Raw genomic sequence first — 55,445 nt, 5'->3', positions numbered from 1 at the left:
AGCGTGTTGTCACTGCCCGCGGTTCCCGCGCTGGGCGTGGGTTTCGTCGGCGGCGGTGAGCTGCTGGACACCTCCGGCGCGAAGGTCGGCGACGGCTTCTCGCACTGCGGCATCGTGCAGATCACCGTCGACCTCCCGCCTGCCGTCGTCGCGCACTGCACCAGCACCTACCGGTTCTCCGACGGCGAGCTGCACCTGTCGAGCCTGCGCACCTACCGGCCGCTGGCGCTGGCGTTCGACGACTGCCCCGTCGCGGTGATCGGCGGCACCGGCGCGTACGCGAACGCCCGAGGGGACGGGAAGTTCACCAAGCTCACCGACCCCGACAGGGCCTACAAGGTCACGCTGAACGTCACCTGACGACCAGCTCGCCGGAGCGGGCGACGGAGGCGGTGCGGCGGGTGGAGACCACGGCGAGCTCCGCTCCCGCCCGCCACTGCCCGCCGGCCAGCTCGACCGTCGCCACACCCGGCGCCGGGCCGGTCGTCCAGTCGAGCACACCGGCGATCGTGGCGATCCGCATGGTCCGCAATGCCGAGGCGATGCCCTCTTTGTCCTCGCCCACGGCCAAAGCGCGCGTGGCGACCTCGAACAGCGCGTGCGCGAGCCCGAGCGGCTGCAACCACGGCCGCCCGGTCGCCGACTCGTACGCCCCGGCCAGCTCGGCGCACGACTGTCCGTCCACAGAGGACACGTGCCGGTGCGTGGGCGTCCACGACACGATGGTCGCGACGCCGTCGAGCCCGAACCGCGAGACGCCGAACGGGTAGGTGAGCCAACGGGAGCAGGTGATCAGCCGGGGCGCACCCGGTAACGCCGCCAGGTCCGCCGCGGTGGGCGCGCCGGTCACCACGTCCACGTCGCCGAACGAGGGCAACCGTCCGGACAGCTCGCGGTACGGCCGGTCGACGAGCTGGTGCCCGCGCGCCACCGCGACCGGCGCGAACCAGCGCCGCGACGCCGCGCCCTGCGGGCCGTCGTTCCACAGGCAGCCGACCCGGCAGGACGGCGCGACGAGCTCCCACATGTCCGCGAACACCGTCGCGATGTCGTCGACACCCCAGCAGAAGTGGAACGTCCACTCCGGACTGCGCGAGCCGAGCCACACCTGCCACGGCAGCACGGTCGACACGCACGGAGTGCGCAGCCGCTCGCAGACCTCGACCACGGCGGGGAGCGTGTCGGTTCCGCCGAGCGTCACGACGAGAGGGACACCGTCACGCAGGATCAGTTCCTCGGCGGCGCGGCGAGCACCGGCGGCGGTCGACCCGCTGTCGCGCAAGAGGACGTCGTGCTCGCGGGCCGCGAACTCGAGCGGTCCGCCGAGCACGGCGAGCCGCCCGGTGCGGGCGGCGACAACTCCGATCCGGCCGTCAGACATGGACTGTCCGCAGCTCGCGCACCTCGTCGCGCAGCGCCCGCAGCTCCTCCAGCACGATCTCGTCGACCTCGCGCGCCGTGGCGGGCACCGCCGACTGCATCGCGCTGCACACGACCGCGATGAACAGGTTGAGCATGGTGAACGTGCCGATGAGCAGGTAGCAGAGGAAGAAGATCCAGGCCAGCGGCTGGTGTTCCATCAGGTCGCGCATGACGTCCGACCAGCCGTCGCCGGTGGTGATCTGGAACAGCGTCAGCACGGTCGAGCCGAGGTCGCCGAACCGGGCGTCCCCGGTGTCGCGGAACAGGTTGTTCGCGATCACCGCGCCGACGTACAGCAGCAGCACCAGCAACCCGCTCAGCGACAGCAGTCCGGGGATCGACCTGACCAGCGCCGTGACCACCCCGCGCATGCTCGGCACCATCGCCACCAGCCGCAGCGCGCGCAGGATGCGCAACGACCGCAGCACCGACAGCGGTCCGGCGGCGGGCAGCAGCGCGACCGCGACGACGAGGAAGTCGAAGCAGTTCCACGGGTCGCGGAAGAACCTCAGCCGGAACGCGTAGAGCCGGGCGAGCAGCTCGCAGGCGAAGACCGCGAGCGCGCTGTGATCCAGCGCTGTCAGGACGTCGCCGTACTCCCTGACCAGTGCCGGCGAGGTCTCGCATCCCAGCGACACGGCGTTGATCACGATGACGCCGATGATCAGCCATTGGAAGCGGTCGCTCTCCACGATCTCGCCGACGCGGTCGCGCAGAACCATCTGGTAACTCCTTGCGGGTGAACGAACATGAACTCGCCCTCAACATCGGTTGACGAGCAGGTCCACCTTGTTCACCCGTAAGTGCGTCAGCTCCGCTTCTGCTGCGCCGCGAGGTACCCGACGCTGGCCCAGCTGATGCCGAGCAGCGCACCCCCGATGATCGCCACCAGGATCATCGCGCTGGAGCCGACCGCGGCGAGCGTGCCCACCACCGCCCCGTACACCATCGAGAGGATGACCAGGACCGCGTTGATCTTCTTTCTGTCCATGGCGGGAATCGTGCCGATCAGGCCGCCCGGCCCGCATCGACGCACCGGCCGGTTCTCCGGCCAGCCGGTCGACTGATCGCCGAATCCACCTGGTGGTCACTGGCGTTCCCGGTGCGCTGAAGGCACAGTGTGCCGGTGACGTCCGTTCACGTCTGGGACCGCACCCGCATCGGCTGGCACCTCGCGTTCGGCGTGTTCGTGCTGGTCGGTGTCGTGCTGGTGGTCGCGGACAGCCAGGTGTCCGGTGGCAGGCGGGCGATCGTGCTCGCACTGCTCGCCGTGCTGTGCGCGTCGTACGCGCGATTCGGCGCACGGGCGTTGAACCGCGAGCCGCAAGGCCAGGTCTACGTCGCCGCCGCCATCGCACTGACGATCACGATGTACGCGCTGGTGCCCGTCATGGCGGTGCTGTTGTTCGCGCTGTACCCCCAGATCTGGTCGCTGCTCCCGACCCGCCGCGCGGTCGCCGCGACGGCGGTGACGTCGCTGTCGGTCGGCGCGGTCGTGCTGGTGCAGGGCGATTTCACCGAGGACGCGGTCGGCTGGGCGTCGTTCATCGTCATCAGCCTGTTCCCGTCGATCCTGCTCGGCCTGTGGATCACCAGGATCATCGAGCAGAGCCACGAACGCGCCCGGCTGGTCGCCGAGCTGGACACCACCCGCGCGGAACTCGCGCGGGTCAGCCACGAGGCCGGCGTGCTCGCCGAACGGGAACGGCTGGCCAAGGACCTGCACGACACGCTGGCGCAGGGCTCGACGAGCGTGCTGCTCCTGCTCCAGGCGGCGCGGAAGGCGTTGCACGGCGACATGTCCCGGTGCGAGCAGCACCTCGTGCTCGCCGAGGAGACGACCCGCGAGAACCTCCGCGAGATCCGCTCGCTGGTCGCCGCTCTCACGCCCGCCGAACTGGACGGCGCCTCGCTCCCGGCCGCACTGGAACGCCTCACCAGCAGGATCGGCCGCGAACTGGACGTCGCGGCGACCATGACGACGACCGGCGAGCACCGCAGGCTCGCACCGGACTGCGAGGTGGCGCTGCTCCGCGTCACCCAGGAGGCACTGGCCAACGTGCGCAAACACGCCGAGGCGACCACCGTGTCCGTGTCGCTGGACTACTCCCCCGACGACGTCCGGCTCAGCGTCACCGACGACGGCCGCGGCTTCGCCCCCTCCGCGCGCCTCGCGGGCGGGTTCGGGCTGGACGGCCTGCGCTCCCGCGTCCGCCACGCCGGCGGGTCGCTGGACATCCACACCTCACCCGGCAACGGGGTCACCGTCCTCGTGCGACTTCCGGCAGGTGGGTGATGGCGGTGCGCGTGATCGTCGCCGACGACCACCCGGTGGTGCGGGCCGGGTTGCGGGCGCTGCTGGAGGCCGAGCCGGACCTGGAGGTGGTCGGCGAGTGCGGCTCCGGCGCCGAGGCGGTGCGGATGGCGTCCGAGCTGCACCCGGACGTCGTGCTGATGGACCTCAAGATGCCCGAGCTCGACGGCGCCGCGGCGACCGCGCGGGTCGTCGCGGAGACCAGCAGCCGGGTCGTCGTGCTGACGACCTTCGACACCGACGGCGACATCATCCGCGCCATCGAGGCGGGTGCGACCGCCTACCTGCTGAAGGACGCGCCGAGCACCGACCTCATCGAGGCCGTCCGGGCGGCGGCACGGGGGCAGACGGTGCTCGCGCCGCCGGTGGCCACCCGCCTGGTCAGCGCGGTGCAACGGCCGACGCTCAGCGCGCGCGAGGTCGAGGTGCTCGGGCTCGTCGCGCGTGGACTGTCCAACGCGGCGATCAGCGTGGAGCTGCGGGTCAGCGAGGCGACCGTGAAGAGCCACCTGCTGCACGTGTTCAGCAAGCTCGACGTCAGCGACCGCACGGCGGCGGTCACCGTGGCGCTCAGCCGCGGCTGGCTGCGCTGACCCGCCGCACGACCACACCCATCACCCTGTCCGACCGGTAAAACCCCAACGACCTCGAATCGCAACCGCGCGGGTTGTCGCCCAACACCACGAGCGCTCCGGCCGGCACGACCTCCACATCGACCACCGGGCGCACACTCGCGGGCACCGGATCACCGGGCAACGCCGCGAGCCGCTTGATGTTCAACCGCACCAGGTGCGCGGGAACGTCACCACCGGCCGCCGGCTGCTCCACGACGACGATCGCGCCGAGCGCGAGCCCGGCCGGCCCGCACCGGCGGACGAGCACGCGGTCACCGTGCCGGTACGTCGGCTCCATGCTGTCCCCGTCCACGCTCACCGCGACCCACGTGCGCCGCAACCACCACAGCGCCGCGCCGCACGCGACCGCGACGACCACCGCCACGACCATCCCTCACCTCCGTGCGCCCCACAGTAGACGCGACCGCTGTCGCGCGGCGGTAGCGAGATGACAGCGCCGCGTCGGCGGTCGTTCCTAACTTCTCGTCGTCATCGGAGAGAGGGGCGAGACGTGGGGATCATGGTTGCCGGGGTCGTGCTGGCCGTCGTGCTGAGCCTGGTGAACATCCTGTTGCTGTTCGCGGTGCTGCGCAGGCTGCGGGAGTACGGCGCGAAGCTCGCCGCCGTGCCGAGCGCGGCGCAGTCGATGTTCGAACGGGACAACGAGCTGAACGGGCAGCAGATTCCCGAGTTCACCGCGTCCACGGTGGACGGCCGGACGATCACCAGGGACGACCTGGCCGGGCGGCGCGTGCTCGTCGGGTTCTTCGCGCCGGGCTGCAAGCCGTGCCACGAGCACGCGCCCGAGTTCGCGAACATGGACGTGCCTGCCTACGCGTTCGTCAGCGGTGACGGGCCGCAGGCCGACGAGCTGACCAGGCTGCTGTCCGGGTCGACGGCCGTGGTCGTCGGCGAGGCCATGAGCGGGCTCGAGAACCTGCTGGGCGTCAAGTCCTTCCCCACGTTCCTGGCGATCGACGAGACGGGCACGGTCGAGCGCGCGACGATCTCGCTGCACGACCTGCAGCTCAGCCGCGCGTGAGCGGAACCCAGCTGCCCGAGCTGCGGTGGCGGCACGCGCTCGTCGTGTGGCTGCTGTGCTGGCGGTCGGCGAGAACGCTGGCGAGCGTCTACGCGGTGCTCACCGTCCTCAGCGGACTGATCCCGGCGACCGCGGCGTGGCTGACCAAGCTGCTGGTCGACGCGCTGGCGACCGGCCAGCCGGGCGCGACGGTGCTGGTGCTGGGCGCCGGGCTCGCCGGGGCGGGACTGTTCGCCGGTGTCGTGCCGCAGCTCAGCGCGTTCCTGCAGGCCGAGCTGGGCAGGCGGGTGGACTTGCTGCTGCAGGACCAGCTGTACACCGCGGTGAACGGCTTCGACGGGCTGGCCAGGTTCGAGAACCCGGCGTTCCTCGACCGGCTCCGCATGGCCGCGCAGGCCAACGGACGTTCACTCGCACCGGTCACCACCGGCGTGTTCGGCCTGGCGCGGGACGTGGTCGTGCTGGTCAGCCTCACCGCGACGCTGTACCTGATCAGCCCGGTGATGGTCCTCGTCGTGCTGGTGGCCGCGGTGCCGACGCTGCTGGCCCAGCTCTCCCTGACCCGGCAACGGGTGCGCATCCGGGCGGGGCTGAGCCCGGCGGGCCGCAAGCAGTTCTTCTACGGTTCGCTGATCTCCGACGCGCAGGCGGCCAAGGAGATCCGGCTCTTCGGGCTCGGCTCGTTCCTGAAGGAGCGGCTGCTCGGCGAGCTGGCCGTCGTGCAACGCGGCGAGCGGCAGATCGACCGCAAGGTGCTGAACACGCAGTCGACGCTGTCGCTGATCGGGGCCGTGGTCTCCGGCCTCGGACTCGTGTGGGCGGCGTGGCAGGCGAGCTCGGGCGCGATCACCATCGGCGACGTCACCGCGTTCGTCGCGGCGCTGGCGGGCGCGCAGGGCGCGGTCGTCGGGCTCGTCAGCAGCGTCACGCAGGCGCACGAGGCGCTCCTGATGTTCGGGTACCTGGAGGAGATCCGCGGACTCGAGCCCGATCTGCCGCCCGTCGAACGGCCGGTCGCGATCACGCCGTTGCGCAGGGGGATCGAGCTGCGCGACGTGTGGTTCCGCTACAGCGACGACCACCCGTGGGTGCTGCGCGGCGTGACCATGCGCGTCGAGCACGGAAGGTCCACCGCGCTGGTCGGGCTGAACGGCGCGGGCAAGAGCACGCTGGTGAAGCTGCTGTGCCGGTTCTACGACCCGGTCCGCGGCTCGATCACGTGGGACGGCGTCGACATCAGGGACATCCCGGTCGCCGACCTGCGCGCCAGGATGGGCGTGCTGTTCCAGGACTTCGTGCGCTACGACTTCACCGCGGCGGAGAACATCGGGCTCGGCGACCTGTCCGCGATGGACGATCGCGACCGGGTCGAGCACGCGGCACGGCTCGCCGGGATCGCACCCGTGCTGGAGAAGCTGCCGCGCGGCTACGACACGCTGCTGAGCCGCATCTTCTTCTCCGAGTCGGACAAGGACAACCCGGACACCGGCATCGTGCTCTCCGGCGGCCAGTGGCAACGGCTGGCGCTGGCACGAGCACTGTTGCGCGGCGAGCGCGACCTGCTGGTGCTGGACGAGCCGAGCTCGGGCCTCGACGCGCGGGCCGAGCACGAGATCCACGCCAGCCTGCGCACCCACCGCGCCGGTCGCACGAGCCTGCTGATCTCCCACCGGCTCGGCACGATCCGCGATGCCGACCACGTCGTCGTGCTGGACGACGGATCCGTTGCCGAACAAGGCACCCATGACCAGTTGCTCATCGGGAACGGGCTGTACGCGCAGCTGTTCTCGATGCAGGCGGAGGGCTACCAGCCGCCACCCACAGGCTTCCGGAGGACGGAAGAGTTGATCACGAGAGGACGCACCACATGACGAAGTTCATGGCCGCCATCGGCGACAAGCTGCTCGCCAAGCTCGTCCCCAGCGAGACGGCGCACGCCGACCGCTACCGCTGCTACTACACCGGAGTCTGGTACCGGTCGGGCTGTTACCTCTGCCGCCAGTACTGCTGCGTCGACGACTACACCGGCGAGATCTCCCACTGCACGGACCCGTGCGAACGCGTCTACTGCTGACCGAGGACGGACAACGATCCACATGCGACTGATCAGCGAAGCGGCCGACCGGCTCCTCGCGGTGCTCGCGCCGAAGGAAACGGCGCACGCGGACCGCTACTACTGCATCTGGGTGGACGGCGGCTGCGGATACCACTGCGGCAGCGGTTTCCCGCGGCTGGGGATGGTGGAGCGGTACTGCTGCTACGACGACTACACCGGCCGGCAGACGGGCTGCTACGACGAGCGGATCAACTGCAACAAGTGCCAGTAGTCGGCTGAGACGGGTGCGGCGGGCGGCGAACTTTCGTCCGAACACTGGGGGCCAACGCTTTCCGCCCGCCGCACACCCCGTCGACCGCGAGGGAGTGACGATGGTGTACCTGGCGCTTGCCTGCCGGCTGCTGCTGCTCGGCGTGTTCCTGGTCGCGCTCGTCAGCAAGATGCGCGCCTACCGGGAGTTCGAGCGCTCGCTGACCGGACTGGTGCCGGGCAAGGCGATCCGGCCCGCGGCGGCACTGACCACGGCCGCCGAAGCGGCCGCGGTCGTGCTGCTCGCGTTGCCTCACACGGGATCGCTGGGTTTCGCGCTCGCCGGGTTGCTGCTGGCCGCGTTCGTCGCGGGCATCGTGCTCGGGCTGCGCCGGGGCACGACGGCGCCGTGCCGGTGCTTCGGCGCGTCCGAGACGCCGCTCGGCTGGCCCCACGTGATCCGCAACGCCGTGTTGCTCTGCGCCGCCGCGCTCGGGCTCATCACCGGGCCCGCGGTGCCGACCGAGATCGGCGGCATCGCGGTGACCGCGGCGTGCGCGGCGATCGCGGGCCTCGCGGTGGTGCGGCTGGACGACCTGGTCGCGCTGTTCCGGCCGTTGAACACGGCTTCCTGAGCCAGGGCCCGGTAGTGCGCGGCGAGTCGCGCGGCCGCCGCCTTCGTGTCGGCCGGACTGTCCTCGATCCCGACCTGCTCGATCGCGTACGCCTGCAACAGGTCGTGCATCGTGAACCGGGCACCGGACCGCCGCTCCACGAGGTGCGCCGCGGCGAGCGCGTCGAGCAGCTCCTGGGCGCGCACGGGCGTGCTGTCCAGCAGTGCCGCGGCGACGAACGCGTCGAACATGGTCGCCTCGAAGCCGGCGCCGGGCACCGCACCGAGCCTGCGGAACAGCAGCGCCGCGTCCGCGGGCAGCGCGCGGTAGGACCAGGAGAACACGACCCGCAGTGCGGTGCGCGGGTCGTCGCCCGCGGCGAAGGCGTCCATCGGCGCGTCGGCCGCGAGGTCGCCCACCATCTCGGACAGCGAGTAGCCCGGCGACGAGGCGATGCGGTCGCCCGCGATCCGCAGTGCCAGCGGCAGCCGGTCGCACAGGCGAGCCAGCTCGTGCAGCGCGATCATGTCGGCGGGCCCGGCACCGAGCAGGGTGCTCAGCAGCTCGGTGGCCTCGGCGTGGTCGAGCACGTCGAGCCGCAGGCGCACGGCGCCGTCCCGCTCGACCAGGCAGCTGAACTCGTCGCGGCTCGTCACGAGCACCGTGCAGCCGGGCGAACCGGGCAGCAGCGGGCGGACCTGCGACGGCGAGCTCGCGTTGTCGAGCACGATCAGCATCCGCTTCCCGGCGAGCCGCGCGCGGTAGAGCGCCTCCTGCTCCACCACCCCCGCGGGCACGTCCTCGCCCGGCACGCCCAGCGCGTGCAGGAACCTGACCAGCACGCGGCTCGGGTCGAGCGGCTGCTCCAGGTCGTAGCCGCGCAGGTTCACCCACAGCTGCCCGTCGGGGAACCGGTCGGCGACCCGGCGGCCCCACCTGATCGCGAGCGCTGTCTTGCCGACGCCCGCCGTGCCCGCGATCGCGACGGTGGTGGCCCCCTCGTCGAGCAGCGCGTCGAGCCGGGCGATCTCGGCGGTGCGACCGGTGAAGCCCCGGACGTCCGACGGCAGCTGGGCCGGTGCGGCCGAGATCTCGGCGCGACGCGGGCGCGGCACGCGGACCGGAGGCTGCGCTCCGGTGATCATCACGCCGTGCAGCGCGCGCAGTTCGGCGGACGGCTCGATGCCCAGCTCGTCGGCGAGCAGCCGGACCACCGAGCGGTGCGCGTCGAGCGCGTCGGCCCGCCTGCCCGACCGGTAGAGGGCTTCGATCAGCTGCGCGCGGAACCGTTCCCGCAACGGGTGCGCCTCGGTCATCGCGCGCAGCTCCGGGATCAGCGCCTCGTGCGTGCCGAGCCGCAGCCGCGCGTCGAAGTAGCGCTCCCGCACGAGCAACATCCGTTCGACGAGCTCGGACACCTCGATGCCCGTCAGGCCGTCCGCGCAGATGTTGCTCAGCGGTACGCCGCGCCACAGGCCGAGCGCCTGCTCCAGCAGCGCCGCCTCGGCGGCCGGATCGCCCTCGGCGTCGGCGGCGCCGACGAGCGCGTCGAACGAGGTGAGGTCGAGCTGGTCCGGCCGCAGCCGGATCAGGTAACCGCAGGCCTCGGTGCGGATCAGCTCGCCGCGGTCGCCGAGCGAACGGCGCAGCCGGGCCACGTAGTTCTGGATCGTGCCGCGCGCGTTCGCGGGCGGCTCATCACCCCACAGCCAGCCGGCCAGCTGCGTCACGGTCACCAACCTGTTGGCGCGCAACAGCAGCCCGGCCAGCAGCGCGCGGTGCTTGTCCGCCGTCACCGGCACCGGCACGCCGTGCCGGAACACCTCCACCGGACCCAGTACCCGGAACCGGATCGCATCCGGACGAGCGCATGCGTCATCCATACCCACAACAGCCGCCTTCCCCCCAGTCAGGCCGACGCGCACACCTTGCCCACGGGGAATGGCATTACCTTGCAGGATTCTTGAATCCGCAGGTCAGGGGGAAGTATCAGCGAGGTGGGACCGCACTCGCTCAGCGGCCGTCGTGCGGTGCTGGGCCTCGTACAGCTCCAGTGCCCGCTGCCAGGTCCTCCGCGCCGCCTCGAGCCTGCCGAGCTCGACCTGGGTCAGCGCCAGGTGGTCGAGGGTGTCGGCTTCGAGGTAGGTGTGGCCGAGGTCCCGGAAGAGCGCGAGCGCCTGCTGGTAGTAGTCGAGCGCCCGGCCGAGCTCACCGGTGCGGTGCGCGATGTAGCCGAGGCTGTCCAGCGTGTTCGCCTCGCCCTGGTGGTCGGTGTGCACGCGGTACAGGTCCAGCGCGGCCTCGCAGTGGGCGCGGGCGTTCTCGTACTCCCCCAGCTTCGCCTCGTACCAGCCCATCTGGTTGAGCGTCCACGCCACCCACGCGGGCTGTCCCACCTTCTCGTACAGCTCCAGCGCGGGTTTGGCGTGCTCGAGAGCCAGCCTGTCTTCGCCCTGCTGCTCCAATGCCCACGCCAGCCCTCGGCGGGCGTCGGCCTGGCCGCGGATGTCATCCGTCCGTTCCGCCAGTGCGAGTGCCTGCTTGAGGTGCGTCATGGCGTCCTCGCGCAGTCCCACCCGGACGCACGCGTAACCGAGCAGGCGGTGGGCCCAGGTCTGGCTCTCCACGTCGCCCATCTGCTCGCAGGCGGCCAGCGCGATCCGCCACACCGCGAGGTTGTCGTGCAGCTGACCGCGCCGCCAGTGGTAGGTGTGCGTGACCCACGCCAACTGCCAGGCACAGGTGTGCCAGGCCCGGTCGGCGACGAGCTGCTGAGCGGCGAGCAGGTTGGGGTGTTCGGCGGTGAACCAGTTCTGCGCCGCGACCTGGTCCGCCATCACCTGCACCTGAGAGCCGTCGACCGGTTCGCCGACCTCGACGGGCGGGCGGTGCGGGTTGAGCAGCTTGTCGGCGGCGTGCCCGGTGTGCACGTAGTGGTCGACGAGCCTGCGCAGCGCCGCGGTCAGCCCCTCCTCGGTGTGGCTGAGCCGGGCCTGTTCGGTGGCGTAGAGCCGCATCAGGTCGTGCGTGCGGAACCGGCCCGGTGTCGGCTGCTGCACGAGGTGCGCGGACTCCAGCTCCCGCATGAGCGCCGCCGTCCGCGAGACCGGCAACGAGGTCAGCGACGCGGCGGCGGCGACGCTGAAGTCCGGGCCCGGCGCCAGGCCCAGCAGCCCGAAGAGCGCGGCGGCGTCCGGGGTGAGCGCGTCGTAGGACCAGGAGAAGACCGCGCGCAGGTTGAGCATCGCCTCACCGGTGTCCAGCGCGTCCAGCCTGCCCGCGTGGTCGCACAGCTCCTCGGCCAGTGCGGCGAGGGTGAGGTCCGGGTGCGTCGCGGCCCGTCCGGCGACGATGCCGAGCGCCAGCGGCAGGCCGGCGCAGCGGCGGATCAGCTCGTCGGTGGCGGCCGGATCGGCCGCGACCCGTGCGGTACCGAGGTGCTTGACCAGCAACGCCACCGCGTCGTCGTGGGCGAGCACGTCCAGCGCGACGGGACGCGCGCCCTGCGTGGTGACGAGTCCGGCCAGCGCGTTGCGGCTGGTGATCAGGACGGTGCAGGTGGGGCTGCCGGGCAGCAGCGGCGTCACCTGGTTGGTGTCACGCGCGTTGTCCAGCACGATCAGCATCCGCCGGTCGGCGACGAGGCTGCGGTAGAGCGCCCCCTGCGCGTCCGGGTCGAGCGGGATCGCGGCCGACTCGACGCCCAGCGCGTCGAGGAACCCGCGCAGGGCGGTCTCCGGCTTCGCGGGCTGCCCGGTCGGGTCGAAGCCGCGCAGGTTCACGTGCAGCTGACCGTCCGGGAAGCGGGCGAGGTTCTGGTAGGCCCACTGCAGCACGAGCCACGTCTTGCCGATGCCGCCCGCGCCGCGCACCGCGGAGATCACCACGGTCGAGCCCGCCCGCACGTCGAGCGCCGCGGTCAGCTGGTCCAGTTCGTCCTCGCGGCCGATGAACGAACCGGGCGGGGGCGGCAGCTGGCGCGGTACGGCCGACCGGCCGACCGGCGCCGCCTTGCCGGTGGGCGGGGACAGCGCGGGGTCGGCGGTGAGGATCTGGTGGTGCAGCTGGCGCAGCGCCGCGCTCGGGTCCGTGCCGAGCTCCTCGGCGAGCCGGGTGCGGGTGACCTGGTAGTGCGCCTGCGCCTCGGCCTGCCGCCCGCTGCGGTACAGCGCGAGCATCAGCTGCCCGGCGAGCCGTTCGTCGAGCGGGTTCTCACCGGCCACAGTGGACAGCTTCGGCAGCACCGTCGCGTGCAGCCCCAGTCGCAGCGCGACCTCGATGTGGTCGAGCACCGCCGCGGTGCGCTCGCGTTCCAGCTCGGCCCGCACCCGCGCGAGCCACGGCACGTCGAGACCGGCGAACGCCTCACCGCGCCAGAGTTCCAGCGCCTGCTCGAACAGCACCAGCGCGCGTTCGTCGGCCGCGGTGCGCGCGTCGCCGACGAGCCTGCGGAACCGGTGCAGGTCCACCGTGGACTCGTCGGCGGCGAGCAGGTAACCACCCGACTGCTGGGTGATCCGCGGGTCGTCGCCGAGCACCTTGCGCAGCCGGGACAGGTAGCTGTGCAACGTGCCGCGCACCCGGTACGGCCGGTTCTCGCCCCACACCCGGTCGATCAGCTGGTCGACCAGCACGACGCGGTTGACGTCGACGAGCAGCGCCGCCAGCACGCACCGCTGGCGGGCCGGCCCCAGCGCGACGGTCCGCCCGTCGATGCTGGCATCGACCGGACCGAGCACCCGGAACTCCACGATCATCCCGATGTCTCCCCCAAGACAAGTCAACTGCTCCGGACCTGGTGATTCAAGCGTTCTGCAAGGCCCGTGGCACAGCTTATTCCCCGGCGAGGGCGCAGCGTGAACTCCACCACTCGGGCCAGTGAATTTCCACCGGGTGCCGGTCCGCAAGTTTCGCTGGCCGCCCGGCACCGCGACGCGCTTCTTGCGGGTCGGCCCGACCGTCCGCGAAAAGGCTGCGCTCCACAGCTGTCCGTGCCGAAAGGACGCACCTGTTCAGTCCACAGTAGACAGAGTGGAACCGGGTCTACCGTTGACGTTGTGATCGACACGCCCTTCACCGGACCCCAGCTCGCCGAGGCCGCCGCGGCACACGGCACCCCGTTGTGGGTGTACGACGCCGCCACGATTCGCGGGCAGATCGCGAAACTGCGCAGCTTCGACGTGATCCGGTTCGCGCAGAAGGCGTGCTCGAACGTCCACGTGCTGCGGCTGATGCGCGAGCAGGGCGTGCACGTCGACGCCGTGTCGTCCGGCAAGATCGACCGCGCGCTCGCGGCGGGCTACGACGTGCACGGCCCCGACGAGCCGGTCGTGTTCACCGCGGACCTGCTGGACCGCCCCACGCTGCGCAAGGTCGTCGAACTGGGCATCGGAGTGAACGCGGGCTCGCCGCAGATGCTGTCGCAGCTCGGTGAGGTCTCACCCGGCCACCCGGTGTGGATCCGGATCAACCCCGGCTTCGGTCACGGCCACAGCCGCAAGACCAACACCGGCGGCGAGCACAGCAAGCACGGCATCTGGCACGAGCACCTGGAGGAGAGCCTCGCGCTCGTGCGCAGGTACCGGCTCGACCTCGTCGGCCTGCACATGCACATCGGCTCCGGTGTCGACTACGACCACCTCGAGGCGGTGTGCGAGACGATGCTGAAGCAGGTCCGCATGACCGGCCACGACGTGCGCGCGATCTCCGCGGGCGGCGGGCTCTCCGTGCCGTACGCGCCCGGCCAGCCCGCCGTCGACACCGACCGCTACTTCCGGATCTGGGACTCCGCCCGCCGGGAGCTGGTGTCCGAGCTGGGCCACCCGGTGCGTCTGGAGATCGAGCCCGGCCGGTTCCTCGTCGCCTCGTCCGGCGCGCTCGTCACCGAGGTCCGCGCGCAGAAGCCCATGGGCAGCAACCACTTCGTGCTCGTCGACGCCGGGTTCAACGACCTGATGCGGCCCGCGATGTACGGCAGCGCGCACCGCATGTCCGTGCTGAGCCCGTCCGGCGCATCGCGCACGGACGACGGCGTGGACACCGTGCTGGCGGGTCCGCTGTGCGAGTCCGGTGACGTGTTCACCCAGGACGCGCACGGCGAGGTGCACCCGGTTCCGTTGCCGCGCACCGAGATCGGCGACCTCGTCGTGTTCCACGACACGGGGGCGTACGGCGCGAGCATGTCGTCCAACTACAACTCGCGGCCGCTGATCCCCGAGGTGCTGTTCGACGGCGGCGCCGCACGCCTGATCCGGCGCCGCCAGACGGTGGACGAGTTGCTCGCACTGGAGGTCTAGCAGTTCGACGTGGCCTGCTTGCCCGCGAAGCGGTCGCCGAGCCAGTTCAGCGCGTTGGTCCCCCACGCGCTGATCGCGCCGATGTGCCCGGCGAGCGGCAGTGCGGTCCACTGCACGGTCGCGCCCCGCGCGCAGTACCGGTCGCGCAGCCCGCGCCCGACGGAGAACGGGATCAGCTCGTCGACCGTGCCGTGGTAGAGGTACACCGGCGCGGCGGGCTTCACCGTGCCGAGCCGGTTCTCCGCGAGCCTGGCCTGCCAGCGCGGGTCCTTGATCACGTCCGGTGTCGTCGTCAGGTCGTTGAGCCGGGTGAACGGCGCGGTCAGCGCCAGCTCGACCACGCAGGACTCCTTGACCCGCTCGATCACCGCGCGGCCGCGGGCGTTCAGCACGTCGGTGAGCGGGAGCTCGGGGTACGCGGTCGCGTAGCCGGCCGCGGCACCGAACACGAGACCCGAGCCCGCGTTGCCGTCGTTGAACGCGGCCACCTCGGCGAGGTCGGCGGGCACGCCGCCCTCCGCGACGCCCACGACGTTCAGCTCCGGCGCGTAGCGGGCCCACAGCTCGCCGGCGAACGAGGCGGCCTGCCCGCCCTGCGAGTAGCCGAACACGCCGATCGGCGCTTTGGCCACGTTCAGCAGGCTGGTCGCGGCGCGGGCGACGTCGAGCAGCGCGCGGCCCTCGGACTGGCCGACGGCGTAGGTGTGCGTCCCCGGCGTGCCGAGGCCCTCGTAGTCGGTGACCGCGACGGCCCAGCCCTTCTGCACGGCCTGCACGAGGAACGCGATCTCGACCTCGCTGCCCTTGCGCAGCTGGTTCGACGGCGCGCACTCGTCCGCGAGGCCCTGGGTGCCCATCGCGTAGGCGACGACCGGGCGCGGACCGGCCCCCGTCCACGGCTTCGGTGGCTCGAGCACGATGCCGGACACGGTGTTCGCCGCACCCGTGGCCGAGGTCGAGCGGTAGAGGATCTGCCGCGCGTTCACCGGAACCGGGAACAGCGGGAGCGTGACGTGACTGCTGCTGATCACGTCACCCGGTGCCGCCGCCTGTGCAGCGGGGACGACCGCGCTGGTGATCAGGACCGCGGCGAGCAGGGACGTGACGGCTCGGCTCGGCATCGTTGCCTCCCGGAAACAGTGTGGTAACCGCCGTTTTCGCAATGTAGGCCCAGATGACGTAATCTGACAATCCCCATTACCAGATGGAGGTAACCCGTGGGCCGGTCGTACGGCGGTGTCGCGGCCGAGCAACGCCGTGCCGAGCGCCGCGAGAAGCTGCTGCGGGCCGCGCTCCAGCTCTTCACCACGACGGGGTTCGCGCAGACCAAGATCTCCCAGCTGTGCGCCGAGGCCGGGGTCTCCACGCGGAACTTCTACGAGGAGTTCGACAGCAAGGAGCAGGTGCTCCTGGTGCTGCACGACCTGATCAACTCGCTGGCGCTGCAACGGGTCACCGACGCGCTGGCCGGACTCGGCGACGCGGACGCCGCGACCCGCATCGCGACCCTGCTCGACGCGTTCGTCGCGAGCGTGACGTCCGATCCCCGGCTGCCGCGGCTGAACTACGTCGAGGCGGTCGGGGTGAACGCCGACCTGGAGCGCCAGCACCTGCGCTGGGTCGTGCGCTGGGCGGAGTTCATCGAGGCCGAGGCCAGGCACGCGGCGGCGCAGGGCGTCGCGCCGGACCGCAGCTACCGGCTCACCGCGATCGCGCTCGTCGGCGCCGTCACCGGACTGCTGCGCGAGTGGCAGGCGCACGACCCGCCACTCGACGTCGACGAGATCGCCGCCGAGATCCGCGGCCTCATGTTCGCCGCGATCACCCGCCCGGCCTGACCGGACATCCGGCCGCGATCAGAACCAGTGCAGGCAGTGCGGGGCGCGCTCAGCGCGAAAGAGCGCGTCCGCGACGGTGGCCGCGCCTGAGCGGTGGGCCCGGATGTGCCCGGCGCGCACGAGCGTGCTCGGGGCGGTGCCGCCGAGGTAGACCGAGCCCAGGTCGCGCACGTCCAGTGACAGGTCGGGATCCCGGTCCGTCGGCACGCACTCGGCCTTGCTGTCCCGAACGGTCAGCAGGTAGCGGCCGTGCTCGCCGAGGAACGGGTCGTCGACGTCGAGCACGAGCTCGCCGTCGGTGAACCAGCCGCGCGCGGTCAGCGCACGCGGGACGTCCAGCAGTCGCACCCAGAGCCAGTCGTCGTCGGTCATCTGGCCGGCGCGGAAGTCCGCGAGCTGCCAGCGCAGCGGGTGGTCGGGCGAGACGTGCTTGAACACGACCTGGGTGACCAGATCGTGGTCGAGCACGAACCGGGCCAGTGCCGTGGAGACGGCGTCGTCGGTGGCGATGGTCTCGTCGACCGTCAGGGTGCCGGACTCGCCGAGCGAGTAGCTGGCGTACCCGTCCGGGACGCCGCCGGCGTCGCGGTGGACGGCGACGTAGCGCGGTGCCGGAGTGACCGGAGGCTGCCCCGCGCCCGATGCCCACCAGCGGTGCGGCCGGGACAGCGCGCCGGGCTGCGCGCGGCGGTACCGGTCGTAGACCTCTTCCAGGATCACGCCGCATTCGGCACGCCGCAGCAGCTCGACCGAGCCGGTGTCCGGTGCGTCGGCCGTTCCGCGCGGACGGGCGAAGGAGGCCTGGTGGCGCTGCACCGTGAGCCGTTGCGTGCAGGTTGCCGGTCCGTAGCCGAACCTGCCGTAGATCCGGGCCTCGGAGGCCAGCAGCACGGAGAGGAACTCACCGCGGGCCCGCAGCTCGGTGAGCTGATACCGCATCAGCGCGCTGAGCACGCCCTGGCGCCGGTGCGACGGCAGGACGCCGACGGCGCTCACCCCGGCGGCCGGGACGATGGCCTCACCGGGCAGGGTCAGCTCGAAGGAGTACGCGGCGGCCGTGCCGACGGGCCGTCCGTCCGCCGTCACGGCGAGCAGGCCGCGGTCCATCTCGAGCGCCGACCACCAGAGCCCGCCGCCGTCGGCCGGGGTTTCCGGGAAGCGCCCGAAAGCCGCGTGGACCGTGTCGACGAAGACGTCGAGGTCCTGGTCGGTCGTGGAACGGATCTCCATCGCCACAGTGCAGCGCGGACCTGTGGCCGGGACAAGCGAATTACGGTGGCTCAGGCGGTGACCGCGACGCCGCCGCGCCGGTGGTCGCCGCCACCGATCAGCTCACCGGTGGACCAGACCCGCTCCACCGCCTGGCACCCGCCGAAGAACATGTTCGCCGCGCGGAACCGCTGCACCGCACCGAGTCCCGTGACGTCCACGCCGGGTTCGACGAAGACGAGGTCGCCCTGCGCGTGCAGCCTGGGCGCGTCGACCGCGTCCTGCACGCGCATGCCGTGGTCGATGACGTTCACGATCACCTGCAGGATCGCGCCGAAGATGCGGCTCGACCCTGCCGAGCCGAGCACCAGCTCCGGCTGGCCGTCGCGGGTGACGATCGTCGGCGCCATCATCGACGGCAGCCGGTCGCCGGGGAGGTGCGTGAAGAACCCGGCGGGCGACAGGTCCTCCTCTCCCATCATGTTGTTCACGTGCACGCCGGTTCCGCGCACGGCCACACCGGATCCCTCACCGTTCGTGCAGGTCACCGTGCACGCCATGCCCTGAGCGTCGAGCACCGAGATGTGCGTGGTGGAGCCGAGCCGGTTCACCGTCGCGGCGACCATGGCCTTCGCCAGCGCCGTCGGGCCCGGCCGTTCGGGCAGCAGCTCCAGCGCGTGCGCCAGCAGCTCGCCGCCTGCGCTCGGCGGCGGGTTCGTGTAGACGTCGCGGCCCCGGTAGGTCACCTTCATCGGCGTGCGCGGCACGACCCGGTAGGCCTCCAGGTCCGCGCGGCTGATCATGCCGCCGTGCTCGAGCACCTCGTCGGCGATCGCGTGGCCGATGTCGCCGGTGTAGAACGGCTCCGCGCCGTCGTTCCCGAGCCGCGCCAGCGTCTCCGCGAGCTCGTGCTCGTGCAGCAGGTCGCCCTCGACCGGGTGACGGCCCACGATCGACCCGATCAGCGAGAACACGTACGCCTGCTGCTTGTTCACCCGCACGCCCTCGCGGGCCAGCCGCACGGCGGGACGCACCAGCTCGTGCAACGGGGTGCTGCCGAACGTCTTCGCGGCCGCCTCGACCCCGGCGGGCACGCCGTAGACGGCGCACGACGACGCGCCGACGTGGAACGTCTGGTCCGCGTCACCGAAGTTCACGACGAACGGGATGAGCGGCGCCCTGGACGCCACGTCGATGCCCCGGCCGGGCGCCTCGGCGGAGAAGTCGAGCAGCACCGGCTCCTGGCCGGGCGGGGAGATGAGCATGTAGCCGCTGGCGCCGAGGCCGGTGAGCAGCGGTTCCGTGACGCAGGACGCGAGCACCGCCGCGACCGCCGCGTCCACGGCGTTGCCACCGGCGCGCAACACGTCGGCTCCGGCCTTCGCCGTCAGCGGATGACCCGCCGCGACCACACCGCGCACCGTCACTTCGAGACCTCCACACCGGACGGTTGAGGCACCCCAGTATGCCGGTCGGTCAGCGACGGCTGGTGAGCGACGCCAGGAAGTGCCGGAGCACCTCGTGGGTGGCCGGGGAACTCCACATCTCCCGCACCCCCGGATCGTCGAGCGGCCGGCGCGCCTCGATCCGTTCCCTCGTGGGGCGGTGCAGCTGTTGTTTGCTCAGTGCATACACCTCCGGCCGCGTCGCAGCCAGTTCCCTCGCCCGTTCGACGGCCCTGCCGATCAGCTCGGCGGGCTCCACCACCTCGTCGGCCAGGCCGAGCGCGACCGCGTCGGCGGGGCCGATGGTGCGAGCGGTGAGCATGAGGTTGTCCGGTCGCACCACGTGCCTCACGACCTCCAGCGGCACGGTGGGAAACGGAACTCCGGCGGCCAGTTCGGTGAGCCCGATGGTGCCGGCCGACATCAGCCGCACGTCGCAGGCCGCGGCCAGGACGCAGCCGCCCGCCAGCGCGTGGCCGTTGACCGCGGCGACCGTCGGGCGCGCGTGGTCGAAGACAGCGAGCACCGCGGTGCTCAGCGCGGGCAGGAACTCCGCGACGTACGGCGGTCCCCCGTCGACGATCCGCTTCAGGTCGACGCCCGCCGAGAAGCAGCGGCCGGCTCCGGTGAGCACGACGGCCCGCGCGTCGGCGACCGACGCCAGCGCGACGGGGAGCGCCGTGAGCAGTTCGAGGTCGAGCGCGTTGACCGGACCGTGGTTCAGCCGGACGACGGCGACGCCGTCCTCGTCCCGAACCTCGATTCCGTCCACTTCGGACTCAGGATCCGCAGCCCTCTGGCGACCAGTCGGCGGACGTGGTGCCGTCCGCGCGCACCACCTTCACCTCGATGCACAGCGCGCCGGTCGCGGCGAGGTCGAGTGTCGGTGCGGTGGCGGTGCCGGTCTTCAGCTCGTCCGTGGTGCGCCAGGTGAACGTGTCCGTCGGCTCCTGGTTCGCGTACGTCCAGGTGAAGCGCAACGTGCCCGCGCCGAGCCTGGTCGAGGTGATGGCGGGCTTGCCGGGCGCGGTGCTGTCCACGGCCGCGTTCGGCTGCGCGCCCGAGTCGATGGCGGGTGAGTTCCCCGACGAGGCACCGTTGCCGGACAACAGGATCACGCCGACGGTGACCGCGGCGACACCGGCCGCGCTCGCGCCCGCGTACACGGGCCAGCGGGTGCGGCGCTGCGGCTTCTCCTCGCGAGCGGCCATCGCTTCTCCCTTCGCGTGCACGACCGGGATCGGTGGTTGCGCGATGAAGATAGGCGTCGAGGCCTTGAGACGCGAGGGTTCCACGAGCGGGACCGGGTCCACATCGGACACGAACGGCGTGGTGGTGCCGCTCAGCTCGCGCTGGACCGCCTGGAGCTCCGCGGCGAACTCGCCGACGGACCTCGGCCTGGCGAGCGGGTTCGGCGCCATCGCGCGGCGCAGCAGCTCCTCCATCGACCTCGGCGCGCGTCCGGTCGGCCGCGGGCTGCCGTGCAGGATGCGCGCCTCGATCACCGAACGCGTGTTGTCGCCGTGCGGCACGACGAACGGCGAGTGCCCGGCCAGCAGGTGCCACAGCGTCGCGCCGAGCGAGAACACCTCGGCGGACACGCCGTTCGCACCGGTCGCTCCGGTCGGCCTGATCACCTCGGGTGCCGACCACGGCACGGACAGCAACGCGTCCCTCTTGGTTTGTCGAGTGGCGAGCTGGCCCGCGATGCCGAAACCGGTGAGGCACGGCTTGCGGTTCTCGTCGACGAGGATGTTGGCCGGCCTGATGTCCCGGTGCAGCACGCGCATCTCGTGCGCCGCCTGCACCGCACCGGCGATCTGCACACCGACGGCGAGCACGCTGTCCGCGGGCAGCGGCGTGTTCGCGACGAGCCTGCCGAGATCCGGATTGGGGCAGTACCGCATCGCGACGTAGAGCTGGCCCTCGCGCGTCTCACCGGCCTGGTACACCGTGACGACGTTGCTGTGGTTGCCCAGCACCGCCGCCGCCCTGGCCTCGGCGACGAACCGCTCGCGCAACAACGGAGGCAGCGCCGGGTCGTCCAGCACCTTCACCGCGACGTTGCGATCGGATCCCGCGTCGTGGAACAGGTGGACGCTCGAGCACCCACCTCTGCCTAGCCGTTGGACGTAACGGAAACCGGCGATCTCCGGTAAGCCCTCGGTCATTCGCCCACCTCGTAGCTGAAGTACGCGTCCTCGCTGAGCTTCACCCGCGCGTCGGTCACCTTCGATGACCGACCTGTTCGCGTCATGTTAATACCGTTCTTCGACCTGACGTCGACTAAGACCATCACGTGTTTCCCGCGGCGTTGTCCTCGACGAGCACCTCGGCGTCCACATCCACATCCACTTCCGCGCTCACTTCCACGTCCACGAGGTCGACGACGACCGTGGTCACGTTGTCCCGCCCACCTGCGGCGACCGCGAGCCGCACCAGCACGTCCGCCGCGTCCACCGCGTCCTCTTCACCTCGCATGACCTCGGCGATCACGCCGTCCGAGATCTCGTTCGTCAGTCCGTCCGTGCACACGACGAACCGCTCGCCGGGCCGCGCGGGGAACACCCACTGGTCCGGCTCGGGCGACATCGACGTGCCGAGCGCACGGGTCACGATGTTGCGCCGCGGGTAGAGCAGCGCCTGCTCCGGCGTCAGCAGCCCCTGCGCGACCAGCTCCTCGACCTCGGAGTGGTCGACGGTCAACCGGGCCAGCTCGTCGTCGGCGAACCGGTAGACCCGCGAGTCGCCGATGTTGAACACGATCCAGTGCGGCGTGCCGTCGACCTCCAGCAGCGCGATGCCCGACACCGTCGTGCCCATGCCGCCGTGCTCGGGTGACACGTCCGCCAGCATCTCCTGGTTGGCCGCCGCCAACTCGGTCCTGATGTCGTCCAGCCCCAGCTCACCACGCTCGTCGAGGGCCCTCAGCCGGTCGACGACGAGCGCGCTCGCCACCTCGCCGGCCGCGTGGCCGCCCATCCCGTCCGCTACGACGAAGATTCGTTCGCCGGCGAACATGTTGTCCTCGTTCGTGTCGCGCACCAGGCCGGTGGACGTAGCGGTACCGCACCGCACCAGTGTCATCGCGCTCCTACCAGCAGCATTGGGTCACTGGCACTCTCATCGCTCGACAGGGCGTCAGCGTTGCACCTGATCAAGAATACCGGCGAAGATCGAGTCCGCCAGGTATCCACCAGAGACCCGTGCCCGAAGCACCTGATCAGGTCGGCGCCCGGACAGATCCACTGCTCCCGGCCGCCGCCCCCCAGGGTGCCCCGAACGCACCACGCACGGCGACCGAACGGACACCCCGCGCGCCGGAAGGCAGGAGTAGCGCGACGGATGGCACGAAAGATACGACGGGCGGAGGAAAGCGCGCGTGAGGCGGGGCACGGGACTTCTTACCCCGAGCCGGTGCCCGAACACCATCCGGTATGCCAGTTCCGGGTCGAGCTCAACCAATTTCGTTCACCCACAACAACATTCGGATGTCCACACGGGGATCGCAACGGGACGAAACTCGCCCCGCCGCTGTAGGGTGCCGTGCCGCCGTCGCGCAGTACGGACAGAAAGGTCCTTCATGCTGGGCACGATGACGGTTGTGGCATTGGCGTTGTCGGCGATCCTCCCGCCGAGCACCGCCGGTGCGGTCCCCCCACCCCCGTCCGTCTCCGTCGAGCTCGTGGCGGTCAACGGGTCCGGGTGCGCCGCGAAGACGGCCTCGGTCGCGATGGCCAAGGGCAACTCGGCGTTCACGGTGGCGTACAGCAACTTCCAGGCACGAGCGGGCTCCGGAGCGACGCCCACCGAGTTCCGCAAGAACTGCCAGATCAACGTGCGGTTCAAGTACCCCGCCGAGTACACGTGGGGCATCTCGAAGGTCGAGCACCACGGATCCGCGAAGATCCTGCAGGGCGCGAACGCGGTGCTGCGCGGCAGTTACTACTTCGCGGGATCACCGTCCACCCTGCCAATGACGCACACGTTCAAGGGCCCGCTGAACGACAAGTGGAACACCACCGACACCGCCAACCCGGACCAGATCTTCTACCCGCCGTGCGGTCAGTCGTGGAACCTCAACGTGAACACCGAAACCCGCGTCAACAAGGCCGCTACGACCGAGCTCAGCGCGATCACGATGAGCCCTGACCTCAGCGCCACCTACCACCTCGACTGGCGGAAGTGCGACTAGCCGCGAAACAGGCCGTGCACCGGGAAGTTCCCGGTGCACGGCCCTCGCAAGAGGAACTCAGCCGATCTTCTCGATCTTGGCGCGCCGGATCAGGAGCTTGCCCGGCTCGCGAACCTGTTCGAAGGCCGCGTTGTTGAGCAGCGCACAGCTGCCGGACACCGAGGTGACCTTGACCGTCGTGGACTTGTTGTTGTCCAGGTTGGTCACCTTCAAGGTGGTGCCTGCCGGGAACTGGTTGCTCGAGGCGGCCGGAGCGCCGCCCTCGCCGGACAGCGTCACGGTCGAGCCGTTGCAGACCTGCTGGCCGCCCTTGGCATCGCCCGCCGCGGCATCGTCCGCAGCAGCATCGTCTTCCGCAGCGGCGTCGTCCGCCGCCTTGTCCGCCTTGTCGGCGGCCTTGCCCGCGGCCTTGTCGGCCTTGTCAGCCGCCTTGTCCGCGGCCTTGTCCTTGCCCTTGGCCTTGCCCTGATCCTCAGCCGCGACCTCACCGGCGCACCCGGCGGCAGCGCGACGCTGCTGGATCAGATCGACGACGGCCTGCCGGTTGGCGATCCTCGCCTCGGACAGCGCGTCGGGGTTGGCCTTCTGGCCGGCTATGAAGTTCAGGTTGTTCTGCAGCGCGGTGTCCAGCCCGCCGCAGCTCTCCGCGGCCTGGCTGTCCGTCCCGCCGAAGGCCGTGAAGCCGGCAACTGCCGCGGCGATGACCAGCATTGCGCCAGCACCGATAACGGCGGGCTTGCGGTGTCGAGCGCGTCCGCCCATGTGGTCTCCTCTGATCGTTCCGGTGTCTCACGTCGGACTACGGACGGGTAACAGAACGGGTTCAGATCGGACTAGACCACCAACCAACGGCGCAGGTCACCACTCCGCGAAGCCACCGTCCTCATGACGCCACACCGGCGAGCGCCACGCGTGACCGACCTCGGCGGCCCTCCGCACGACCGCTTCGTCGACCTCGATGCCGAGTCCCGGACCGGTCGGCCTGCCGACGAAACCGTCGGTGAACCGGAAGACCGAGGCGTCCACGAGGTACTCCGGCTCGACACCGCCGTGGTAGTGCATGCCCGCGCTCTGCTCCTGGATCAGGAAGTTCGGCGTCACGAACGCGACCTGCAGGCTCGCGGCGAGCGAGATCGGCCCCAGCGGGCAGTGCGGCGCGAGCGAGGCGCCGTAGACCTCGGCGAGCGCGGCGATGCGGCGCAGTTCCGAAATGCCGCCCGCGTGCGACGGATCGGGCTGCACGACGGCGACGCCCGCGTCCAGCACCGGCTTGAAGTCCCACCGCGAGTACAGCCGCTCCCCCGTCGCGATCGGGACGGTGCTCGCCGACACCACGGACGCCAGCACGTCGCCCTGGACCTCCGGCACGACCGGTTCCTCGACGAACATCGGCTGCACCTCCTCGAGCATCCGCACCAGCCGTCGCGCCATAGCCGGTGACACGCGGCCGTGGAAGTCGATCGCGAGGTCGCGGTCCGGGCCGAGCGCCTCGCGCGCCTGCCGGGCGCGAGCCAGCACCGCGTCCGCCTCGCGGGGTGTGGCGATCGCGTTCATCTCGCCGGACACGTTCATCTTCACCGCGGTGAACCCGGCCTCCACACGCGCGGAGACGGCCTCGTGCACGTCGACCGGACGGTCACCACCGACCCACGAGTACACCCGCACCCGGTCGCGCACCGGGCCGCCGAGCAGCTCGTGCACGGGCACGCCGCGCACCTTGCCCGCGATGTCCCACAGCGCGTGGTCGTAGCCGGACAGCGCACTGGAGAGCACCGGCCCGCCGCGGTAGAAACCGCCGCGCCGCAACACCTGCCAGTGGTCCTCGATGCGCAGCGGGTCCTGCCCGACCACGAGGTCGGCCAGCTCGTGCACGGCCGCGCGCACGGTCTCCGCGCGGCCCTCCACCACCGGCTCGCCCCAGCCGCTGACGCCCTCGTCGGTGCTCACCTTCAGGAACAGCCAGCGCGGTGCGACCAGGAACGTCTCGATACCGGTGATCTTCAACGAAGCCCCCTCGTGCTGCGTCCTTGGCGGCCGACCAGCCGCCGTCGACGACGAGCTCGGCGCCCGTCACGAACGACGCGGCCGGTGACAGCAGGAACGCGATCACCGACGCCACCTCGGCCGGGTCGCCGAGCCTGCCCGCCGGTGTGGCGCGCACGCTGCGTTCCCGGTCGGCCTCGCCGATGTCGTCCCACAATGGCGTGAGAATCGGGCCGGGCGACACCGTGTTCACCCGGACGGCAGGCGCGTACTCGACGGCCAGCTGCCGTCCCAGCGACACCAGACCGCCCTTCGTCGCGGCGTACGCGCCGTGACCGGGCAGCCCGAAGTGCGCGTGCACGGACGACACCAGCACGATCGAGCCCGTGCGCTCGGTCAGCGACGGCAGGCACGCGCGCGCACCGAGGAACGCGCCGCCGAGGTTGACCGCGAGCTGCCGGTCCCACTCGTCCCTGCTCGTCTCGCCGAGCGGCGCGACGGTCATGGTGAAAGCGTTGCTCACCAACGCGTCCACGCCTCCCGCACGCTCCTCGGCCAGCGCGAGCACGGACACCCACGTGGCCTCGTCGCTGACGTCACCGCGCACGTCGGCGCCCGCGGCCACGTCGACCCCGACGACGGCCCACCCGTCGTCGGTCAGCCGCGCCGCAGTGGCGGCACCGATCCCCGACACCGCACCGGTCACGACCGCACAGCGCATCGCTTCTCCTCACGTCACAGCGAGTTCTGGTGCACCAGCGTCCACTGTGGACGCGCGCTGGTGGCGAGTGGACATGCATGCAGCCTGCTCGGCCCACACCAGCAATGTCAAGATTAAATACTAATTTATGCCGTAGGCATGTACGCTGGGCCGCGATGAGCACCGAGGTCGTGACGCTCGGCGAGGCGATGCACCTGCTGGTCGCCGAGCACGGCGTGGCACTGCGCCGCGCGAGGACGTTCCACGCCTGCGTGGCGGGCGCGGAGTCGAACGTGGCCGTCGGGCTGGCCAGACTCGGGCACCGGGTGCGGTGGCTGAGCAGGCTCGGCGCCGACTCGTCCGGTGAGGCCGTGCTGTCCGTGCTGCGGTCGGAGAACGTCGACACCTCCGCGGTGGAACGCGATTCCGAGCGGTACACCGGACTGCTGTTGCGGGACAGCCACGCCGGCCGCCCGATCGAGGTCCGCTACGAGCGGGCGGGCTCGGCCGCCTGCGGGTTGTCGGCCGGCTACGTGCGGTCGGCCGGTCTCGACGGGGCACGGCTCGTGCACGTCTCCGGGATCACCGCGATGCTCTCGCCCGGCGCGCGGGAAGCCGTCGCGGAACTGTTCGACCTGGCCCGCTCGGAAGGCGCCACGATCTCGTTCGACCCGAACGTCCGCCGCAAGCTCGGCACCACCGAGCAGTGGCGCGAAGCCTTGGCCCCGCTGATCTCACGCGCCGACCTGGTGTTCACCGGATCCGACGAGCTGGACGTCGCCGAGACGTCCGTCGGCGAGCTGCTCGACGGCGGCGCGAGCGCGGTCGTCGTGAAGCACCGCGACCGCAGCGCGGAGGTCGTGACCGCGGCCGGCGCGTGGCGGCTCGACACGATGGCGACGCGGGTCGTCGACCCGGTCGGCGCCGGTGACGCGCTCACGTCCGGCTACCTGTCGATGTGGCTGCGCGGCGCGACCCCGGAAACCGCGCTGCGCCAAGGAGTCGCGTCGGCCGCGCTGGTCGTCGGCGCCGTGACGGACATCGAGGGACTGCCCGACCGCCCGCACGGAGGCGAGGACGTGGACCGATGAGTTTCCGCTGGGAGATCACGAGTGCCGTGCTGCGGCAGGGCATCATCGCGATCGTCCGCACGCCGTCGACGGACCTCGCGATCGAGGCGGCCGTCCCGCTGCTGGACGCGGGCATCACGTCGCTCGAGCTGCCGCTCACCAACCCCGGCGCGCTGGCGGCCATCGAGTTCCTGAGCCGCACCTACCCGCGGGCCACGATCGGCGCGGGCACCGTGCTCGATGAGACGTCCGCGGTGCTCGCGATCCGCGCGGGCGCCCGGTTCCTCGTCTCGCCCAACCTGGAGCCGTCGGTCATCCGCGCCGCGCACCGGCACGGCGCGGCCGCGTTGCCCGGTGCCGCGACGGTCACCGAGATCGTGCACGCGCTCGAAGCCGGTGCCGACGCGGTGAAGGTGTTCCCGGCGCCCACTCCGCGCTGGGTCCAGGACGTCCGCGCCGCACTCCCCCACGCGCCGCTCGTGCCGACCGGTGGCATCGCACCCGAGGAGGTGTCCGCGTGGCTGGCGGCGGGCGCGGTCGCGTGCGGAGTGGGCTCAGCCCTCGCCCGCACCCCGATCGACACCATCCGCACCCTCATCAGGACACACGAGGTTAATTCATAATTTATGACGTGTCGTAGAATCGGCGCATGACGCAGAAGCTGCCGCGGGGCGTGCACGGCCAGACGGTCGAGGCGCTGGCGAGCCGTATCCTCTCCAACGAGATCGGCGAGGGCGACACGCTCGACCTCCCCGGCCTGCGCCGCGAGCTCGACGTCAGCCTCACCGCGCTGCGCGAGGCGCTGAAAGTGCTGGCGGCCAAGGGAATGATCGACGCGCGCCAGAAGCGCGGCACGTTCGTCCAGCCGCGCACGTCGTGGAACCTGCTCGACACGGACGTCATGCGCTGGCAGACAGCGGCCGACTCGGGCCACAGCCTGTTCGACGAGCTGACCGAGATGCGGGTGATCGTCGAACCCGCCGCCGCCCGGCTGGCCGCCACCCGCGCCACGCCCGCCGAGCTCACCGCGCTCTCCGACGCGCTGGACCGCATGGCGTCCGCGCGCGACCTGGCCGCGACGGTCACCGCGGACCTCGACTTCCACCGGCTGCTCATGGCGGCCACGCACAACGTGTTCCTCATGCAGGTGGAGCGGATCATCGCCATCGGGCTGGTCGAGCGGGACAAGCTCGTGCACGGCAACAGCCCCGACGAGGACCCCGTGCCCAGTCACCGCGCGGTGTTCGACGCCGTGGCCGCGCACGACGCGGACGCCGCGTGCGCCGCCATGCGGGCGCTGGTCGACAAGTCAGGCGAGGATCTCGATCGCGCACGCACCATCACGCCACGGTGACCGGATGCCTGGCCACCGCGCCGAAAAGGTAGCCCTGCGTGTTGTACGGCGCCACGTCCGGCTGCGCCTGCCCGGCACCGTCCGTCGCCCGCGCCCGCAGAACGTGCTGACCAGGTGTTTCCGCGTGCCACGGCACCTGCCACCGCAGCCAGCCGCGCCCGGAGGACGTGGGACGGGCGCGCCGCCACGTCACGCCGTCGACGCTCACGTCCACCCGCCGGACCCGCCCGTCCGGTGACCACGACCGCCCGGTCAGCACGTGCCGCCCGACCGGCAGCGCGGCTCCCCAGGCCAGCTCGAACGCGCTCTTGGTGACCTGGGTGGTCACCAGCGTCCCGTCGGCCGGGTAGTCCGGCCCGATCATCCGGTAGTACTGGGTGTTCCACGGCGACGACAGCGGCGTGGTCGCCACCTCGATCGACCCGAGCCACTTGATGCTCGCGATCCCGATCCACCCCGGCACCACCAGCCGTGCGGGAAACCCGTGGTCGGGCGGCAGCCGCTCGCCGTTCATCTCGTACGCCACCAGCACGTCGTCGAGCGCCTTCGCGACCGGCAACGGCCGCCGCACCCGGCCGAGGTTCACGCCACCGGTCACGTACTCGGGGTCGAGCCCGACCGGCAGCACGTCCACCGCGTCCCGCCGGACCCCGGCGAGCCGCAGCAACGTCGAGAGCTTCACGCCGCGCCACCGCGCGAGGCCGACCGCGCCGAGCTTCCACGGCGTGCCGGACACCGCCTGGCCCTGCTGGCTCGCGTAGAGGCTGCGGCCGTTGCCCGCGCACTGGATGACCGCGTCGACGGTGCACGACGGCAGCGCGCGCAACTCCCGGTAGTTCAACGAGAGCGGCCTGCGCAGTCCGGTGCCGTGCAGCTCCAGCCGCCACGTCTGCGCGTCGATGAGCGGCGTGCGCGTGTGGTTGCGCACGAAGAACCGGTCGATCGGTACGAGGTCACCCACGCCGGAAAGCGCTTCCCAGCGCGTCTCGGCGTTGGTGCCGTGCACGGTGAAGTACTCGGGCGGCAGCGGTTTCACGACCGGACCCGGTTCAGCACGCGCGCTGCCGTGGAACGCGAGTGCGCCGGCGGTCGCCGCGAGCAGGCTGCGTCTGGTGATCACCCATCGGAATCTACTGACGCCGCAAAGGACTCTCCCAGATCCTGGAACTCCGCACGTACGGTGGTGCCCGCGCCCACCGGACTGGTCACGACGAGCCTCCCGCCGGCAGCGGCGACGCGGTCGTCGAGCCCGCGCAGACCGGAGCCCGCCGGGTTCGCGCCGCCGACGCCGTCGTCGACGATCTCGACCACGACCGTCCCGGCAGCACACCGCACGGAGATGAGGACCTCTCGCGCCTGGGCGTGCTTGGCGACGTTCGCCAGCGCCTCGGACACGACGAAGTAGCAGGTGTGCTCAGCCAGAGGAGACAGTCGGTGCGCGGGCACCTCGCGCACGCGGGCGGGCACCGCGGACCGTTCCGCCAGCGACGTGAGCGCGGGCCCGAGCCCGGCGTCGGTGAGCAGCACGGGGTAGATGCCGCGGGCCAGCTCGCGCAGTTCGTCCAGCGCCCGTCCGAGTTCGGCCTGCGCCTCGGCCAGCAGCTCGCCGGGTTCGTCGGTGGACCGGGCCAGCCGCAGCGCGAGCATCACGGACACGAGCCGCTGCTGCGCGCCGTCGTGCAGGTCCCGCTCGACGCGGCGGCGCGCGGCGTCGGCGGCCTCGACGATGCGGGCGCGGGACGCGCGGACCTCCTCCAGCCGCAACGAGTTCTGCACGGCGAGCGCCGCACCGGCCGCGACCGCGCGCACCAGCTCGGGTTCGAGCGCGGGGTCGTGCACGAGCACTGCGAGCCGCGTGCCGTTGCTCTCCAGGTAGGTGGAACCGTGCAGCACCTCGCCGTCCGCGGACACGAACTCCCGCCGTTCCGGCCGCCAGTACCCGATCTGCAGCGTCGGGTCGTGCAGCGTGCGGGCGAGCGCGGCGCGCAGGTCGTCCGGCAGCCCGGCGCCCAGCTCGACGATCAGCTCCCCGACCGCCGACCGGTCCAGCCTGGTGCGCAGCAACCCGTACAGCAGGGCGAGCGGCCACACGACCAGCACCGCCTCGGTCGACCAGGCGAGCACGACCTGCACCGACGACGGCAGCCGCAGCAGCGCACCCACGTACGTGATGACGACGGTCAGCACGATGGCGGCTCCGCCCCACACCACCGGCCCGAGATCGCGCCGCAGCACGCTGCCCGCGCGCAGCCACCTGCTGAGCAGCCACGCGAGCAGGGCAAGGCCGAGCGCGGTCACGCCGACCAGCACGACGAGCGCGGCCACCGGAACCTCCGGCACCACGGTCTCCGTGATCACCACGATGTTCTGCGTTTCGAGCGGCGTCAGCAGCAGGTACCCGACGTTGACCGGGACGGTCAGCAGGTAGCCCGCGACCACCACGACGCGCTGCCAGCGGCCGGTGAACCGCCCGGTCGGGTAGGTGACCAGCAGGTGCCCGAGCACCGCCAGGTACAGGGTCTTCGTCGCGACCCCGACGGCGAACGCGGCGTCGTTCTCGACGGCACCGGCGATGCGCACGAACCACGCGAGCCCGACGGCGATCATCAGGTGTCCGCTGCGGCTCTCCGGGCGCCGCCGCGCGGCCACGAGCCCACCGCCGATGAACGACCAGCCGACCGCGAGGTTCAGCACCAGCGCGGGCACCGACACCGCGTAGCCGCCCCACAGCATCGCGGCGGCCGCGAGGAGTCCCGGCAGCAGCCAGAGCTTCCTCATCGCCGCAGGTACGCCAGCACGGCGAGCACCCGGCGGTTGTCGTCCGGCCCCTGGTGCAGCCCGAGCTTGGTGAACACCGATCCCACGTAGGCCTCGACCGTCTTGGGGCTCAGGAACAACCGCTCGCAGATGCCCTGGTTCGACCGGCCCTCCGCCATGACCGAGAGCACCTCGCGTTCCCGTTCCGACAACGCCTCCAGCGGGTCGTCGACGCGCTTGCGGCCGACGAGCTGCGCGACCACGCCGGGGTCGATCACCAGCCCGCCCGCGGCGACCCGGCGCACCGCGTCGGCCAGCTCGCCCAGGTCGGTCACCCGTTCCTTCAACAGGTAGCCTGCGCCGCGCGCGTCCGAGTCCAGCAGCCGCAACGCGTAGTGCGGCTCGACGTGCGCGGACAGCACCAGCACGCCCACGCCGGGATGGGTCTCGCGGAGCTCCCGCGCGGCGTCGAGTCCCTCGGTGGTGAAGCCGGGCGGCATCCGGATGTCGACGATCACCACGTCCGGCGGGTCGGCGCGCACCAGCTCCAGCAACGCCTGCGCGTCACCGACCTTGCCGGTGACCTCGAACCCGGCGTCGGTGAGCAGCCTGGCGACACCCTCGCGAAACAGCGCCGCGTCGTCCGCCACCACGACCCGCATGATCTCCCCTTCACAGCAGGCGACGGAGCGCATCTCCGCTGAGCTCGGCCTTCCCGATGAAACCACGCGCGCCGCACGTGTCCACCAGCGAGCCGTAGTCCGACCGCGCCCTGCTGGACACCAGCACGACGATGAGGTGGCGCAACGAGCGCGCCACCTGGAACCCGTCGACGTCCGGGAGCTGCACGTCCAGCAGCACCACGTCCGGGCCCAGCTCGGCGGCCAGCCGGACGGCGTCGGTTCCCCCGGCCGCCTCGCCGACGACCTCGAACCCGCTCGCGACCAGGAGCCTGCGCGCGAACGACCGGAAGGTCGCGTGGTCGTCGACGATCAGCAGCCTCGTCATGGCTGGACGGCTGTTCTCCGGCGCCGCGCCACGAACCACAGGACGGCGTTCACCGCGACCAGGCCGCCCAGCGCGGAGGGCAGCAGCGCGACTCCACCGGACGTGTCGCCCACGACGAACGACCACACGATCTTGAACAGGATGCCGCCGTTGATCGCGACCAGCGCCCACGTGAACGACCGCCGCCACAGCGCGACGGCCAGTCCGCCGAACGTCAGCGGCACGACGAGACCTACGGCGAGCTTCGCCGGGGTCCACGTGCCCAGCAGGTACTCGCGTTCGGCGGCGAGGAACTCGATCGCCCCCTGGCTCGGGTGCTCCGGCGCGGGGAACCACGCCATGCTCGTGGCCAGCGCGACGAGCGTCAGCACGATGCCGGTCGGGCTGCGCCGGTAGCTGAAGTACGCGAACGGCAGCAGGAACAGCGGCCGGATGTACCAGCTCAGCTCGTTGTGGTGCCGGGCCCACGCCCACGAGCCCAGTTCGTTCAGCCACTCCATCATCTCGAAGCCCCTTCGGTTGAGTGGCTTCAGATTTCGCCGTGCGGGCCCCTGACCACCACGGGGACAGCCCGCGATCACCGGCAGGGTTTTCCCGGTATCGCCGGACGCGGAAAGCGAGGAGCGTTCAGATCGCCGAATGAGGAGGCGATTCCCTTGGTGGCCTGGATCCGAAGGCACCGGCTCGTCACGTTCTTCGCACTGGCCTACGTGATCGCGTGGTGCGCGTGGCCGCTGTACCTGACCGGGGTGCTGCCTCGACTGGAGTTCCAGGCGTGCGGCCCGCTCGTCGCGGCGCTCGTCGTCGCGAGCGTGGCGGACGGCCGCGCCGGGCTGCGCGAGCTGGGCGCGCGGATGATCCGCTGGCGCGTCGGCTGGCAGTGGTGGGCGGTCGCGTTCCTCGTGCCGATCGCCGTCCACGTGGTGACCGCGCTGCTGGCGTCCGGTGCGATCCGGCCGAACTTCGTGTGGACGGACCTCGCGCTGTTCTTCGCGATCAGGCTGGTCAACCCGCTCGACGGCCCGCTCGGTGAGGAACCCGGCTGGCGCGGTTTCGCGTTGCCGCACATGCCTTTCTCGCCACTCGCGTCGGCGGCGGTGCTCGGTGTGCTGGTCGCGGGCTGGCACATTCCGCTCGTGACCGTCGGCAACCTGGGCAGCTGGCTCGAGCTCGCCACGACGTTCTCGCTGACGATCATCTACGCGTGGCTGTTCAACCGCACCGGCGGCAGCGCGCTGCTGACCCTGGTGTTCCACGCGGTCGAGGGCACGCTGCAGCCCGGCACGCTCGGTGCGGAGCCGTCCCGCTTCACCACCTGGTATTTCGTGGTGTGGACCGTGGTGGCGGTAGGCGTCGCGCTGGATCGCAAGGCGTGGACCGCCACCACGGCGCGTCAGGACACGGCGACGAGCTCGACCTCGTCGATCTGAATCCACGAGTCGACACCCGGCGACTCGTACCCGATGAACACGGTCGCCGCGGTGTTCGGCCCGCTGTCGAACCGCAGCACGACGCGCTGGTAGTGGCCCGTGCCCGCGTACGACACCGCGGGCGAGTAGCCGGCGAGGTCGACACCCAGCAGGCCCTTGCCGACGTTGCCCTGCGCCCGGATCCACGCGGTCAGCTCGTAGGTCCTGTTGCGCTGCAGCTGTCCCTGGGTGCGCTGGGACCAGGAGTTCCACCGGCCGTCGTTGGTGCGGACGAACGCGTTGTTGTACCCCTCGTACGCGTAGCCCTTGCCCAGGTCCATGCCCTTGTAGCCGGATCCTTCGGCGTACCAGGGCATCTTGGGCGAGTACCGCTCGGTTTGCCGTTCGAACCCGCAGTCGTCGACGTGGTTGAAGCCCCTCATCATCCAGCCGCACGTCGACTGGCCGGTCGCCGCGTGCGCCGGGGCGGCCAGCGCGACCGTTAGCACCAACGCACCCGCCACGCGTGCGGCAAATGACACAGACACGATTACTCCCCCTGTGTGACAACAGAACTCGACGCCTGGCGTCGTCCGCCGGTCACTATCCTGGTGAGGATCAAAGTCGCGTCAAAGTCGCGCAGGGGGTGTGAGTGACCGGGCCGCTGCGCGGCCGGTTCGCCGTGGTCGTCGCGGCGGCCGGCTACGGGAAGTCCACCGCCGTGCGGCAGTGGGCCGACCACACCTGGACCGTGGTCGAGGAGTTCGCCGACCTGCGCCCCGCCGAGAAGCTCGTGGTGGTCAGCCGAACGCCTCCCGCACTCGCGAACATGCTGAAGCTCGGGCTCGGCGCGCCGACCGAGATCGGTCCGCGCCATCTCGCGTTGTCCGCGCGTGAGGTCGACTCCGTGCTGTGGACGGAGTACGGCGTTCGCAACAGCGAGGTCCACGAGCTGACCGCCGGGTGGCCCGCGCTCGTGCACCTCGCCGCCGCGGCGTTGAGCACCGGCCAGCCGCTCGGCACGCCGGGCACGCCGTTGTTCGACTACATCGCGACCGAGGTGCTGGACGCGCTCCCGCCAGGAGCGGAGAACCTGCTGGCCGTCGACATCGGGCCGATCACCGCCGAGCTGGCGGCAGCCGTCGGGCACGAGGAGGCGACGACGCTCGCGCGGCTCGGTCTGCTCGTCGGCGGACCCGAGTGGTACCTGCCGGTTCCGCTCGTCGCGACGGTCGCGCGGGCCCGTGCGAAGGTGTCACCGGCGCGGCAGAAGGTCATGATCGCGCTCGCGGCCGAGTGGCACGCCGAGAACGGGCAGCGGCTGCTCGCGGACGGCGCCGCCGAGCACGTGCTGCGGTTCGTCCGCACGCTGCCACCGGGAAGACGCGGCTACGACGTGGAACTGCTGTACGCGGACGCGCAGCAGGCGACCGGTGAGACAGCGCGGGCGTTGATGATCTACTCGTCGCTCGCCGACGGACTCGGCTCGTTGCCCGCCGACCTGGCCTGGCGCTACGGCGCCGCGGTCTACCTGTGGGGCAACCCGCACGACGCGCTCGGCATCCTCAGCAGGGGCGAGCTGACCGGCGAACGCGACACCGACCAGGCCATGCTGCTGGCGTGGACCGCGGCCGCGCACTGGCTCGCCGGTGCCGACGAGCGGTGCGCGGACTTCGCCGGGCGCGCCATGGCCGCGGCGAGCGATGACCGGACGCTGGCCGCGGCGCACGTGGCGCTCGCGCTGTCGGCGCACCTGCGCGGTGACCCGATGGCGTTGCAGGCCAACTATTCCACCGCACTCGGGCTGGCGACGTCCGCGGGCGACCTGCCGATGGTGCTGCGCATCCGGATCAACCTCGCGGCCGCACTGGAGCAGGAGGGCAAGCTGACCGACGCGCTCGCTGTGCTCGCCCCGGCCGTCGAGCTGGCCGGGCGACGCGGCTACGTCAGCTCGCTCGCGCTGGCGCTGGCCAACGAGGGCGCGCTGCACCAGCAGCTCGGCGCGCTGGACGACGCGGTGCGGGCGTACGAGAGCGCGGTCGCGGCGTACCAGCGGATGCACTCGCTCAAGGCCGCGTACCCGTTGACCGGTCTCGGTGACGTGTACCGGTTGCGCGGCATGCTCACCCAGTCCCGCGCCGCGTACGCCGAGGCGCTGCGGGCGGCGACCGAGGACGGCAACAACCGGCAGGGCCTCGTGCCCGCGCTGGCCGGGATGGCCCGCGCCACCGACGACCCCGTCGAGGCCGCGTCGCTCGCCGAACGAGCGGTCGAGCACGCGTCAGGTCATTGGCGCGCAACGGCTCTCGTCGCACGCGGCTGGGTGGCGTTGCGGGCGGGCAAGGACGCGGCGCAGGACGCGCGGGAAGCGGCGGACGTCGCGGCGCGGCACCGCGACCGCGCCGGGCTGGCGCACGCCTTGGAGCTGCGGGCCGCGGTGTCCGGTGAACGGCAGCCGCTCGCCGAGGCGCTGGCGATCTGGGAGGGCTGCGGCGCCGTGCTCGACGCGGACCGGGTTCGTGTCGCCATCGGCCGATTGCCGCGCGCATCCGTTGAGCAGCGGCTGCTCGGCAGGCTGGCCGAGCACCGGCTGCGCGCCGCGGACGTTGCGGTGCAAGAGGTTGCGCCTCCGGTCGCGGTGCGCGTGCTCGGCGGTTTCGACGTGCTGGTGGACGGCGTGCCGGTCCCGCCGACGGCGTGGCAGTCGCGCAAGGCGCGCGACCTGCTGCGGGTGCTGGTCGCGCGGCGCGGCTCCCCGGTGCCGCGCGAGGAGCTCGCGGACCTGTTGTGGGGCCCCGTTTCCCCGGCCGACGAGGCCAAGATCGCGCACCGGCTGTCGGTGGCGTTGTCGACGTTGCGCGGCGTGCTCGACCCCGAACGCCGGGAGCCGATCGACCACTACGTCACCGCGACGCCCGCGCACGTGGCGCTGGCGCCGGAGAACATCGTGGTGGACGTGGAGGACTGGCTCGTCCAGGCCAGGCACGCGTTGCGCACCAGGGAACCCGAGGTGCTCGCCGCGACCGACCGCGCCTACACCGGCGAGGTCTTCGCCGATGATCCTTACGCCGCAACGGCTTTGCGCGACGAGGCGCACGCGACGTACCTGCACGTGGTGCGCGCATTGGTCGAGCACTTCCGGCGGGAAGACGACATCGACTACGTCATCTGCTACCTGTTGCGCGTGCTGGCCGTCGAACCGTCCGACGAGCAGGCGCACTGGGACCTCGTGACCACGCTCGCCGACGCGGGGCGGCACGGCGAAGCGGCGCGCGCACACGTGAAGTACGCCGCCGCGATGGCCGAGCTGGGTGTGCCCGCCCGGCCGCTGCCCAAGCGCGGTTGATCGCGGCTTGAGCCCACCGTGACGGCGCTGACCAGGCTCGGTCCCGTCCTCGTCAGTCACGACACGGGAGATCCCATGAGGAAGATCCTCGCGGCACTCGCCGCAGCGGCCATCAGCCTGGTCGGCGTCACCGCCGGCGCCACGTCCGACGCCTCCGCCGCGGCCGCCTCGTTCCAGCTGATCGCGCGGCACAGCGGCAAGTGCCTCTCACCGGCCGTCGGCGCGACCGGCGACGGCGTCGCCGTCATCCAGGTGAGCTGCGACGGCACCGCCAACCAGCGCTGGTACACCAACCCGGTCGCGCCCGGCGTGTACGAGGTGCGCAACGCGGTCAGCAACCGCTGCCTCGACCTGTACGGCTGGGTGAACGCGGACGCGGTCGCCACGATCATGTGGTCCTGCCACGGCGGCACCAACCAGCAGTGGCAGATCACGCCGAACAGCGCCGGGTTCAACGAGTTCCGCTCGCGCGCCACCGGCCGCTGCGTCGACGTCGCGCACGGCACCCCGCACGACGGCACGCCCGTCTACCAGTGGGGCTGCCACGGCGGAGGCAACCAGCAGTTCCGCTTCAGCTGACGTCCTGAGCACCCCGGGGCTCGTCCTCGGGGTGCTCCTCCACGGGGTGCTCTTCCACGGCGGGCGCCAGTGCTACCGACGGTGAGTTGATCAGTGCGCCGACCCAGCGGCTCCTCGGGTCGACGTCGACGAACACCGCCTTGAGCAACAGGGTCGCCGGCACCGCGAGTATCGCGCCGAGCGGGCCCAGCACCCACGACCAGAACACCAGCGCCAGCACCGTCACCACGGTCGACAGCCCGACCGAGTCCGCGACGAACTTGGGCTGGATCACCGACTGCACCACGAAGTTCAGCGCGGTGTAGACGACGACCACGATCACCGCGGTCTGCCACCCGCCGTCGAGCAGCGCCAGCAGCGCGGGTGGCACGACGCCGATCACGAACCCGATGTTGGGGATGTAGTTCGTGACGAACGCGAGCAGTCCCCACAGCACGGCCGCGGGCACGCCGATGATCACCAGCGCTCCGACGTCGAGCACCGCGACGATCAGGCCGAACACCGTGGTGACCCACATGTAGCTGCGGGTGCCCGCGGCGAACCGGCGCAGCCCGGTCGTGATCCACGGCTTCTCCGCGCTGATCGCGGCGAACCGCTGCTCCGCCCACGTCGCCTCGGTGCTCAGGAACAGCAGCAACGCCAGCAGGAACACCAGGTCCGTGAGCAGGCCACCGACGCTGGCGAGCAGCGTTCCCGCGAGCCCCGCGATCTTGCCGAAGTCCAGCGACCCGGCGACGTCACGCAGCTGCTCCTCACCGACCCCGAACTGGGCGAGCATCGCGGTGACCTGCACGATCATGTCGTCCGCCTTGGCGACGTAGCCGGGCAGCAAGGTCGCCAGCTGCGCCACCGAGACGACCAGCACGACGAACAGGCCGAGCAGCACGGCGTACACGACGACCACGAGCACCGCCCCGGTGAGCCAGCGCGGCCACCCCTTGCGCCGCAGCCACCCCTGCACGGGGCTGGTCGTGACGACGATGACGAGCGCGAGGAAGACGGGTGCCACCAGGAAGGCGATGGCTTTGAGGCCCGCCACGGTGATCACGGCGGCCGCGGCGCCGACGAGGATCGTCAGCAGCCGGTTGCCCCCGTCCGGTGCGGAGCTCTCGACGGCAGGCAGACCCTTCCGGTGCATGCGCATCCGGACATTGTCCGCTGGCCCCTCCACTCGCGCCTCACCTCATCGGGGCTAATGTGGATGGTTCCTGGGGAGGAGCTTCCATGATCGTGCTCGCACACCTGAGCGACGTCCACCTCGACGGCGGCGACCGCGCCGCGGACCGCGCGGCCCGGACGATGGCCTACCTGAACGACCTGCACCGGCCGGTCGACGCGGTGCTGGTCACCGGCGACATCGCCGACCACGGCCTGGCCGAGGAGTACCGGCAGGCCGCCAAGATCCTGTCCTCGCCGCACCCGGTGCTGACGTGTCCCGGCAACCACGACGTGCGCGCGCCGTTCCGCGAGTTCCTGCTGGGCGAGGCACCCGACTCCTCCCCGGTCAACCGGGTGCACCGCGTCGGCGACGTCGTGATCGCCCTGTGCGACTCGAGCATCCCCGGCCGCGACGACGGGTTCCTCGCCGACGAGACGATCGACTGGCTGGACTCGGTGCTGCCATCGGACGGCCCGTCGCTCGTGTGCTTCCACCACCCGCCGGTGGAGCTGCACCACCCGGTCATCGACGGCATCCGGCAGCACGGCGAGGACCGGCTGGCCGCACTCGTCGACCGGCACCCGAGCATCGCCGGGTTCCTCTGCGGACACGCGCACACGCCTGCCGCGTCGACGTTCGCCGGCCGCCCGCTGCTCGTCGCGCCGGGCGTCGTGTCGACCATGATGCTGCCGTGGGAGGGCGAGGGCGTTCTCAACTTCGACAGCCCGCCCGCGGTCGCCTTCCACGTCCTCGACGAGAGATCACGACTTACTACGCACTTCCGGTACATCGCATGATTCGGACATAGCATCTGCCTCCCGCCGTCGCCTCGGGAGGATCAGATGGGATCGACGCTCTTCGCGGTGCTCCTGCCTGTCGCGCTCGCACTGGTGATGTTCGGCCTCGGTCTCACCCTGACCGTCGCGGACTTCACCCGAGTGCTCAAGTACCCGAAAGCCGCGATTGTGGCGCTCGTGTGCCAGGTCGTCGTACTGCCCGCGATCTGCCTGGGCCTGATCCTGCTGTTCGGACTGACCGGCGCGCTCGCCGTCGGCATGATGCTGCTGGTCGCCTCACCCGGCGGCACGACGGCGAACCTGTTCAGCCACATCGCACGCGGTGACGTCGCGCTGAACGTCACCCTGACGGCGATCAACTCGGTGCTGGCCGTGTTCACGCTGCCCGTCGTCGTCGGGCTGTCGGTCAGCGGGTTCATGGACGACTCGGCGTCGATCGGGCTGCAGCCGGCGAAGTTCCTGCAGGTGTTCGCGATCGTGCTCGTCCCGGTCGCGATCGGGATGTGGGTGCGGCACCGGTTCACCGCGTGGGCGGACCGGATGCGCGGCCCGGTGAAGCTGACGTCGGTCGTCGTGCTGGTGGCCGTGATCGTCGCGGCGATCGCCCAGCAGTTCGACGTGCTGCTCGACCACTGGAGCACGATCGGCGTGGTGGCGCTGCTGCTGTCGGTGCTGTCGCTGACCGTCGGGTACGTGGTGCCGCGGCTGTTCCAGGTGACCCGGCCGCAGGCCATCGCGTCCGCCATGGAGATCGGCATCCACAACGCGACGCTCGCCATCGCGCTCGCGGTGTCCGTGCTGGGCAACGAGACCATGGCCGTGCCCGGCGCGATCTACGGCGTGCTGATGTTCTTCCCCGCGGCGCTCGCCGCCTATCTGTTCTCCCGCACACCGGCGCGCGTCGAGGTCAGCTGAGGCACCCTGCAGGTCGTGGCCTTCCTGCCGGGTTTCGTCGCGCTCTTCGCGTTGCTGAGCACGGTGCCGAACTGGTTCGGCGCGCTCGTGGGCACGCTCGTGGGTGCGCTGATCCAGTTGGTCTACCCGTTGACCGGCAAGCTGACCGGCGCCACGCCGACGCTGCTGCCGGGCTGGGGCTGGGTGCTGCTCGGCATCTTCGCGTTCCACGGCGTCGCGGAGGAGCTGGTGTGGCGCGGCTACGCCTACCGCAGGCTTCGTGAGGGCCGCACGTTCTGGCGTGCCGTGCTGCTGACGATGCCGCTGATCGCGGCGACCCACATCCCGATCGTCATCGGTTCGGGGCCTGCGGTGGGTGCCGCCGCGATGGTCGTCGCGGCGGTCACGTCGATACCGCTGGCCCACCTGTTCGAGATGGGACGCGACACGATCTGGGCTCCCGCGGTCCTGCACACCGCGATCGACACGTTCAAGCTGTTCACGCTGCCCGACGCGGTGTTCCCGCTGCTGCTGGCCGGGGTCAGCGTCGTCGTGCCACTGCTCGTGCTGCTCGCCGGTCGCCCAGGGCGCTCAGCGCGACCAGCAGCAGCGTGAAGCCGACACCTCCGAGAACGGCGACCGACGGCGGGGCCTTGCTCTGCACTGCCGCGGCCAGCGCGGCGGCGCCCGCGTAGCCGACGCCGACCGCCGCGTACATCACCGAGTACCCGGCCGCGTGCGCGCTGGGCGGCAGTGTCTCGCGCAGCGACAACGACCGGGTGATCATCACCCCGGACTGCGTCAGCCCTGCGACGAGGATCGCGCCCGTGATCCAGGGCAGCGAGCCCGCGGTGGCGACCACGGTCACGCACGCGGAGCTGCCGAGCAAGAGCACCAGGCTCTGCGCGCGCAGCGAGCCGGGCCAGGTGCCGCGCAAGCCGTACAGGGCGGCTCCGGCGGCGGAGGAGATCGAGAACGCGGCGAGGAGCGGGCCGGTCCAGCCGACACCGATCGCCCGCTGCTCCAGCAGCGCGGGCAGGACGAGCTCGGCCAGTGCCAGCACGGACATCGCGGCGGCGCCGGTGACGTAGACGGGCCAGGCGCGGACGAGCGTGCGTGCCATGGACACGCCGTCCCGGTCACCCTCGTCCGCCGCCCACCCGGCGGGCAGCGCCCACATCCCGGCGGTGGAGGCGGCCATCAGCACGGCGGCGAGCAGGAGCGGCAGCGGCGGGGCGACGCTCAGCGCCAGCACACCGGTGACCGCGGGCGCGACGGCCCAGATCGCGTAGACGAGGACGGACTCGAGGCTCAGCGCCTTGACCACGAGCTCCTCGGGGAGGTGCTCGGTCAGCAGGGCCCGCAGGCCTCCGGTCGACGCGGCGGGCGCGGCGCCCGCGACCGCGGCGAGTGCACCGAGCACCAGCGGGTGCGCGTGCGGCAGCAGCCCGAGCCCCGCGAACGCGCCCGCCCCGACGGCCAGCCCGGCCGCCAGCTGGGCGCGGGCCCGCTCCGGCCTCAGCCGCGGCCCCAGCACCACGGCCCCGGCCACCTCGCCGATCACGTAGACCGCGGCGATCCCCGCACCCAGCGCGTACCCGTCCGGGCGCTCGCGCACGAGGAACACGAGCGCGAGCGTCGCCATCGCGACGGGCATCCGGGCCGCGATGGCGACCAGCGCCCAGACGACGACCGGCCGGGTCGCGAGCAGGCGATAGCTCACCGCGGCACCGTCACAGCACCCGCACGGGTGCTCCGGCGAGGAACGCGCGGATGTCCTCCACAGCCTCGCGGAAGTACGTGCGGTAGTTGCCGTCCGTCACGTACCCGAGGTGCGGCGTGGCCAGCACGTTCGGCAACGTCCGGAGCACGTCGTCCACCGGGAGCGGTTCCGTCTCGAAGACGTCGAGCCCGGCACCCGCGATCCGGTTCTCCCGCAGCGCGTCGACGAGCGCCTGCCGTTCGACGATCGCGGCGCGCGAGGTGTTGACGAGGAAAGCGTTGGGGCGCATGAGCTTCAGCGCCGCGTCGTCGACCAGTCCCCTGGTGCGGTCGCCCAGTACGAGGTGGACGGACACCACGTCGCTCTCCGCCAGCAGCGCTTCCTTCGACGGCGCGAGCCGCACGCCTTCGGCATCGGTGCGGCCGGCGGTCAGGTTCTCGCTCCACGCGACGACGTCCATGCCGAACGCCAGCCCGATCCGCGCCACCCGCACACCGATCTTGCCGAACCCGAGCAGCCCCAGCGTCTTGCCGGCGAGCCCGACCCCGACGGTGCTCTGCCACGGACCACCGGCGCGCAGGGAGTTGTTCTCCACCACCAGGTTCCTGGCGAGGCCGAGGATGAGCGCCCAGGTCAGCTCGACCGGCGGCTCGGACGTGCTGGCCGTTCCGCACACGGTCACGCCGGCGGCTTTCGCCGCGGCGACGTCGATCGAGGCGTTGCGCATGCCGGTGGTGACGATCAGCCGCAGCTTCGGCAGCCGCGCGATCAGCGCCGCGGGGAACGGGGTGCGCTCGCGCATGAGCACGACGACCTCGGCGTCCCGCAACACCGCCACGAGCCGGTCGCCGTCGACGTTGTACTGGTAGGTGGTGACGTCCAGGCCGGACCAGTCGGCCAGGCTCGTCGCCACGGCCTGGTAGTCGTCCAGCACCACGCACGTCGTCGCATCCCCCACGGTGCCAGCCTAGCTGGCAGGAACCGGCCACCTCGGAACCGCGGGATCCGGCCGGGTGAACACTCAACGAGCGGCTGGCGAGCCGGGGTTTCGTGGTCGTCGCGATCGGCACCACGTACGAATCGCTGGCGGTGGAGTTCCCGGACGGCCGGGTCGTGGGGCCGTCCGACGGGGCGTTCTGCGGGGCGGGCACCGATCCGTCGAGCCCGGTGCTGGCCCGCCTGCAGCGCACCCGCGTCGCGGACGTGCGGTTCGTGCTGGACGAGCTGACGACCCGGCGGCTGCCGAACGGGCTGAGCCGGTCGCTCGACCTGTCGAGGGTGGGCGCGTTCGGCTTCTCGATGGGCGGGTCGACCTCGGCGGCACCGCGGGCCCGTGGAAGCTGCGCGAGAAGGTCCCCGCCGACGCGTGGCCGGTGGTGTTCGGCGACATCGGCGACCGCCGCTCGCAGCGGATCGTGCTCGACTACACGACCGCGTTCTTCGAGCGGTTCCTCAAAGGACGGCACCGGCCGCTGCTCGACCGCCCGTCACCGGCCTACCCGGAGGTCGAGTGCCGCAGCCTGCGCATGACGTCGTTCCCGCCGCGCCCGAAGTAGTCGTGCAGCTCGACGTACTCGGCGTAGAGCCGGTGGTACGCCTCGACGTTCGCCGGAATCGGCTGGTGCACTCCGCGGGTGACCGAGCCCATCGCCTCGGCCGCTTCGGGCACGTCGCGGTACGCACCGGCCGCGACCGCCCCGTGGATCGCCGCACCCAGTGCCGCGGCCTGCTCCGAACCGACGACGGACAGCGGCATGCCGAGCACGTCCGCGTAGATCTGCATCAGTGTCTTGTTGCGCACCAGCCCGCCGGCGACGACCAGCTCGGTGACCGGCACACCGGACGCGCGGAACGCTTCGATGATCGTCCGCGTGCCGAACGCCGTCGCCTCCAGCAACGCCCGGTAGGTGTGCTCGGCGCGCGTCGCGAGCGTCTGCCCGACGACGACCCCGGACAGCTCGTGGTCGACGAGCACCGACCGGTTGCCGCTGTGCCAGTCGAGCGCGACGAGTCCGTGCTCGCCGACCTCCTGCTCGGCGGCCAGCCTGCTCAGCAGCTCGTGCACGCCAACGCCTTCGTCGCGCGCCCGGTCGTAGTACGAGCCGGGCACGCAGTTCTCGACGAACCACCCGAAGATGTCACCGACGCCGCTCTGCCCGGCCTCGTAACCCCATTGCCCGGCAACGATTCCGCCGTCGACGACCCCGCACATGCCCGGCACGTCGCGCAGCTCGGCGCCGCTCATCACGTGGCACGTCGAGGTGCCCATGATCGCGACCAGCTGTCCGGGCCCCGCTGCTCCGGCGGCGGGAACCGTGACGTGCGCGTCGATGTTGCCTACGGCGACCGGGATGCCCGCGGGCAACCCCGTCCACGCGGCGGCCTGCTCGGTGAGCCCACCCGCTGTCGTGCCGAGTGCGGCGATCGGCCGGTCGAGCTTGTCGGTCACGAAGTTCTCGAAGCCGGGGTGCAGCGCCTTCAGGAAGTCCGGGCTCGGGTACGCGCCGTCCTGGTACATGCCTTTGTACCCGGCGGTGCAGGCGTTGCGGACGTGGTTGTCGGTCAGCCGCCACACGATCCAGTCGGCGAGCTCGACCCAGTAGCGCATGGTCCGGTAGACCTCGGGCGCTTCTTCCAGCACCTGCAAGGCTTTCGCGAACTCCCACTCGGACGAGATGAGCCCGCCGTACCGGCCGAGCCACTTCTCGCCGCGGTCGCGGGCGGTCGCGTTGATCCGGTCGGCCTGCGGCTGGGCGGCGTGGTGCTTCCACAGCTTCACGAAGGCGTGCGGCTCGTCGGCGAACTCGGGCAGCTCGCACAACGGCGTCCCGTCGGCGGTCGTCGGCATGACCGTGCAGGCGGTGAAGTCCGTCCCGATGCCGATGACGTCGGCCGGGTCGACCCCGGCGTCGCGCACCGCTTCGGGCACGGCGTGCTGGAGCACCTCGAGGTAGTCCGCGGGCACCTGGAGCGCCCACAGCCCGTCCTCGCGCACCCCGTTCGGGTAGTCGTGGACCGCGCTGCCCAGCTCGGCGCCGTCGCGCACCCTGACCACGACGGCCCTGCCCGACAACGTGCCGAAGTCGATGCCGACCACGAGCTGCTCAGCCACTGCGCGCTCCTCCCGCTCACCGCCACTTAACCGCAAGCAGGCGGCCGCTGCGCTAGCCTTGGTTTCGTGAAGATCCCCAGCACCGCGGTGGCACGCTTGTTCGTGCTGCTCGCGCTCGTGCTGGGCGCCACGGTCCTGCAGGCGGCGGACGGCGCGAGCGAGCCGATGCCGACCGTCTTCACGGCCTTCTGCGACACGTCGACCGCGGTCGTGCACCACCTGCCGCACGACGTGCCCGGCCTGCCGATGGACCCGAGCAGCGTGCTCGAGGCGTGCCTGTTCGCGTTCGTGCTGGTCCTGATCGGCTTCGTCGCGTTCAAGCGGTACGACCTGCTGTTCACGCGGCCGGCCCGAGGACCGTCTCGTACTGGTGAGGCCCACTTCCAGGTTCCGCAGCTCGCCCAGCTCTGCGTGCTGCGCACGTAAACGCGCGTTCGTCCACATCGAACCCTCGTTTACTTCATCTACCTGGAGCTTTCACGTGAACACGAAGATTTCTCTGGCGATCCTTGCTGTGGTCGCTCTTGTCGTCGGCGCCATCCTGTTCTTCAACCGCTCTGATGCGGACCCGCAGGCTCTCGCTTCGCAGGGCGGCAAGGTCACCGTGGTCGAGTACCTCGACCTCGAATGCCCGGCGTGCGGGGCGGCGTTCCCCGGCGTCGAGAAGCTGAGGTCCGAGTACGGCGACAAGGTCGACTTCCAGCTGCGGCACTTCCCGCTCCCCATGCACCGCAACGCCGAGCAGGCCGCGGTGGCGGTGGAGGCCGCGGGCTCGAAGCGCGACGAGATGTTCCACCTGATGTACAGCAACCAGCAGAACTGGGCGGGCAAGCAGACGTCGCAGCGCGAGACGTTCCTCGGCTACGCCCGCTCACTCGGCCTGGACATCGCGGCTTTCGAGAAGGCCATGGACGACCCGGCCACCCTCTCGAAGGTCTCGGCGCAGCGCACCGAGGGTGCCTCTCTCGGCGTCAACAGCACGCCCACGTTCTTCGTGAACGGCACTCGCTTCGAGGGCGCGCCGACCTACGCCGCACTCAAGAAGTCGATCGACTCGGCTCTGGCCAAGTGATCGTCCGCTGGGTCCTGACGATCGGCGGCCTGCTCGGGCTGGCCGCCGCATCGGCGCTGACCATCGAGAAGATCGCGGTGCTGAAGGACCCCGGCCACGTGCCGTCGTGCAGCATCGACCCGATCCTCAGCTGCGGTTCGGTGATGCGCACCGCGCAGGCCGAAGGGTTCGGCTTCCCCAACCCGCTGCTGGGGATCGCCGGGTTCGCGGTCGTCACGACCGTCGGGGTCGTGCTGCTCGCCGGTGCTGTGTTGCCGCGGTGGTTCTGGCTCGGGTTGCAGGGCGGGGTGACGCTCGGGGTCGTGTTCGTGCACTGGCTCATCTACCAGAGCCTGTACGTGATCGGGGCGTTGTGCCCCTACTGCATGGTGGTGTGGGTCGTGACCATTCCGGTCTTCTGGTACACGACCTTGCACGTGACTCGGTGGCCTCTGCTCGTCAAGTACCACGGGGTGTTCCTCACCCTGTGGTTCGTGGTGATCGGGCTCGCCGTGTTGCAGGCCTTCTGGTCGTACTGGATCAGTTGACGGTCCTGGGGCGCCTCGTGTGGTGCAGACTTTCGGGCTTCGCCCGACACGAGGCGTCCTTCCGTTCTTTTTCAGAAAGGTGGAGAGTCGGCGAAGCCCGCCAATACGGGTTCTGGTTCGGTTACGTATATCTTTCCCGCTGGACTTCGGTGGACGAACCTGCCCGGCGACGGCTGAGTGACCACCCAGTCCGATTCGTGCTTCAATCGGTGGTGGCGTTTGCAATACGCGCCGCAGTTGTCCACGGACGTCGCACCCTCGGGGAATGGGGTCGTGTGGTCGATTTCGCAGCGCTGCGCCTGCCGCATACACCCCGGGAATCGACACGTCTTGTCACGCGCCCAGATGGACTTCCGCAGCGCGGCCGGAGGCTTGTAGGTGATCCGCCCGAAGTCCAGCAACTTCCCGTCCACCGGATCGGTCAACAACCGGCTCCACGTCGCATCACCCGCGAGCTCGCGGGCGAGTGACGCGCTGATCGGCCCATACCCGGCGAGCTCGGCGGCCTCCTCGTCCAGCCCCATCAAAGTGGTCGCGGACACCGTCACGTACAGGTTGACCTTGACGCTGCTGGAACCGTCCGGCGTTGCCAACAACAGATCTGCGACCACGTCCGCGCGTCGCTGGTTGAGAGTGAGGGTGTCGCCCGGTGTCTTCGCCCTTCTGGCCAGCACATCCACCCGGTGCGCGATCGCGGTGCCCTGCTCGGCGGGCAATACCGCGGACAACTGGGACATCTCATCCTCGAGCGGCTCGAACCACGCCACCCGCTGCGCCCGCTTCTCCGCCCTGCGCTCCTCCCACCCCTGCGGGTCGACCTTCATCACGATCCGCCGAGCCCGCGCCCTCATCTGCTGCCCGGTCTGCTCCGGCGCTTTCGCCAGCACCCGCTCCTCCACGACACGGACCTGCTCGTCCGAGAGCGGCCTGGTCAGATCATTCAACGTACGAGCCTTGTACAGGTCGATCTCACCGCGCTGCAACGCATCGACCGTCTCCGGCAACCTGGTCACCAAATCCTCAGCGAGCGCCAACTGACTCACCGCCCAGCCCGACGTCCATCTCATCCACGCCGCCACCTCATCAGCAGCGAACTCATCCCGCCGCCGCGACTGAGCAAACTCAGCCAACGCCCGCACCATACGAGCCTGCCAATAATCAATCCCCCGCTGACACTCCCGAATGGAGTCCAGCACCCCCACCTCACCCATGACAACAATATTACCGCAGCACGGACCTGCCAAATTAACTCGACTCAGTGAAAAATAGAAAATGATCAAGCGAGCACGAAAGCCCACGGCAGATTAATCGGTCCGACGCGGCCCGAAGGACACCGAGCCGCAGCAACCCCGACTAGCCTGCCCGCATGATCCTCACCAGCCGGCGCCTGAAGCTCCGCCCGTTCCACCGAGGCGACGCGAGGGCGCTGGCCGAGTACCGATCAGACCCGGAGGTGGCCCGCTACCAGGGCTGGGACCCACCGATGTCGTTCACCGAAGCCACCAGGTTCGTGGACGACCAGACCGCCCCGATGCAACCGGGCTGGTACCAGTACGCGATCGATCTGGACGGCGAGCTGATCGGCGACATCGGCATCAACCTGCACGACAACCGCATGCAGGCGGAGATCGGCTACACCCTGGCCACCAAGCACCAGGGGCACGGCTACGCCACAGAAGCGGTGGCGCGCGTGCTGGAGCACCTCTTCACCGAGCGCGGCCTGCACCGGGTCTCAGCCGAGTGCGACGCCCGCAACGTGCGATCGGCCCTCCTGCTGGAACGGCTCGGGTTCCAGCAGGAGGGCCTGCGCCGGGAGCACACGTGGATCAAGGGTGAGTGGACCGACGATCTGCTGTTCGGTTTGCTGGCAAACGACTACGAAGACGCGGAGAGCCGGCGCGACGCCGAGACCCCGTAGGCGTGCGGGCGGAAGCCGAGCACCGGGTCGTCGGACACCTCGACGCCGGGACCGAGGCGCGTCGGATCGAACACCTGGCGCTGCCACGACTCCTCGTCGGCGTTGCGGCCGGTGATGACGAACTGCCCGGCTGGCAACAGGGTCCGGTGCTCCGGCCACGCGGAGGACGGGTCGTTGGTCGGGTCACCAGGCTCGGCCAGCTGGAACGCGAGCGTGAACGTCACCGGGCCGAACGAAAGCCGCTCGTCCAGCTCGGGGATCAGGAACGAACGGTCTAGCGTGGCCGCGCGCTTCGGGTCGAGGTCGATCTCGCCCAGCTGCGGCAGCAGGCGGTAGCGGAACGCCCTGCGGTTGCCCTCGGCGTCGACCAGGTAGAACGCGTGCAAGCCGTCGTAACGGGTCGTCGCGAAGCTCGCGGGTGCGTTGCGCGACGCGAACTGCTTGAGCACCGCGCGGCTCTCGGGGTGCTTCAGCAGCAACGCGCCGAGCTTGCCGAGGCCCTGCAGCTTCGACTTGCCTGCCAGGCCGGTCAGCGCCTCGACGAGGTCGATGAAGCCCTCGGGGTCGCGGCTCGGGAACGCGCGGAAGTTCGCGGCGACGAGGTCGTGCACGGACTTGCCCTCGGCGGACAGGAACTTCACGGACATGCCGCGGATGCCCTTGCCGCGGTCGTCGGACGAGAACTTGGGCGAGCCGTTGGAGAAGCGGATCACCACGGGCGTCTCGGTGGTCAGGTGCGCGGCGGTCGTCATGCCCGTGATCTGGCCGGACGGCACGAACGTCGCGTCGTAGACGGCGCCGCGCGCGTGCAGGCGGCGGTCCTGCGGGCGGGGCTCGCCCGCCGCCTCGATGCGGTCGATGGACTGCTCTGCGGTCATCCCGTCCGCGGTCACTTCGTACGTCATGAGCTGCTTTCCTCGGTCAGGGCGGCGAAAAGGGCGACGGCGCGCTCGTGCGGCCGCTCACCTTCGAGAACCAGACGCGCACCCGCCTCGACCACCCCGACGAACAGCGCGGCGGACGTGCCGTCGCCGTTGAAGAGCGGAGCGAGGTGGCGCGCGACGGTGGCGCGTGCCTCCTGGAGGAGGCGCGAAGCCCGTGGCGACGGGCGGTCGTAGATCAACCGGTAGCTGTCGGGAGCGTTGGTTACACCGGTGAAGTATGTCTGGAGGAACTGGCCCATGGCCTCAACCCGGTCGGGCGAGTCGGCCGCCCGCAGCGCGGCCTCCAGTTCGTCGGTCAGCCTGCGGCTCTCGCGCTGCTCCAGTGCGGCGACCATGTCGTCGCGGTTCACGAAGCACCGGTACAGCACGGTTTTCGCCACCCCGGCCTCGGCCGCGACGGCGTCGACGGACAGCGGTCCGTCCGTCCGCGACATCACCCGCAGCGCCGCGTCCAGGACGAGTTCCCGGCGCTGGGCGAGTGGGAGGTGCGGTGCGCGTGTCACGACCGCAAAGATTGTACTCATAAGTACAAAAGTCAACGAGACACGTGTCACCCAACAGGCTCACGATGGAGGCATGACAGCGACGACAACCGCCTCGCGGGACGGCACCCCCATCGCCTACTGGACCACCGGACGGGGCCCGGCGCTCGTGCTCGTGCACGGCGTGACGGGCGACCACACCCGCTGGCACGCGGTGCTCCCGTTACTGGAGCCGCACGCCACCGTCCACACCGTCGACCGGCGGGGACGCGGCGGCAGCGGCGACACCACCGACTACGCACTGGAACAGGAGGCCGCCGACATCGCGGCCGTGGTCGACGCCGTGGCCGGCGACACCGGCCGTCAGGTCGACCTGCTCGGCCACTCGTACGGCGCGATCTGCGCACTCGAAGCCTCGCTGCTCACCAACGGAGTCCGCAGGTTGGTGTTGTACGAACCTGGCATAGGTGTGCCGAAGCCCGGTGGATTCACCGATCGAATGGCGGAACTGCTCGCGCAGAACCGTCGCGACGAGATACTGACCGGTCTGTTCGAACTCATCGAAATGCCGTCGGAACAACAGGAGATCGCGCGTTCACTGCCGTCCTGGCCGGGCCGGGTCGCCGCCGCGCACACCGTCGTCCGCGAACTGCGCGCGAACGACCGGTACTCGTTCGACGCGGCGCGGTTCGCCGAGCTCACCACGCCGACCCTGCTGCTCGCGGGCGGCGACAGCCCGCCAGATGAGACGGTGTCCACGGAGGCGCTCGCGAAGGCGCTGCCGAACGCCCGTGTGACCACAATGGCTGGTCAGGGGCACGTCGCCATGCTCACCGCACCACGGCTCTTCGCCTCGGAGGTGCTGGGTTTTCTGCGTTCCTGAACGCGATTATCCAAAAGGTAGCGAAAACACAAGTTGTGCTGTGTCACGTTGACCGAGACGGTGTCCAGGTTCCTCTTGGCGGGGAGGTCGGCCGATGACCGCGTGCGAAAGCTGCGGCGACACAGTGGACAACGGTGCTGCACGCTATTGCTCCAACGCGTGCAGACAGCGCGCCTACCGGCAGCGCAGCCGTTGCGCACCAACGGAATCCGCGAACGACTTACCGCACCCGCTCGACGGGTTCATCGGGCGGGAGGACGAGCTGACGGGGATCACCCGGTTGCTGCGGCACAGCAGGCTCATCACGTTGCTCGGCCCGGCCGGCGCGGGGAAGACGCGGATCGCGGCCGAGCTGGCCGGCCGGGTGCGCCGCCGGTTCGCCCACGGCGTGCGGTTCGTGGACCTCGGCGAGCTGAACCGGCCGGAGCTCGTCGGCCAGGCCGTCGCGTCCGCGATCGGCGCGAGCGAGGAACCCGGCAGGCAGCTGGTGGACGGACTCGTCAGCGAGCTGCGCGACAAGGACCTCCTGCTGGTGCTGGACAACTGCGAGCACCTCGTCGAGGCGTGCGGCGAGCTGGTCGTCCGGCTGCTGCGCCGGTGCGGCGGGCTGCGGGTGCTCGCGACGAGCAGGGAGATGCTGCGCCTGCCCGGCGAGATGATCTTCCCGATCGGCGAGCTGCCCGCTGCCGACGCCGTGCAGCTCTTCGTCGAACGCGCCAAGGCCGTCGCGCCCGGTTTCGACGCGACCGACGACGAGACGGTCGGGCTCATCTGCACCCGGCTCGACCGGATGCCGCTCGCCGTCGAGCTGGCCGCGAAGCTGGTGCGCGTGCTGCCGTTGAAGGACATCGTCGACGGGCTCGACGACCGGTTCGCGATGCTCGCCTCCACCACGCGCGGCATCGACGCGCGGCACCGGGACCTGCTCGCCGCGATCGAGTGGAGCTACGAGCTGCTCGACCCGGCCGAGCAGGCGGTGTTCCGCGCGCTCTCCGTGCTGCCCGGCGGCTTCGGCTTCGACCTGGCCGCCGCGGTCGGCGGCGCCACCGTCCCGCTGATGTCCACTTTGGAGTCCAAGTCGGTCATCGCGCCGATCCCCGACCGGCCCGGCCGGTTCCGGCAGCTCGAGACCGTCCGCTACTTCGCGCGGCGCAAGCTCGACGAGTCCGGCGAACGCCCCGCCGCGATCGAACGGCTCGTCGACTGGCTCACCACGCTCGCCACCCCGCTCATCGAGACGTTCGCGACGAGCGGCGACGCTCTCGAACGACTCACCGTCGAGCTGCAGAACCTGCTGGCGGGCTTGGACTTCCTCAGCGACACCGACGACGAGCGCCAGCTGCTCCTGGTCAGCGCGCTCGTGCGGTGCAGGCAGCGGCTCGGCATCGCCGCCGACGGCTGCGAACGGCTCGCCACCGCCCTGCGCGTCCCCGGAGGCGTGCCCGCGTACCGCGCGTACGCGCTGGAGCAGGCGTCCTGGCTCGCCGCCTGGTACGACGACGAGCAGGCCGCGCTCGGACTCGCCCAGCAGGCCGTCGAGCTGGGCCCGTCGCACGGCAGCACCCCGTTGCACAGCCGCGCGCTGCAGGCGCTGGCGTTCGCCCGCCAGGTGTGCGGCGACCACCACGCCGCGCGGGAGAGCTTCGCCGAGTGCCTGCGGCACGTCCGCGCGCTCGGCGAGCCGCTGTGCGTCGCGCTGTGCCTCAACAACCTCGCGTGGTCGCAGCTGCTCGTCGGCGACCTCGGCGGCGCGCAGGAGTCGATCACCGAGGCGGGCCCGTTGTACCGGGCGCACGCCGAACCGGCCCGGCAGGCGGCACTGCTGCACACGACCGGCGTGCTGGCGCTGCTGCGCGACGAACCGGCCACCGAGCACTTCACGGAGTCGTTGCGGCTGCTGGAGAACAGCTCCTCGATGATCCAGCCGTACGCACTCGAGGGACTGGCCGTCAGCGCGTTGCGCGTCGGCGACTACGACCGCGGCCTGCGGCTCATGGGCTTCGCGTCGTCCGTCCGCACCGGCGCGGGCGACCCGTGGTGGCGCGACCTCGTGGTGGACGCACTGCGCGACGCGATGGACCGGCTGCCCGAGCGCAGAGCCGACGGGCTGCTCGCCGACGGCAGAGACGTCCCGGTGGACCAGGGACTGCGGTACGCGCTGGGCGGTGACTGGCCCACCGGGAACCGCGAGACCACCGACTGCGCGCTCACCGGACGGCAGCTGGGCGTGGCTGCGCTGCTCGTCGAGGGACTGACCAACCGGCAGATCGCGGGCAGGCTGCGCATCTCCGAACGCACCGTGGAGACGCACCTCGACCACATCCGCACCAAGCTCGACCTGCGGTCCCGCGCGCAGGTCGCGGCGTGGGCCGCAACGCACACCCCGTAACACCGCACGCCGTAACGCCTGCGGCTAACCCCGATGTCCGCACCCGATCACGGCGGGACGCTCGTCACACACGAGATCCCCGACCGGAAGCGAGGACATCATGCGCGCTGACGTCACGGACCAGCCGTGAAGGTCCAGTTCCTGCGGCACGGCCAGCGCACGGACGCCGGCCTGCGCCTCTTCTGCTTCCCGTGGTCCGGCGCGACGGACTCGGCATACACCCCGCTCGCCGACGCGCTGCCACCGGACATCGACGTCGTCACCGTGCGCCCACCGCGGGCGGCGTGCGTCGACACCGCGGCCGACGCGATCGCCGCCGGCCTGCCGCCCGGCCGGTTCGCGTTCTTCGGTCACAGCTACGGCGCGCTGCTCGCCTTCGCGGTGGCGCGACGGCTCACCGTCCCACCCGAGCTGCTGGTCCTGTCCGGCAGCCGCTCCCCCGCCACACCGCCACCCGTGCTCCTGCACCAGCTGCCCGACGACGACTTCGACACCATGCTCGGCCAGCTCGGCGGCATGCGGCCGTTCGCGCTGGCCGACAGGAACTTCATGTCCCGGTTCCGGCCGCGCGTCCGGGCCGACCTCGCGACCTGCGAGCCGTACCTGCTGCCCAAGGGCAGCACGGTCGACGCCCCGATCAGCGTCTGGGCGGGCAGGTCCGACTGGTACGCGTCGCCGTGGCTGACCCGCGGCTGGCGGCACTACGCGGGCCGGAGCGTGCGGTTCCACGTCTTCGACGGCGACCACTTCTTCGTGAACGACACGGTCCGCAGCGCCTCGGCGTTGCTCGCCGACCTCGCCTGGGCGTCCCCGCGCCTCACTCTCGCGGCCTAGCCCATTCCGCTGGCACAGCAAGGAGAAGACCATGTTCATGCTCACCGACCTCACCGCACGCGACCGCGCCGGACTGCTCGCGATGGTCGAGCGCTGCTCGCCGCGCAGCAGGCACGCCCGCTTCCACAGCACGTCCCCGACCGCCGCGACCGACCACGTCGCGACGCTGTTCACCGACCCCGACAGCCGCACCGTGGTGGCCCGAGAACGGGGTGTGGGCATCGTCGCTTTCGGCTCGCTGCTCCTGTACGGCAACGGACTCGCCGAGATAGCCCTGCTCGTCGAGGACTCGTTCCAGGGCAGGGGAATCGGCAGGCTGCTCACCAACGCGCTGCACGACCACGCCACCGCCGAAGGCGTCTCCGCACTGGAGCTCACCGCACTCGCCGGGAACACCCGGATCCTGCGGCTGTTCCGCACGGCCCGCTTCTCCCCTGCCGACGCGGGCACGGTCCACGGCCTGCTACCGATCGCCGCCTGACGACTCTGGAGTCATCATGAACACCTGGCTCGCCGCCACGCTGCACGCCTCACCGTCCCGCCACGACGCACTGCTCGTCGAACACCTGCCCCGGCTGCTGGAAACGCTGCCCGACGGCGTGGACCGCTGGTTCTTCTCCCGCGGCACCGACACGCTCGACCTGCGCTTCCGGCCGGTGTCCCGCTCGCTGCGGCTGCACCTGCTGTTGTGGGGCATGGACGTGCTCGACGACGGCTCGGCCCGGCGCATGACGCTCGAGGCGCACCGGGACGACTTCCGCGGTCTCGGCGGGCCGGCCACGGCGGAGGCGGCGACCGAGCTCTTCCACGCCGACAGCAACGCCGTGCTCACCCAGCTCCGGCTCGCCCACGCCGGGGTGCTGACCATCCCGCCCGCACGTCTGGCCGCGCTCGCCGCCGCGGATCTGACGCGCACCTGGTACGGCGGCCGTGCCGAGGCCGGGGCGGCCGGGCCGCCTCAGCAGATGGCGCTGCTCGCGCCGTGGTGGAAGCGGCGGGCCGAGGTGGCCCGCGTGTACAGCCGGGTGGTGGCGTGGCTCGACCCGGCGCTCGTGCCGCCGGTGCTGGCTCATGTGCTGCGGCAGCACCGGCTGCGCCTCGCGTCGGTCCAGCCTGCTCCCGAACGCGTCACGGCCCAGCAGGCGTGAACCCAGCAGGTCAGGGGTCGAGGTTTCTAAGGGCGTGCACAAGCGCCCCGATAACACCACCCC

At 71.1% G+C, this 55,445-nt stretch carries 56 protein-coding genes and 2 pseudogenes (1 of these 58 only partly in view); 30 read left to right on the top strand and 28 right to left on the bottom strand.

All coding sequences use genetic code 11. The annotated features are described in order from the left end of the window. A protein-coding gene (locus FKR81_RS19065) for a hypothetical protein (RefSeq protein ID WP_146353430.1) crosses the window boundary here: on the top strand, window positions 1–360 show its 3' portion. The gene continues 96 nt to the left of window position 1, outside the view; the window shows 360 of its 456 coding nt (coding positions 97–456); its start codon lies off the left edge, out of view; it ends in the stop codon at window positions 358–360. Here the strand turns inward: FKR81_RS19065 and FKR81_RS19060 are convergent. The 3 genes from FKR81_RS19060 to FKR81_RS19050 all read right to left on the bottom strand — a co-directional run bounded on the left by FKR81_RS19060 (window position 353) and on the right by FKR81_RS19050 (window position 2,413). Further along, window positions 353–1,381, bottom strand: coding sequence for an ABC transporter substrate-binding protein (locus tag FKR81_RS19060; RefSeq protein ID WP_146353429.1), 1,029 nt, complete (start codon window positions 1,379–1,381; stop codon window positions 353–355). The genes FKR81_RS19065 and FKR81_RS19060 overlap by 8 nt on opposite strands. Then, window positions 1,374–2,144, bottom strand: a complete 771-nt coding sequence (locus tag FKR81_RS19055; protein ID WP_146353428.1) for an ion transporter — start codon at window positions 2,142–2,144, stop codon at window positions 1,374–1,376. Before FKR81_RS19055 ends, FKR81_RS19060 begins: the two co-directional genes overlap by 8 nt. 86 nt (window positions 2,145–2,230) lie before the next feature. Continuing rightward, window positions 2,231–2,413 (bottom strand): hypothetical protein, encoded by a 183-nt coding sequence (locus tag FKR81_RS19050; protein WP_146353427.1) that lies wholly within the window; start codon window positions 2,411–2,413, stop codon window positions 2,231–2,233. A 135-nt stretch (window positions 2,414–2,548) separates the two neighbouring features. Between FKR81_RS19050 and FKR81_RS19045 the strand changes: the two genes are divergently transcribed. Both FKR81_RS19045 and FKR81_RS19040 read left to right on the top strand, forming a co-directional pair. Then, the gene (locus FKR81_RS19045) at window positions 2,549–3,718 is read left to right on the top strand and encodes a sensor histidine kinase (protein ID WP_146353426.1); all 1,170 of its coding nucleotides are present in this window, start codon (window positions 2,549–2,551) and stop codon (window positions 3,716–3,718) included. Next, window positions 3,718–4,329, top strand: coding sequence for a response regulator (locus tag FKR81_RS19040; protein WP_146353425.1), 612 nt, complete (start codon window positions 3,718–3,720; stop codon window positions 4,327–4,329). The genes FKR81_RS19045 and FKR81_RS19040 overlap by 1 nt, the downstream gene beginning before the upstream one ends. Here FKR81_RS19040 and FKR81_RS19035 read toward each other — a convergent pair. Then, complete coding sequence (locus FKR81_RS19035) at window positions 4,307–4,741, bottom strand: S26 family signal peptidase (protein ID WP_146353424.1); 435 nt, start codon at window positions 4,739–4,741, stop codon at window positions 4,307–4,309. The two genes, FKR81_RS19040 and FKR81_RS19035, sit on opposite strands and share 23 nt — an antisense overlap. Window positions 4,742–4,870: 129 nt before the next feature. On the opposite strand from FKR81_RS19035, the gene FKR81_RS19030 reads away from it, so the two are divergent. From FKR81_RS19030 to FKR81_RS46015, 5 genes are all read left to right on the top strand, one after another. Next, window positions 4,871–5,392, top strand: a complete 522-nt coding sequence (locus tag FKR81_RS19030; RefSeq protein WP_235921644.1) for a TlpA family protein disulfide reductase — start codon at window positions 4,871–4,873, stop codon at window positions 5,390–5,392. Continuing rightward, window positions 5,389–7,263 carry an ABC transporter ATP-binding protein gene (locus FKR81_RS19025; protein ID WP_146353422.1) on the top strand — a complete coding sequence of 625 codons (1,875 nt, stop codon included), beginning with the start codon at window positions 5,389–5,391 and terminating at the stop codon, window positions 7,261–7,263. The genes FKR81_RS19030 and FKR81_RS19025 overlap by 4 nt, the downstream gene beginning before the upstream one ends. Next, complete coding sequence (locus tag FKR81_RS19020; RefSeq protein ID WP_146353421.1) at window positions 7,260–7,466, top strand: hypothetical protein; 207 nt, start codon at window positions 7,260–7,262, stop codon at window positions 7,464–7,466. The genes FKR81_RS19025 and FKR81_RS19020 overlap by 4 nt, the downstream gene beginning before the upstream one ends. A gap of 22 nt (window positions 7,467–7,488) precedes the next feature. Next, on the top strand, window positions 7,489–7,719 hold the full coding sequence (locus FKR81_RS19015) for a hypothetical protein (protein ID WP_146353420.1): 231 nt from the start codon (window positions 7,489–7,491) through the stop codon (window positions 7,717–7,719). 100 nt (window positions 7,720–7,819) lie between these two features. Next, the gene (locus FKR81_RS46015) at window positions 7,820–8,332 is read left to right on the top strand and encodes a MauE/DoxX family redox-associated membrane protein (RefSeq protein WP_407936533.1); all 513 of its coding nucleotides are present in this window, start codon (window positions 7,820–7,822) and stop codon (window positions 8,330–8,332) included. A gap of 446 nt (window positions 8,333–8,778) precedes the next feature. Here the strand turns inward: FKR81_RS46015 and FKR81_RS46010 are convergent. Beyond that, window positions 8,779–10,194 (bottom strand): annotated as a pseudogene (locus tag FKR81_RS46010) (BTAD domain-containing putative transcriptional regulator); the annotation flags it as partial. Between the two features lie 93 nt (window positions 10,195–10,287). After that, window positions 10,288–13,068, bottom strand: a complete 2,781-nt coding sequence (locus FKR81_RS19000) for an AfsR/SARP family transcriptional regulator (protein ID WP_146353417.1) — start codon at window positions 13,066–13,068, stop codon at window positions 10,288–10,290. Window positions 13,069–13,368: 300 nt separating this feature from the next. On the opposite strand from FKR81_RS19000, the gene lysA reads away from it, so the two are divergent. Then, complete coding sequence (gene lysA, locus FKR81_RS18995; RefSeq protein ID WP_146353416.1) at window positions 13,369–14,607, top strand: diaminopimelate decarboxylase; 1,239 nt, start codon at window positions 13,369–13,371, stop codon at window positions 14,605–14,607. Here the strand turns inward: lysA and FKR81_RS18990 are convergent. Then, window positions 14,604–15,728, bottom strand: a complete 1,125-nt coding sequence (locus tag FKR81_RS18990; RefSeq protein ID WP_146353415.1) for a lipase family protein — start codon at window positions 15,726–15,728, stop codon at window positions 14,604–14,606. The genes lysA and FKR81_RS18990 overlap by 4 nt on opposite strands. A gap of 96 nt (window positions 15,729–15,824) precedes the next feature. Here FKR81_RS18990 and FKR81_RS18985 point away from each other — a divergent pair, with 96 nt between their 5' ends. Continuing rightward, the gene (locus tag FKR81_RS18985; protein ID WP_146353414.1) at window positions 15,825–16,445 is read left to right on the top strand and encodes a TetR/AcrR family transcriptional regulator; all 621 of its coding nucleotides are present in this window, start codon (window positions 15,825–15,827) and stop codon (window positions 16,443–16,445) included. Window positions 16,446–16,463: 18 nt separating this feature from the next. Here the strand turns inward: FKR81_RS18985 and FKR81_RS18980 are convergent, their stop codons facing one another. The 5 genes from FKR81_RS18980 to FKR81_RS18960 all read right to left on the bottom strand — a co-directional run bounded on the left by FKR81_RS18980 (window position 16,464) and on the right by FKR81_RS18960 (window position 22,186). After that, a complete protein-coding gene (locus tag FKR81_RS18980; RefSeq protein ID WP_146353413.1) occupies window positions 16,464–17,675 on the bottom strand; it encodes a GNAT family N-acetyltransferase in 1,212 nt (403 codons plus the stop codon). 50 nt (window positions 17,676–17,725) lie between these two features. After that, window positions 17,726–19,081 carry a gamma-glutamyltransferase gene (locus tag FKR81_RS18975; RefSeq protein WP_222598324.1) on the bottom strand — a complete coding sequence of 452 codons (1,356 nt, stop codon included), beginning with the start codon at window positions 19,079–19,081 and terminating at the stop codon, window positions 17,726–17,728. Window positions 19,082–19,130: 49 nt separating this feature from the next. Continuing rightward, window positions 19,131–19,871 (bottom strand): enoyl-CoA hydratase/isomerase family protein, encoded by a 741-nt coding sequence (locus FKR81_RS18970; RefSeq protein WP_235921635.1) that lies wholly within the window; start codon window positions 19,869–19,871, stop codon window positions 19,131–19,133. Between the two features lie 7 nt (window positions 19,872–19,878). After that, complete coding sequence (locus tag FKR81_RS18965) at window positions 19,879–21,270, bottom strand: serine/threonine-protein kinase (RefSeq protein WP_146353412.1); 1,392 nt, start codon at window positions 21,268–21,270, stop codon at window positions 19,879–19,881. 124 nt (window positions 21,271–21,394) lie between these two features. Beyond that, a complete protein-coding gene (locus FKR81_RS18960; RefSeq protein ID WP_146353411.1) occupies window positions 21,395–22,186 on the bottom strand; it encodes a PP2C family protein-serine/threonine phosphatase in 792 nt (263 codons plus the stop codon). Between the two features lie 508 nt (window positions 22,187–22,694). Here FKR81_RS18960 and FKR81_RS18955 point away from each other — a divergent pair. Then, window positions 22,695–23,294: a DUF4360 domain-containing protein gene (locus FKR81_RS18955; protein ID WP_186763049.1), complete on the top strand. Its 600-nt coding sequence runs from the start codon at window positions 22,695–22,697 to the stop codon at window positions 23,292–23,294. 57 nt (window positions 23,295–23,351) lie between these two features. Here the strand turns inward: FKR81_RS18955 and FKR81_RS18950 are convergent, their stop codons facing one another. The 3 genes and pseudogenes from FKR81_RS18950 to FKR81_RS18940 all read right to left on the bottom strand — a co-directional run. After that, complete coding sequence (locus tag FKR81_RS18950; RefSeq protein ID WP_146353409.1) at window positions 23,352–24,056, bottom strand: RlpA-like double-psi beta-barrel domain-containing protein; 705 nt, start codon at window positions 24,054–24,056, stop codon at window positions 23,352–23,354. A gap of 96 nt (window positions 24,057–24,152) precedes the next feature. Continuing rightward, entirely contained in the window at window positions 24,153–25,298 is a 1,146-nt protein-coding gene (gene dgoD, locus FKR81_RS18945) for a galactonate dehydratase (RefSeq protein ID WP_146353408.1), read from the bottom strand. Between the two features lie 13 nt (window positions 25,299–25,311). Next, a pseudogene (locus FKR81_RS18940) lies at window positions 25,312–25,998 on the bottom strand (SDR family NAD(P)-dependent oxidoreductase); the annotation flags it as partial. A 155-nt stretch (window positions 25,999–26,153) separates the two neighbouring features. Between FKR81_RS18940 and FKR81_RS18935 the strand changes: the two are divergent. From FKR81_RS18935 to FKR81_RS18925, 3 genes are read left to right on the top strand one after another with little or no spacing between them, the layout of a single operon-like run. Further along, window positions 26,154–27,068, top strand: a complete 915-nt coding sequence (locus tag FKR81_RS18935; RefSeq protein ID WP_146353407.1) for a sugar kinase — start codon at window positions 26,154–26,156, stop codon at window positions 27,066–27,068. After that, the gene (locus FKR81_RS18930; protein ID WP_146353406.1) at window positions 27,065–27,670 is read left to right on the top strand and encodes a bifunctional 4-hydroxy-2-oxoglutarate aldolase/2-dehydro-3-deoxy-phosphogluconate aldolase; all 606 of its coding nucleotides are present in this window, start codon (window positions 27,065–27,067) and stop codon (window positions 27,668–27,670) included. The genes FKR81_RS18935 and FKR81_RS18930 overlap by 4 nt, the downstream gene beginning before the upstream one ends. A 26-nt stretch (window positions 27,671–27,696) precedes the next feature. Continuing rightward, entirely contained in the window at window positions 27,697–28,401 is a 705-nt protein-coding gene (locus FKR81_RS18925) for a FadR/GntR family transcriptional regulator (protein ID WP_146353405.1), read from the top strand. Here the strand turns inward: FKR81_RS18925 and FKR81_RS18920 are convergent. Genes FKR81_RS18920 through FKR81_RS18900 form a run of 5 tightly spaced genes read right to left on the bottom strand, consistent with a single transcriptional unit; the run spans window position 28,388 to window position 32,669 of the window. Then, window positions 28,388–29,521, bottom strand: a complete 1,134-nt coding sequence (locus tag FKR81_RS18920; protein ID WP_146353404.1) for a sulfite oxidase — start codon at window positions 29,519–29,521, stop codon at window positions 28,388–28,390. The two genes, FKR81_RS18925 and FKR81_RS18920, sit on opposite strands and share 14 nt — an antisense overlap. Beyond that, the gene (locus tag FKR81_RS18915) at window positions 29,518–31,179 is read right to left on the bottom strand and encodes a sensor histidine kinase (RefSeq protein WP_146353403.1); all 1,662 of its coding nucleotides are present in this window, start codon (window positions 31,177–31,179) and stop codon (window positions 29,518–29,520) included. The genes FKR81_RS18920 and FKR81_RS18915 overlap by 4 nt, the downstream gene beginning before the upstream one ends. Further along, window positions 31,176–31,820 carry a response regulator transcription factor gene (locus FKR81_RS18910; protein ID WP_146353402.1) on the bottom strand — a complete coding sequence of 215 codons (645 nt, stop codon included), beginning with the start codon at window positions 31,818–31,820 and terminating at the stop codon, window positions 31,176–31,178. The genes FKR81_RS18915 and FKR81_RS18910 overlap by 4 nt, the downstream gene beginning before the upstream one ends. 10 nt (window positions 31,821–31,830) lie before the next feature. Next, window positions 31,831–32,166, bottom strand: a complete 336-nt coding sequence (locus FKR81_RS18905; RefSeq protein WP_146353401.1) for a response regulator — start codon at window positions 32,164–32,166, stop codon at window positions 31,831–31,833. Beyond that, window positions 32,163–32,669 carry a hypothetical protein gene (locus tag FKR81_RS18900; RefSeq protein ID WP_146353400.1) on the bottom strand — a complete coding sequence of 169 codons (507 nt, stop codon included), beginning with the start codon at window positions 32,667–32,669 and terminating at the stop codon, window positions 32,163–32,165. The genes FKR81_RS18905 and FKR81_RS18900 overlap by 4 nt, the downstream gene beginning before the upstream one ends. A 156-nt stretch (window positions 32,670–32,825) precedes the next feature. Between FKR81_RS18900 and FKR81_RS18895 the strand changes: the two genes are divergently transcribed. Continuing rightward, window positions 32,826–33,596 carry a CPBP family intramembrane glutamic endopeptidase gene (locus FKR81_RS18895; RefSeq protein ID WP_146353399.1) on the top strand — a complete coding sequence of 257 codons (771 nt, stop codon included), beginning with the start codon at window positions 32,826–32,828 and terminating at the stop codon, window positions 33,594–33,596. On the opposite strand, the gene FKR81_RS18890 is transcribed toward FKR81_RS18895, so the two are convergent. Next, window positions 33,560–34,123 carry a hypothetical protein gene (locus FKR81_RS18890; protein WP_146353398.1) on the bottom strand — a complete coding sequence of 188 codons (564 nt, stop codon included), beginning with the start codon at window positions 34,121–34,123 and terminating at the stop codon, window positions 33,560–33,562. The genes FKR81_RS18895 and FKR81_RS18890 overlap by 37 nt on opposite strands. A 104-nt stretch (window positions 34,124–34,227) precedes the next feature. On the opposite strand from FKR81_RS18890, the gene FKR81_RS18885 reads away from it, so the two are divergent. After that, on the top strand, window positions 34,228–36,921 hold the full coding sequence (locus FKR81_RS18885; protein ID WP_146353397.1) for a BTAD domain-containing putative transcriptional regulator: 2,694 nt from the start codon (window positions 34,228–34,230) through the stop codon (window positions 36,919–36,921). 75 nt (window positions 36,922–36,996) lie between these two features. Next, a complete protein-coding gene (locus FKR81_RS18880) occupies window positions 36,997–37,500 on the top strand; it encodes an RICIN domain-containing protein (protein ID WP_146353396.1) in 504 nt (167 codons plus the stop codon). Here the strand turns inward: FKR81_RS18880 and FKR81_RS18875 are convergent. Next, window positions 37,493–38,644, bottom strand: coding sequence for an AI-2E family transporter (locus FKR81_RS18875; RefSeq protein ID WP_146353395.1), 1,152 nt, complete (start codon window positions 38,642–38,644; stop codon window positions 37,493–37,495). The genes FKR81_RS18880 and FKR81_RS18875 overlap by 8 nt on opposite strands. Before the next feature lie 80 nt (window positions 38,645–38,724). On the opposite strand from FKR81_RS18875, the gene FKR81_RS18870 reads away from it, so the two are divergent. From FKR81_RS18870 to FKR81_RS18860, 3 genes are read left to right on the top strand one after another with little or no spacing between them, the layout of a single operon-like run. After that, window positions 38,725–39,456, top strand: coding sequence for a metallophosphoesterase (locus FKR81_RS18870; protein WP_186763048.1), 732 nt, complete (start codon window positions 38,725–38,727; stop codon window positions 39,454–39,456). A 45-nt stretch (window positions 39,457–39,501) separates the two neighbouring features. Then, window positions 39,502–40,371 carry a bile acid:sodium symporter family protein gene (locus FKR81_RS18865; protein WP_146353394.1) on the top strand — a complete coding sequence of 290 codons (870 nt, stop codon included), beginning with the start codon at window positions 39,502–39,504 and terminating at the stop codon, window positions 40,369–40,371. Window positions 40,372–40,386: 15 nt separating this feature from the next. Next, window positions 40,387–40,965, top strand: a complete 579-nt coding sequence (locus tag FKR81_RS18860; protein ID WP_186763047.1) for a CPBP family intramembrane glutamic endopeptidase — start codon at window positions 40,387–40,389, stop codon at window positions 40,963–40,965. On the opposite strand, the gene FKR81_RS18855 is transcribed toward FKR81_RS18860, so the two are convergent. Both FKR81_RS18855 and FKR81_RS18850 read right to left on the bottom strand, forming a co-directional pair. After that, complete coding sequence (locus FKR81_RS18855) at window positions 40,892–42,073, bottom strand: MFS transporter (RefSeq protein WP_146353392.1); 1,182 nt, start codon at window positions 42,071–42,073, stop codon at window positions 40,892–40,894. The genes FKR81_RS18860 and FKR81_RS18855 overlap by 74 nt on opposite strands. Window positions 42,074–42,083: 10 nt before the next feature. Further along, the gene (locus FKR81_RS18850; protein WP_235921634.1) at window positions 42,084–43,031 is read right to left on the bottom strand and encodes a D-2-hydroxyacid dehydrogenase family protein; all 948 of its coding nucleotides are present in this window, start codon (window positions 43,029–43,031) and stop codon (window positions 42,084–42,086) included. 415 nt (window positions 43,032–43,446) lie between these two features. Here FKR81_RS18850 and FKR81_RS18845 point away from each other — a divergent pair, with 415 nt between their 5' ends. Then, window positions 43,447–43,629 (top strand): hypothetical protein, encoded by a 183-nt coding sequence (locus tag FKR81_RS18845; RefSeq protein ID WP_146353391.1) that lies wholly within the window; start codon window positions 43,447–43,449, stop codon window positions 43,627–43,629. Here the strand turns inward: FKR81_RS18845 and araB are convergent. After that, window positions 43,569–45,185 (bottom strand): ribulokinase, encoded by a 1,617-nt coding sequence (gene araB / locus FKR81_RS18840; protein WP_146353390.1) that lies wholly within the window; start codon window positions 45,183–45,185, stop codon window positions 43,569–43,571. The genes FKR81_RS18845 and araB overlap by 61 nt on opposite strands. A 66-nt stretch (window positions 45,186–45,251) precedes the next feature. On the opposite strand from araB, the gene FKR81_RS45035 reads away from it, so the two are divergent. The 3 genes from FKR81_RS45035 to FKR81_RS18825 are packed head-to-tail and all read left to right on the top strand — an operon-like array spanning window position 45,252 to window position 46,784. After that, the gene (locus FKR81_RS45035; protein WP_146353389.1) at window positions 45,252–45,611 is read left to right on the top strand and encodes a hypothetical protein; all 360 of its coding nucleotides are present in this window, start codon (window positions 45,252–45,254) and stop codon (window positions 45,609–45,611) included. 55 nt (window positions 45,612–45,666) lie between these two features. Beyond that, entirely contained in the window at window positions 45,667–46,257 is a 591-nt protein-coding gene (locus FKR81_RS18830) for a DsbA family protein (RefSeq protein ID WP_146353388.1), read from the top strand. Beyond that, window positions 46,254–46,784 (top strand): vitamin K epoxide reductase family protein, encoded by a 531-nt coding sequence (locus tag FKR81_RS18825; RefSeq protein WP_146353387.1) that lies wholly within the window; start codon window positions 46,254–46,256, stop codon window positions 46,782–46,784. Before FKR81_RS18830 ends, FKR81_RS18825 begins: the two co-directional genes overlap by 4 nt. 71 nt (window positions 46,785–46,855) lie before the next feature. Here FKR81_RS18825 and FKR81_RS18820 read toward each other — a convergent pair whose 3' ends face one another. Further along, on the bottom strand, window positions 46,856–48,064 hold the full coding sequence (locus FKR81_RS18820; protein WP_146353386.1) for an HNH endonuclease signature motif containing protein: 1,209 nt from the start codon (window positions 48,062–48,064) through the stop codon (window positions 46,856–46,858). Between the two features lie 86 nt (window positions 48,065–48,150). Here FKR81_RS18820 and FKR81_RS18815 point away from each other — a divergent pair, with 86 nt between their 5' ends. Beyond that, a complete protein-coding gene (locus FKR81_RS18815; protein WP_146353385.1) occupies window positions 48,151–48,702 on the top strand; it encodes a GNAT family N-acetyltransferase in 552 nt (183 codons plus the stop codon). On the opposite strand, the gene FKR81_RS18810 is transcribed toward FKR81_RS18815, so the two are convergent. Together FKR81_RS18810 and FKR81_RS18805 are read right to left on the bottom strand one after the other, a co-directional pair. Beyond that, complete coding sequence (locus tag FKR81_RS18810; RefSeq protein WP_222598323.1) at window positions 48,660–49,607, bottom strand: catalase; 948 nt, start codon at window positions 49,605–49,607, stop codon at window positions 48,660–48,662. The two genes, FKR81_RS18815 and FKR81_RS18810, sit on opposite strands and share 43 nt — an antisense overlap. Beyond that, window positions 49,604–50,149 (bottom strand): TetR/AcrR family transcriptional regulator, encoded by a 546-nt coding sequence (locus FKR81_RS18805; RefSeq protein ID WP_222598322.1) that lies wholly within the window; start codon window positions 50,147–50,149, stop codon window positions 49,604–49,606. Before FKR81_RS18805 ends, FKR81_RS18810 begins: the two co-directional genes overlap by 4 nt. A 73-nt stretch (window positions 50,150–50,222) precedes the next feature. Here FKR81_RS18805 and FKR81_RS18800 point away from each other — a divergent pair, with 73 nt between their 5' ends. The 5 genes from FKR81_RS18800 to FKR81_RS18780 all read left to right on the top strand — a co-directional run bounded on the left by FKR81_RS18800 (window position 50,223) and on the right by FKR81_RS18780 (window position 55,382). Next, complete coding sequence (locus FKR81_RS18800) at window positions 50,223–51,011, top strand: alpha/beta fold hydrolase (protein WP_146353383.1); 789 nt, start codon at window positions 50,223–50,225, stop codon at window positions 51,009–51,011. 94 nt (window positions 51,012–51,105) lie between these two features. Next, window positions 51,106–53,400 (top strand): ATP-binding protein, encoded by a 2,295-nt coding sequence (locus FKR81_RS18795; protein ID WP_146353382.1) that lies wholly within the window; start codon window positions 51,106–51,108, stop codon window positions 53,398–53,400. Window positions 53,401–53,526: 126 nt separating this feature from the next. Then, complete coding sequence (locus FKR81_RS18790; protein WP_146353381.1) at window positions 53,527–54,234, top strand: thioesterase II family protein; 708 nt, start codon at window positions 53,527–53,529, stop codon at window positions 54,232–54,234. 31 nt (window positions 54,235–54,265) lie between these two features. Further along, a complete protein-coding gene (locus FKR81_RS18785) occupies window positions 54,266–54,715 on the top strand; it encodes a GNAT family N-acetyltransferase (RefSeq protein ID WP_146353380.1) in 450 nt (149 codons plus the stop codon). Between the two features lie 16 nt (window positions 54,716–54,731). Next, window positions 54,732–55,382, top strand: coding sequence for a thiopeptide-type bacteriocin biosynthesis protein (locus FKR81_RS18780; RefSeq protein WP_146353379.1), 651 nt, complete (start codon window positions 54,732–54,734; stop codon window positions 55,380–55,382). Window positions 55,383–55,445 lie beyond the last annotated feature (63 nt).

The organism is Lentzea tibetensis (assembly GCF_007845675.1).
GTDB classification, from domain to species: domain Bacteria; phylum Actinomycetota; class Actinomycetes; order Mycobacteriales; family Pseudonocardiaceae; genus Lentzea; species Lentzea tibetensis.
Note: the sequence above shows the minus strand (reverse complement) of the source record. Positions and strands in the feature narration are given on the sequence as shown.

Coding starts and splice junctions, on each gene's coding strand:
- FKR81_RS19060 (WP_146353429.1), bottom strand. CDS start 1,381: ATGTCTGACGGCCGGATCGGAGTTGTCGCCGCCCGCACCGGGCGGCTC.
- FKR81_RS19055 (WP_146353428.1), bottom strand. CDS start 2,144: ATGGTTCTGCGCGACCGCGTCGGCGAGATCGTGGAGAGCGACCGCTTC.
- FKR81_RS19050 (WP_146353427.1), bottom strand. CDS start 2,413: ATGGACAGAAAGAAGATCAACGCGGTCCTGGTCATCCTCTCGATGGTG.
- FKR81_RS19040 (WP_146353425.1), top strand. CDS start 3,718: ATGGCGGTGCGCGTGATCGTCGCCGACGACCACCCGGTGGTGCGGGCC.
- FKR81_RS19035 (WP_146353424.1), bottom strand. CDS start 4,741: ATGGTCGTGGCGGTGGTCGTCGCGGTCGCGTGCGGCGCGGCGCTGTGG.
- FKR81_RS19030 (WP_235921644.1), top strand. CDS start 4,871: ATGGTTGCCGGGGTCGTGCTGGCCGTCGTGCTGAGCCTGGTGAACATC.
- FKR81_RS19020 (WP_146353421.1), top strand. CDS start 7,260: ATGACGAAGTTCATGGCCGCCATCGGCGACAAGCTGCTCGCCAAGCTC.
- FKR81_RS19015 (WP_146353420.1), top strand. CDS start 7,489: ATGCGACTGATCAGCGAAGCGGCCGACCGGCTCCTCGCGGTGCTCGCG.
- FKR81_RS46015 (WP_407936533.1), top strand. CDS start 7,820: ATGGTGTACCTGGCGCTTGCCTGCCGGCTGCTGCTGCTCGGCGTGTTC.
- FKR81_RS19000 (WP_146353417.1), bottom strand. CDS start 13,068: ATGATCGTGGAGTTCCGGGTGCTCGGTCCGGTCGATGCCAGCATCGAC.
- FKR81_RS18990 (WP_146353415.1), bottom strand. CDS start 15,728: ATGCCGAGCCGAGCCGTCACGTCCCTGCTCGCCGCGGTCCTGATCACC.
- FKR81_RS18980 (WP_146353413.1), bottom strand. CDS start 17,675: ATGGAGATCCGTTCCACGACCGACCAGGACCTCGACGTCTTCGTCGAC.
- FKR81_RS18965 (WP_146353412.1), bottom strand. CDS start 21,270: ATGACCGAGGGCTTACCGGAGATCGCCGGTTTCCGTTACGTCCAACGG.
- FKR81_RS18960 (WP_146353411.1), bottom strand. CDS start 22,186: ATGACACTGGTGCGGTGCGGTACCGCTACGTCCACCGGCCTGGTGCGC.
- FKR81_RS18955 (WP_186763049.1), top strand. CDS start 22,695: ATGACGGTTGTGGCATTGGCGTTGTCGGCGATCCTCCCGCCGAGCACC.
- FKR81_RS18950 (WP_146353409.1), bottom strand. CDS start 24,056: ATGGGCGGACGCGCTCGACACCGCAAGCCCGCCGTTATCGGTGCTGGC.
- FKR81_RS18935 (WP_146353407.1), top strand. CDS start 26,154: ATGAGCACCGAGGTCGTGACGCTCGGCGAGGCGATGCACCTGCTGGTC.
- FKR81_RS18930 (WP_146353406.1), top strand. CDS start 27,065: ATGAGTTTCCGCTGGGAGATCACGAGTGCCGTGCTGCGGCAGGGCATC.
- FKR81_RS18925 (WP_146353405.1), top strand. CDS start 27,697: ATGACGCAGAAGCTGCCGCGGGGCGTGCACGGCCAGACGGTCGAGGCG.
- FKR81_RS18915 (WP_146353403.1), bottom strand. CDS start 31,179: ATGAGGAAGCTCTGGCTGCTGCCGGGACTCCTCGCGGCCGCCGCGATG.
- FKR81_RS18910 (WP_146353402.1), bottom strand. CDS start 31,820: ATGCGGGTCGTGGTGGCGGACGACGCGGCGCTGTTTCGCGAGGGTGTC.
- FKR81_RS18905 (WP_146353401.1), bottom strand. CDS start 32,166: ATGACGAGGCTGCTGATCGTCGACGACCACGCGACCTTCCGGTCGTTC.
- FKR81_RS18900 (WP_146353400.1), bottom strand. CDS start 32,669: ATGATGGAGTGGCTGAACGAACTGGGCTCGTGGGCGTGGGCCCGGCAC.
- FKR81_RS18880 (WP_146353396.1), top strand. CDS start 36,997: ATGAGGAAGATCCTCGCGGCACTCGCCGCAGCGGCCATCAGCCTGGTC.
- FKR81_RS18875 (WP_146353395.1), bottom strand. CDS start 38,644: ATGCGCATGCACCGGAAGGGTCTGCCTGCCGTCGAGAGCTCCGCACCG.
- FKR81_RS18870 (WP_186763048.1), top strand. CDS start 38,725: ATGATCGTGCTCGCACACCTGAGCGACGTCCACCTCGACGGCGGCGAC.
- FKR81_RS18865 (WP_146353394.1), top strand. CDS start 39,502: ATGGGATCGACGCTCTTCGCGGTGCTCCTGCCTGTCGCGCTCGCACTG.
- FKR81_RS18815 (WP_146353385.1), top strand. CDS start 48,151: ATGATCCTCACCAGCCGGCGCCTGAAGCTCCGCCCGTTCCACCGAGGC.
- FKR81_RS18810 (WP_222598323.1), bottom strand. CDS start 49,607: ATGACGTACGAAGTGACCGCGGACGGGATGACCGCAGAGCAGTCCATC.
- FKR81_RS18800 (WP_146353383.1), top strand. CDS start 50,223: ATGACAGCGACGACAACCGCCTCGCGGGACGGCACCCCCATCGCCTAC.
- FKR81_RS18795 (WP_146353382.1), top strand. CDS start 51,106: ATGACCGCGTGCGAAAGCTGCGGCGACACAGTGGACAACGGTGCTGCA.
- FKR81_RS18785 (WP_146353380.1), top strand. CDS start 54,266: ATGTTCATGCTCACCGACCTCACCGCACGCGACCGCGCCGGACTGCTC.
- FKR81_RS18780 (WP_146353379.1), top strand. CDS start 54,732: ATGAACACCTGGCTCGCCGCCACGCTGCACGCCTCACCGTCCCGCCAC.